Consider the following 56,552-nt stretch of genomic DNA (forward strand, 5'->3'; position numbering starts at 1 on the left):
AAGGCGGGCCCAGTCGGCCTTCGTCGGCGCGTGGTCGTCGGGCAGGGTGGCCAGTGCGGCGCTGATGTCCTCCAGCGAGAGGCCCACGCGCTGGGCGGCGCGGACGAACGCGATCCGCCGCAGCACCGAGCGCGGGTAGCGGCGCTGGTTGCCCGCCGACCGTTCCGAGCTGATCAGGCCCTTCTCCTCGTAGAACCGCAGTGCCGTGTGCGGGACCCCGCTCCGCTCGGCCACCTGCCCGATGCTCAGATGCTCGGCCAACCTCGTCATTGGTTCAGGTTAGCCCTTGACCTAGAGATTAGTCGAGGTTGCATCGTGGGACCATGACCACAACCGCCGGTTCGCCCGGTTACGCGGATCTGCCACGGCTGATCTCGCTGATGACCGGGGACGACAAGCACACCGCCGCCGCACAGTCCACAGTAGACGTCCTGTGGGTGCTCTACGACCGCGTGCTCGACCTGACGCCCGAGACCTTCCGCGAGCCCGGCCGCGACCGGTTCCTGCTCTCCAAGGGCCACGGCCCGATGGCGTACTACGCCGTGCTCACCGCCAAGGGCTTCCTCGACGAGGCGGAGCTGGCGGACTGGTCCTCGGTCCGCTCCCGGCTGGGCCACCACCCCGACCGGCGGCGGGTGCCCGGCGTCGAGATCTCCAGCGGCTCGCTCGGGCACGGCCTGCCGATCGCCGTCGGCACCGCGCTCGGCGCCCGCGCCCGCGGGTACGCCGGGCGCGTGGTGACGCTGGTCGGCGACGCCGAGTTCGACGAGGGCTCCAACCACGAGGCCGTCGCGCTGGCCGGGCGGCTGGGGCTGGACCGGCTCACCGCCGTTGTCGTCGACAACCAGTCGTCCTCGCACGGCTGGCCCGGCGGCATCGCCCGGCGCTTCGAGGTGGAGGGCTGGGAGACGCGCACCGTCTCCGGCCGCGACCACGAAGCGCTGTACGAGGCGTTCACCGCCGCTCACCCGGGCCGGCCGCTCGCCGTGGTCGCCGTCGTGGAACCGAAGGGCTGAAAGACATGCCGAACATGCGCGAGACTTTCCTGAGCACGGTCGAGGAGATCGTCGACACCGACCCGGACGTCGCCGTGGTGCTCGCCGACATCTCGGTCGCCCAGCTGGCCGGCGCGGCGCGGCGGCACCCGGACCGGGTGCTGAACGTCGGGATCCGCGAGCAGCTGCTGGTCAGCACCGGCGCGGGCCTCGCGCTCGCCGGGCTGCGGCCGATCGTGCACACGTTCTCCGCGTTCCTGGTGGAGCGGGCGTTCGAGCAGATCAAGCTCGACCTCTCACACCAGGACGCCGGCGCGGTGCTCGTGTCGTACGGCGCCTCCTACGACATGCCCGCGGAAGGCCGCACGCACCAGTCGCCGGGCGACGTCGCGCTGATGGATTCGTTGCCCGGCTGGACGATCCACGTGCCCGGGCACCCGGACGAGGCCCGTCGGCTGTTGCTCGACTCCGTCCCGGGCGACGGCCGGGTGTACCTCCGGCTTTCCGCGCAGGAGAACGCTTCGCCGTACCTCGGCGTCGGATTCCAGACGCTGCGCCAGGGTTCGCGCGGGGTGGTCGTCGCCGTGGGCCCGATGCTCGACCGCGTGCTGGTGGCGACCGAGGACATGGACGTCACGGTGCTCTACACCACCACCATCCGTCCTTTCGACGCCGCGGGCCTGCGCGCCGCGGTCGCGGACGTCGCGGATGTCGTTCTCGTCGAGCCGTACCTGGCGGGCACCTCGGCCCACTGCGTCGCCGAAGCGCTCGTCGACGTGCCGCATCGCCTGCTCTGCCTCGGCGCGCGCCGCGACATCGAGGTCCGCGGGTACGGCGAACTCGCCGACCACGACCTGGCCCACGGCCTGGACGCGGGCTCGATCGCCTTGTCCCTCAAGGACTTCCTGCGGCCGTGACGGTCGTTGTGAGCCCGGCGGCCGCGGGACGTGGGGGCCCGCGGCCGCACGGGTGACGCGGTCAGCGGAACGCCGCGATCCCCGTCACCGCCTGGCCAAGTGACAACGCGTGCATCTCCTCGGTGCCTTCGTAGGTCAGCACCGTTTCGAGGTTCACCATGTGCCGCATCACCGGGTATTCCAGCGAAATCCCGTTGGCGCCCAGCATCGAGCGCGCGGTGCGGGCCACGTCGAGGGCGGAGCGCACGTTCGCCAGCTTGCCGAAGCTCACCTGGCTGGGGCGCAGGGTGCCGGCGTCCTTCAGCCGGCCGATCTGCAGTGCGACGAGCCCCGCGCGGTTGACCTCCACGAGCAGGTCCGCGAGCTTGCGCTGGGTCAGCTGGAACGAAGCCAGCGGCTTGCCGAACTGCTCGCGCGACAGCGTGTACTCCAGCGCCGACTGATAACACGCGCGCGCCGCGCCGACCACACCGAACAGGATCCCGTAACGCGCCTCGTTGAGGCAGGACAGCGGCCCGCGCAGGCCGCGGACTTCGGGGAACGCCGCCGATTCCGGCAGCCGCACGCCGTCGAGCACCAGCTCCGCGGTCAGCGACGCGCGCAGGGAAAGCTTGTGCTTCACCTCGTTCGCGGTGAAGCCCGGGGTGGACGTCGGGACCACGAACCCGCGGACGCCCTCGTCGGTCTGCGCCCAGACGACCGCGACGTCGGCCACGGTCCCGTTGGTGATCCACATCTTCGTGCCGGTCAGCACCCAGTCGGAGCCGTCGCGCACGGCGCGGGTGCGCATGCTGCCGGGGTCGCTGCCCGCGTCCGGCTCGGTCAGGCCGAAGCAGCCCAGCGCGTCACCGGCCGCCATCCGCGGCAGCCATTCCTCGCGGTGCGCCTCGCTGCCCCAGCGGTGGATCGCGAACATCGCGAGCGAGCCCTGCACCGAGACGAAGCTGCGCAGCCCCGAGTCGACGGCCTCCAGCTCGCGGCACGCGACGCCGTACGCGATCGCGCTCGTGCCGGCGCAGCCGTAACCCTCGAGGTGCATGCCCAGCAGCCCCAGCTCGCCGAAGCCCTTCGCGAGTTCGCGCGCGGGCAGTGAGCCGGATTCGTACCACTCGGCGACGTGGTCGAGCAGGTGGTCACGCGCATAGGCGCGGACGGCGTCCCGGATGGCCCGGTCCTCTTCGGTGAGCTCGGCGTCGAGGTCGAGGAAATCGTGCGGATCCGGGTTGCTGCTCATCGGAACTCTCCTACGGGCTCGCGGCGATGCGGTCCCCGCAGGAAATCACAAACGGCCCTCGTACCAGTGCGTGGTGTTGGTCACGTGCTGGTCGCCGGACTCGCGGCGGTACCGGGCGTCGATGTCCACGCGGGAGGTCTGCGGCGGGATCCGCGGCGCCACGAACTGCGGGAACGGCACGCTGTTGATGTCGTCTCGCCACGCCTGCAGCAGGTCGCACAGGAGGTCGGACTCGGACATTTCGCCCTCTTCACGGGTCCTGGGGCGCCGGCGGCGCCTCACGCGAACGAGTGACTACCCATTCGGCGGCACGGCCAAACGGGGGTTCGTGCAAAAATCCGCGGGCCGCCGCCAAGGTCCCGTTCGCGAAGGAGCGAACCATGCGTCATTCGACGACGGCGGCGAAGGTGCTCGCCTTGTCCACCGCGGCCCTGCTCGGCTGCACCGGTCTCGCGTCGGCGAGCCCGGCCGCCTCACTGGGCGGCTGGCACCAGACCGGCAAGACCGGCGTCGCCAATTCGGTCAGCGGGGAAGGCATCACCACGCTGCGGCGGCCCGGGTCCGCGCCGGAAACCGTGTACCGCAACGGGACGACGATCCCGCAGCCGCTGAAGGACGAGGGCTGGGGCCACGTCGGCGACCCGGACTCGCAGCGCGGCTACGTGTTCGACGTCTACCAGAACACCGTCGCGAACCCGCCGGTGAACAAGATGTACCTGGTCACCGCCCCCTCGGGGGAGACCACGGAGTTCGTCCACCCGCTGCAGGCCGACGAGCCGCCCGTCAACGCGAACGCCTACGCCGCGGTCAGCCCGGACGGCCAGTGGCTGGTCTCCGGCGCCCTCGGCGACGCGACCGAGATGTACGTCTCGCCGACGCCGTTCCTCAACCCGCGTGCCCCGCGTACGGCGGGCGACCTGCCGCTGGCCGCGCGGATCCACCTCGACCACACCATCCGCTCGGCGCAGGGCTGTGACTTCGTGTCGCCGACCCGGCTGCTGTGCGCCACTTCGGACTCGAACAACGACCTCTACCCGACCAGTTACCAGCTGCTCCAGGTCGACCTGCCGCGGCCGCTGGCCGGGCGGGACACCCGCGCGCACGTCAAGGAGCTCGGGCAGCTGCCGCTCGTCAGCACCTGCGCCGGCGCGTTCACGCCCGAGGGCGTCGACTACGACGCGCCCACCGGGACCCTGCGCGTGGAGGTCGTGCCGCCGAGCCCGTGCAACACGGTGACGGACGTCTACTCGTTCAAGCGCGGCTGAAGTAAGGCTCGTGAGTGTTTATGACGGTTCTAACCGTCATAAACACTCACGAGCCTGTGCGTGGCTGAAAACCGCTCCCGCCCCCGGGATAGGCTGGGACCGTGCCTCGTGTGGTGATCCTCGACTACGGTTCCGGCAACCTCCGCTCCGCCGAACGCGCCGTCGCGCGCGCGGGCGCCGAGGTCGAGGTGACCGCCGACCCGCATGCCGCGGTCGAGGCCGACGGGCTGGTGGTCCCGGGGGTGGGCGCGTTCTCCGCCTGCATGGCGGGGCTGCTCGGCGTGGCCGGGCACCGGATCATCGGCAAGCGCCTCGCGGGCGGCCGCCCGGTGCTGGGCATCTGCGTGGGCATGCAGATCCTGTTCGCCCGCGGCGTCGAGCACGGCGAGGAGACCGAGGGCACGGGGGAGTGGCCCGGCACGGTCGAGCGGCTGGAGGCCGACGTGCTGCCGCACATGGGCTGGAACACCGTCCGCGCGCCGTCCGACTCGCTGCTGTTCTCCGGGATCGACCCGGACGAGCGGTTCTACTTCGTGCACTCCTACGCCGCGCGCAAGTGGGAGCTGGACTCCGGCCTGTCCGGCCGGCAGCCGAAGGTGACCTGGGCGAACCACGGCGAGGACTTCGTCGCGGCGGTGGAGAACGGCCCGCTGTGGGCCACGCAGTTCCACCCCGAGAAGTCCGGCGACGCGGGCGCGCACCTGCTGCGCAACTGGCTCGGCACGCTGTAGCCCCGCCTCCGTCGGGTGGCGACCACGGCCTTTAGGCTGTCCGCGTGACTTTCACGCTCCTTCCCGCAGTTGATGTGGCCGATGGCCAGGCGGTCCGACTCGTCCAGGGCGAGGCCGGCACCGAGACCTCCTATGGCAGCCCGCTGGAGGCGGCGCTGGCCTGGCAGCGCGACGGCGCCGAGTGGATCCACCTGGTGGACCTCGACGCCGCGTTCGGCAAGGGCAGCAACCGCGAGCTGCTGGCCGAGGTCGTCGGCCGGCTCGACGTGCAGGTGGAGCTGTCGGGCGGCATCCGCGACGACGCCTCGCTGGAGGCCGCGCTGGCCACCGGCGCCCGCCGGGTGAACCTCGGCACCGCCGCGCTGGAGGACCCGGACTGGACGGCGAAGGTCGTCGCGGCCTACGGCGACCGCGTCGCGATCGGCCTGGACGTGCGCATCACCGAGGCCGGCCACCGGCTCTCCGCGCGCGGCTGGACCTCCGACGGCGGCGACCTGTGGGAGGTGCTGGACCGCCTCGACCGCGACGGCGCCACCCGCTACGTGGTCACCGACGTCAGCAAGGACGGCACGCTGCGCGGCCCGAACCTCGAGCTGCTGCGCGAGGTGACCGCGCGCACCGACGCGCCGGTGATCGCGTCCGGCGGAGTGTCCAGTGTGGACGACCTGCGCGCGCTGGCCGCACTGGCCGGCGACGGCGTGGAGGGCTCGATCGTGGGCAAGGCGCTGTACGCCGGCGCGTTCACGCTGCCCGAGGCGCTCGCCGCCGTCCGCTGAGCCTTACCCCGCGGGTAATCGACGCGGTTACCCCGCCGCGGCCACGATGGGTTCCAGCACCGGGAACCCTTCCAGCCGAGGAGAAAAGCCATGACCGCGTACGCCATCGCCCACCTTCGCCAGCCCGGCAAAGCCGACCCGCGGGTGTGGTCGTACCTGGAGCGGATCCAGGCCACTCTTGACCCGTTCGAGGGCCGCTTCCTCGTCCACGGCGCCGAGCCGCACGTGGTCCGGGGCCGCTTAGCCGGGCCGGTCCCGGCCACGGCTCGCACGGCTCGTGAGTGGCGATGACGGTTCTAACCGTCATCGCCACTCACGAGCCCGGTCGCGGCCGCCGGCTCAGGACTCCGGCTCGTCCAGGGTGATCGCGATGCCGATGGTGCGCTGGGGCCCGCCGCGAAGGCGGCTGAAGAACATCATGACCTGGCCGACCACGCCGTAGCCGCGGGCGATGGCGCGGCGGACGCGCTCGCTGCCCTCGTCGTCGAGCAGGCGGGCGGTGCCGGTGGCCTTGGCGCCGTGCGTCTGCTTGCCGCGCAGATCGCAGGCCTGCACCTCGACGTGGCCGCCGTTACGGATGCGCTTGACCTTGCCGGTCTCGCGTTCGGACCAGATCACCAGCTCTTCGCCGTCGCGGGCGGCCCAGACCGGGGACGGCACGGCCCGGCCGTCGCGGCGGAAGGTGGTCAGCACGACGTACTTCTCCGCCGCCAGGCGCTCCAGCTCCGAGGACATGTGTCCACAGTAGCCGCGAAGCGGCCGGGTCCGCGCGGTTCAGTCGGTGCCGAGCCAGCCGTAGTCCGGCGCCGGGTCGAGGACCACGGCGTTGGCGACCGCCACCAGCTCGTCCCGCGGCTGCCGGCCCGACACGGTGAGCCAGTGGCCCGACGGCAGCTGCACGGCGACCATCCCCTCCAGCGGTCCGGCCGGGGCGCGGTAGGCGCCCGTGCCGCCGCGGACGGGGACCGGCGTCGTGCCGCTGAGCCCGGGGGAGCCCGCGCCGGCCGTCACGTGCAGGGCGGCGACGCGCGGGGCCGTGTCGGCGCTCGCGTCGAACGCGGTGCTGCCGTCACCGGGGGAGGCGCCCTGGACAGTCGTCGAGAACTCCCGCAGGCCGCCGGGCAACGGGCCGAAGCGGGCCTCGCCGCGGATGCGGGCCGGCGCGTCCGCGGTCACCGACTCGGCGATCTCCTGGGCGACCGCCCGCGCGTCGGGCACGGCCTCGACGGCCACGGTGAGCACGTGCTGGTCGTCGGCCATCCAGGTCAGCAGCGCGGCCGTGCCGGTGTCGCCGGTGACCATGCCGACGCGGCCGCCGACCACGACCTGGTCGCGCAGCGCGGCGATGCGCAGGGCGGTCTGCGACCAGTCCGGGTCCGCCGTGGAGTACGCCGACAGCGTGATCCGGCCCGGTCCCTCGACCCACCGCCGTACCTGCGGCGTGGTGCCCGGTCCGGACGAGCGGTACTGCTCGGTGAAGCCGTCCGGCAGCCAGCCCGGGGCGAAGGACACGACCGGGCGGCCCGCGGCGGCGGTCACCTGATCGCCGGGCAGGGCGTTCAGCACGATCGGGACGCCGGCGGTCACCACGATCACGGCGGCGGCCACCGCCGCCAGCACCAGCCTCGGCCGGCTGCGACGGCGGGACTGGCGCTCGCGGGCCAGCGCGTTGCGCACGTCGTGGCCGTCGGGCGCGCGCTCGGCGAGCCGGTCGAGGCCCTCGCGCAGCAGTGCCTCGGTCTCGTGCTCGGACAGCTGGTTCATTCTCCGGCTCCGGTGGTGAGGACGGTGGGCAGCGGGCTGACGCAGGTGCGCAGGGTGGCCAGCGCGCGGGAGATCTGGCTGCGCACGGTCGAGGCGCCGCAGCGCAGCACCTCGCCGATCTCGGCGTCGGAGTAGCCCTCGTAGTAACGGAGCACGATCGCCGCGCGCTGCTTGCGCGGCAGCGTCGCGAGCAGGGCGAGCATCTCGTCGCGCGCGTCGTAAGCGGCGCTGGGATCGGCCTCGGGCGGGCTGAGCGCGTCGAGCACCTCGTGGCTGGACGGGACCACACGCCGTACCGCGCGCCGTCGCCAGGACAGGTACTCGTTGGTGACCATCCGGCGCACGTAGGTGGGCGGCGAATCGATCTTCTCCCAGCGTTCCTGGGCGCGCAGCAGCACCTCCTGGACGATGTCCTGCGCCAGGTGCGGATCGTCGGTGAGGACGGTCGCGTAGCGCAGCAGCCCGTCGAGGCGGTCCTCGACGAACTCGTCGAAACTCGTGGTCACACCCTTAAGACGCGCGAGGGGCCCGTTCTGCTGCATCGAATCTCCTCCCGGCGTAACTGCCCGGCGGTGAACGCTAGGCTGATCGGCATGTCTGTCGCGGTCAGGGTGATCCCGTGTCTCGACGTCGACGCGGGGCGGGTGGTGAAGGGGGTCAACTTCGCCGACCTCCGCGACGCCGGCGACCCGGTCGAGCTGGCCCGGCTCTACGACGCCGAAGGCGCCGACGAGCTGACGTTCCTCGACGTCACCGCGTCCTCCGGCAACCGCGAGACGACCTTCGACGTGGTCCGCCGCACGGCCGAGCAGGTGTTCATCCCGCTCACCGTCGGCGGCGGCGTCCGGTCCAACGACGACGTGAACCGGCTGTTGCGCACCGGCGCGGACAAGGTGAGCATCAACACAGCCGCGATCGCGCGCCCGGAGATGCTGCGCGAGGCTTCGCGCCGGTTCGGGGCCCAGTGCATCGTGCTGTCGGTCGACGCGCGGCGCGTGCCCGAGGGCGGGGAGCCGACGCCGTCCGGCTTCGAGGTGACCACCCACGGCGGGCGCCAGGGCACCGGCATCGACGCGGTGGAGTGGGCCGCGCGGGGCGAGGAGCTGGGCGTCGGCGAGATCCTGCTCAACTCGATGGACGCGGACGGCACCAAGTCCGGCTTCGACCTGGGGCTGATCGAGATGGTGCGCGCGGCCGTGCGGGTGCCGGTGATCGCGAGCGGCGGGGCGGGCGCCGTCGAGCACTTCCTGCCCGCGGTTCAGGCCGGCGCCGACGCGGTGCTGGCGGCCAGCGTGTTCCACTTCGGACAGTTGAAGATCGGCGAGGTCAAGGCCGCGCTGCGCACCGGCGGGGTGGTCGTCCGATGAGCCTCGACGCGGCCGTTTCCGCACGGCTCAAGCGAAACGCGGACGGGCTGATCGCCGCCGTCGTCGTCGAGCACTCGACTTCGGACGTGCTGATGATGGCCTGGATGAACGACGAGGCGCTGGAGGCCACGCTCACCACGCGCCGCGGCACGTACTTCTCGCGCAGCCGCCAGGAGCTGTGGGTGAAGGGCGAGACCTCGGGGCACGTCCAGCACGTCCGCGAGGTGCGGATCGACTGCGACGGTGACACAGTGCTGCTGCGCGTGGACCAGACCGGACCGGCTTGCCACACGGGCAGCCACAGTTGTTTCGACACCGAAGAGCGCCTGCTCCTCGCCGATGAGAGTGAGAACACCCCGTGACCGTCGTCGCGAACATCCTGGTCGGCCTCGTGGCCCTGATCCACGTGTACATCGTGGTGCTGGAGATGTTCCTGTGGACCAGCCCGCGCGCCCGCGCGGCGTTCGGCACCACCGAAGCGTTCGCCAACGAGAGCAAGACGCTGGCCGCGAACCAGGGGCTGTACAACGGCTTCCTGGCCGCCGCGCTGGTCTGGGGCCTGATCGCCACCGACCCGACCGGGTTCCAGCTGAAGCTCTACGGCCTCGCCTGCGTGATCGTGGCCGGCTTCTACGGCGCGGCGACGGCGTCGAAGCGGATCCTGCTGGTGCAGGTCCTGCCGGCCGCACTGGCGCTGGTGTTCCTGCTGCTGGCCCGCTGACCCGGCGCTAGTCGATCTCGCCGGTCAGGTAGCGCTGCAGGTTCGGCGCGACGGCCGCGACCAGCGTCTCCACCTCGGCCGACGCCAGCGGCTCGAAGCGGGCGATGTAGCGGATCATGCCCAGGCCCACCACCTGGGAGGCGCACAGCGTGGTGCGCAGCTCGATCCGGTCGGAGCCGAGGCCGCCGATCAGCTCGGCGAAGAACTTGCCGAAGAACTCGCGCATCACGGTGGCCGCTTCCTCATGGCCGGCGACGCTGCGGATGAGGGCCTGGAAGACGTTGCCGCCGGCGCCGTCCCAGCGGGTGAGGAAGGTGCGGGCGATGCGCTCGCCGAACTCCTCGTCCGGGCCGTCGCGCAGGGTTTCGGCCAGCTCCATCGGGCTGAACGGCAGCTTGAGCACCGCCTGGGCGAACAGGCCCTCCTTGCCGCCGAACCAGTGGTTGACCATGGCCGCGTCCACGTCGGCGCGCGCGGCGATCGCGCGGACGGTCGCGCGCTCGTAGCCGTGCTCGGCGAACACCGCGAGCGAGGCTTCGAGCAGCGCCGTGCGGGTGTCCTGCCCGGCCGGCCGCCGGCCCCGGCGGCGGGAGGTACTGTCTTCGGTGCTCACAGGGTCCATCTTGACCCTTCGGCGCGGTAAATTCAACGGTCACTGAATTCGGGGCCCGCCCACGGCCCCCTCCGGCCCGAGCGGCACAATGTGCCCATGGTCAGCTCAGCAGCAGGCAAACCGGCCGGGCCGGGCCCGGTCAGCCCCTCTCGCGCGGAGTTCCGCGGCCTGGCCGAGAGCCGCCGCGTGATCCCCGTGGTGCGCAAGGTGCTCGCCGACGGTGAGACCCCGCTCGGCGTCTACCGCAAGCTCGCCGCCGACCGGCCGGGCACGTTCCTGTTCGAGTCGGCGGAGAACGGCGCCTCCTGGTCGCGCTGGTCGTTCGTGGGCGTGGACAGCCCGGCCGCGCTGACCGTGCGCGACGGCAAGGCGGTCTGGACCGGCACGCCGCCGGTCGGGCTGCCGGTCGAGGGCGACCCGCTGCAGGTCCTGCGCGACACCGTCGAGGCGCTGCACAGCGAGCCGCTGCCCGGGCTGCCGCCGCTGACCGGCGGCATGGTCGGCTACATCGGCTACGACGCCGTGCGCTGGCTCGAAAAGCTGCCCGAGCTGGCCGAGCGCGACCTCGACATCCCCGAGCTGACCATGCTCCTGGCCACCGACCTGGCGGCGTTCGACCACCACGAGGGCACCGTCACGCTGATCGCGAACGCGGTCAACTGGGACGACTCGCCCGAGCGTGTGGACGCGGCCTACGACAGCGCGCTGGAGCGGCTGTCGGCCATGACCGAGCAGCTGCGCGTGCCCGCGCCGCCGACCGTCGCGACGTTCGACCGGCCCGTGCCGGAGTTCACCCGCCGCCGCAGCAAGGAGGACTTCCACGCCGCGGTCGACAAGGCGGTGGAGGCGATCAAGGCCGGCGAAGCGTTCCAGGTGGTGCCCTCGCAACGGTTCGAGATCGAGACCGGCGCCGACGCGCTCGACGTCTACCGCGTGCTGCGCACGTCCAACCCGAGCCCGTACATGTACCTGCTGCGCCTGGAGGGCTTCGACATCGTCGGGTCCAGCCCGGAGTCGCTGGTCACGGTGCGGGACGGGCGCGCGACCACGCACCCCATCGCGGGCACCCGCTGGCGCGGCGCCGACCCGGAGGAGGACGCGCAGCTGGCCAAGGACCTGCTGGCCGACGACAAGGAGCGCGCCGAGCACCTGATGCTCGTCGACCTCGGCCGCAACGACCTGGGCAAGGTCTGCCGCCCGGGCACCGTGCGGGTGGTCGACTTCTTCCAGATCGAGCGCTACAGCCACGTGATGCACATCGTGTCCACCGTCACCGGCGAGCTGGCCGCGGGCAAGACGGCGTTCGACGCGGTCACCGCGTGTTTCCCGGCCGGAACGCTGTCGGGGGCGCCGAAGGTACGCGCCATGCAGCTGATCGAGGAGCTGGAGCCGGTGCGCCGCGCCCTGTACGGCGGCGTGGTCGGCTACCTGGACTTCGCCGGCGACGCCGACACGGCCATCGCCATCCGCACCGCCCTGATGCGCGACGGCGTCGCGTACGTGCAGGCGGGCGGCGGTGTGGTGGCCGACTCGGTGGCCGACTACGAGGACACCGAGTCGCTGAACAAGGCGCGCACGGTGCTCTCGGCCGTCGCCGCGGCCCAGACCATGGTGCCCGCGGACCGGCTCGACCCGGCCGAGGACTCCGCCGGTGTCTGAGCCGGCCACCCCCGCGGAACCCGTTGTCCAGGCAGGTGAACGGCCGTCGCGTCGTCCACTGTGGATGATCATCGTGGCGCTCCTGCTGGGCGCGCTGGCGCTGTGGGGCGCCTCGCGGCTGGCCTGGTTCGCGGAGTTCCGCGACGAGGGCGTCCGCGGCACCGTGCTGTACAGCGAAAACGGCGAACAGCGGGCCACGGCGCTGGTTCCGCTCGCGCTGCTGGCCCTGGCCGGCGTCGCGGGGGTGATCGCGACCGGCGGCTGGGCCCGCCGCGTGCTCGGCGTCGTGCTGGCGCTGGCGGGCGTCGCGGGGGTCTGGAGCGGGGTGGCCGGGGTGCGGTTCGGCGGGTACGCCGCCGGACTGCCCGTCACCGAGATGCTCCTGGGCCGTGGGATCGCGGTGCTCGGCGGAATTCTCGTGGCGCTCGGCGGGTTGGCAGCGATCAAGGGCGCGGGGACCGCACGGCGGCTCGGTGCCCGGTACGCGGCACCGGGCGCGAAGAAGGCACAGCGTGATCCGGACATCGAGTTGTGGGACGCGCTTTCCGAGGGTGAGGACCCCACCGCGGGCCGGTGATCGCCCGGCGGAGAACGGAATCGCCGGCCGCGGCGCACCCGGGACGGGCCGGTCTTCGAGCGGGGGTTAGCATCGTTTCGGCGGGAAGGGGAAGGTTTTTGTGAGCGACCTAGCGAAGGAATCGGTGGGCTCGACGGCCCCGGCACCGGGTGGGGGCACCCGGTGAGCGTGCTCGAGGACATCGTCGCCGGTGTGCGGGAAGACCTCGCCGTGCGCGAGGCGGCGCTGCCGTTCGACGAGCTGAAGGTCCGCGCGGCCAAGGCCCCGCAGCCCCGTGACGTGATGGCCGCGCTGCGCGAGTCCGGCATCGGCGTGATCGCCGAGGTGAAGCGGCGCAGCCCGTCGAAGGGCGAGCTGGCCGACATCCCCGACCCCGCGGCGCTGGCCAAGGACTACGAGGACGCCGGTGCGCGCGTGATCAGCGTGCTCACCGAGCAGCGCCGCTTCGGCGGGTCGCTGGCCGACCTCGACGCCGTGCGCGCCGCCGTGGACATCCCGGTGCTGCGCAAGGACTTCGTGGTCAGCCCGTACCAGGTGCACGAGGCCCGGCTGCACGGCGCGGACATGGTGCTGCTGATCGTCGCGGCGCTGGAGCAGAACGCGCTGGCCGCGCTGCTCGACCGCGTCGAATCGCTCGGCATGACCGCGCTGGTGGAGATCCACAACGCCGAAGAGGCCGACCGCGCGCTGGAGGTCGGCGCCAAGGTGATCGGCGTCAACGCGCGCAACCTGCACACTCTGGAAGTGGACCGGGACGTCTTCTCCCGCCTCGCCCCGGGGCTGCCGTTCGAGGTGTTCAAGGTCGCCGAGTCCGGCGTCCGCGGCCCGGGCGACCTGATGTCGTACGCCGGCCACGGTGCCGACGCCGTGCTGGTGGGCGAGGGCCTGGTGGCGTCGGGCGACCCCAAGGGCGCCGTCGTGAAGCTGGTCACCGCCGGTTCGCACCCGGCCTGCCCGAGGCCTTCGCGGTGACCGACGAACACCAGCCCGGCAAGCACGACCCGGACGAGCGCGGCTACTACGGCCCGTACGGCGGCCGGTTCATGCCGGAGGCGCTGATCGGCGTCGTGGACGAGGTCGCGGCCGAGTACGACAAGGCGCGCCACGACCCGGAGTTCGTCGCCGAGCTGAACCGGCTGCTCAAGGACTACGCGGGCCGCCCGTCGCTGCTCACCGAGGCCAAGCGCTTCGGCGAGCACGCGGGCGGGGCGCGGGTGTTCCTCAAGCGCGAGGACCTGAACCACACCGGCTCGCACAAGATCAACAACGTGCTGGGCCAGGCGCTGCTCACCAAGCGGATGGGCAAGAAGCGGGTGATCGCGGAGACCGGCGCCGGCCAGCACGGCGTCGCCACGGCCACCGCGTGCGCGCTGCTCGACCTGGACTGCATCGTCTACATGGGCGAGGTCGACACCGAGCGGCAGTCGCTGAACGTGGCGCGGATGAAGCTGCTCGGCGCCGAGGTCGTGCCGGTCAAGACCGGTTCGCGCACGCTCAAGGACGCGATCAACGAGGCGCTGCGCGACTGGGTGACCAACGCCGACACCACGCACTACCTGTTCGGCACCGCCGCCGGGCCGTACCCGTTCCCGATGATGGTGCGCAACTTCCACAAGGTGATCGGCGAAGAGGCGCGTGAGCAGGTGCTGGCGCAGGCCGGCCGGCTGCCCGACGTCGTCGCGGCGTGTGTCGGCGGCGGTTCGAACGCCATCGGCATCTTCTCCGGCTTCTACGACGACCCCGGGGTGCGGCTGGTCGGGTTCGAGCCCGGCGGCGAGGGCATCGAGGGCAACCGCCACGGCGCCACGCTGACCAAGGGCAGCCCGGGCAACCTGCACGGCGCGATGTCGTACCTGCTGCAGGACGAGGACGGCCAGACCATCGAGTCGCACTCGATCTCGGCCGGCCTGGACTACCCGGGTGTCGGGCCCGAGCACGCGTGGCTCAAGGACTCCGGCCGCGCCGAGTACCGGCCGGTCACCGACGCCGAGGCGATGGACGCGTTCCGGCTGCTCTCGCGCACCGAGGGCATCATCCCGGCGATCGAGTCGGCGCACGCGCTCGCGGGCGCGCTGGTGCTGGGCCGTGAGCTGGGGCCGGACGGCCTGATCCTGGTCAATCTTTCCGGCCGCGGCGACAAGGACATGGACACCGCGGCGGAGTGGTTCGGCCTCGCGGACACTGCCGGTTCTGACGCTGGCGGCTCCGACGCTGCCGAGGAGGGCAAGTGAGCGGCCTCGACGAGGTGTTCGCGGCGACGCGGGCGGAAGGCCGGGCCGCGCTGGTCGGCTACCTGCCCGCCGGATTCCCCTCGGTCGAGGGCTCGAAGGACCTGCTGGCCGCGACGGTCGACGGTGGCGCCGACCTGGTCGAGGTCGGCGTGCCGTACTCCGACCCGGTGATGGACGGCCCGACCATCCAGGCCGCCGCCGAGTCGGCGCTGGCCGGCGGCTTCCGGCTCAAGCAGCTGTTCGAGGTGGTCGAGTCGGTGTCGGCGCGCGGTGGCAAGGCCGTCGTGATGACGTACTGGAACCCGGTGCACCGCTACGGCGTGGACGCGTTCGCCCGCGACCTGGCCGCGGCCGGCGGCCTGGGCATGATCACCCCGGACCTGATCCCGGACGAGGCCGGCGAGTGGATGGCGGCCTCGCGGGCGCACGGGCTGGACCGGATCTTCCTGGTCGCGCCGTCGTCGTCGGAGGAGCGCATCGTGAAGACGGTCGAGGCCTCCTCGGGCTTCGTCTACGCCACGGCGGTCATGGGCGTCACGGGCGCCCGCGACGCGGTGGGCGTCCACGCGGAGGAGCTGGTCCGCCGCACGCGCACCCACACGTCCCTCCCGATCGGCGTCGGCCTCGGCGTCCGCTCCGGCGACCAGGCGGCCCAGGTGGGCTCCTTCGCCGACGCGGTCATCGTGGGCTCCGCACTGGTCACCGCCGCCGCCTCCGGCCCGGACGGGGTTCGTTCGCTGGCGGGGGAGCTGGCGGAGGGCGTTCGCCGGGCGGTCACTCCGGCCTGATCGGTCGCTCTTGCTTCGCCGCCGGAAACTGTCGGTGGTCGTTCGTACACTCTCGGTGTGATGATGACTCCTGCTGAACCCGAGATCAGGCTGGCGTACCGGGCTGGTGGCTGGATCGTCGACGACGTGCTCGCGCTGCCCGAAGAGCGGACCGGGGGCAACCGGGTCGAGCTTGTCGACGGGGTGTTGCTGGTGAGTCCTCTGGCGCGCCTGGAGCACCAACGGCTGGTCGGCCGGTTGTGGGGTGAGCTCAGCCCGGCCGCGGCACCTCGTCTCGAGGTCCTGCCTGGGGCGACCCTGGTGCTGGGCAATCGGAACAACCGGCTGCTCATCCCCGACCTGGTTGTGAGCACCGCGCCAGGGCTCGAAGGTGTGAGCCTGACCGAGCAGCAAATGGCCATGGTGGTGGAGATCGAGTCGCCGTCGACGAGGGTTCAGGATCGGATCCTGAAGAAAGCGCTGTACGCCGAGGCGCTCATCCCGTACTACCTGCTCGTCGACCCGGCCCAGGAGCCGGTGGCCGCCACCGTGTTCGGGCTGGACGGCGGGGAGTACGTGCCGATCGAGGAGAGCGAAGGCGGAGTGCTGGAGCTGGTGGAGCCGTTCGGGGCGCGGGTGGATCTTCGCGGCTGAGCCGGGCGTTCAGGCGCGAGCGGTGGGCGCGGTCGAAGCTGGCGTTTGTACGAATCGTGTACGCCGGACGCGCACAGTCGCGGGCATGGCTATCGACATCGGACACTTGCCCCGGCGAGCGTTTCTCCGTGGTGCGGCCGGGATGACGGCCGCCGCGGCGGCGGGTCTGCTGCTGCCCGGCCTGGCGCGCGCGGCCGGCGAACCGCGGATCTACAGCTGCGCCGAGTGGGGTGCGCGGCCGCCCGCGGACCCGCTCACCACGCTCGACCACCCGGCCAACCGGATCCTCATCCACCACATCGACTGCCCCAACAGCACGGACTACTCGCTCGAGCACGCGTTCCAGGTCGCGCGCGACGACCAGGCCGACCACATCGACAACAACGGCTGGTCCGACACCGGCCAGCACTTCACCGTCTCCCGCGGCGGCTACCGCATGGAAGGCCGCCACGGCAGCCTCGACGCACTGCGCAGCGGCGACAAGATCGTCCGCGCCGCGCACTGCCCCGGCCAGAACGACAACGCCATCGGCATCGAGAACGAGGGCACCTACATGACCGTCGAGCCGCCGGAGGCGCAGTGGTCGTCGCTGGTGGTGTTCTGCGCCTACATCTGCACGCAGTACGGCATCCCGGTCGAGGAGATCAAGGGCCACCGCGACTACTACAACACCGATTGCCCCGGCGACAAGCTGTACGCCCGGCTCCCCGAACTCCGGTCCGACGTCGCGGCGCAGCTGTCCACCCGCTGAAGGCTCGTGAGTGTTGATGACGGTTAGAACCGTCATCAACACTCACGAGCTTTAATGCAGCCAGCGCATCACCGAGCACAGCGACTCCGGGTCCAGCGACCCCAGCTCCGCGATCTCGCCGCGGCGCACGTCCATCAGCGTCGTGGCGAGTTCGGGGCCGAAGGCGGACTTCAGCACGTCGTCGGCCTCGAACGCGGCCACCGCTTCGGCCAGTGACCGGGGCAGCCGGGTTACTCCCGAAGACGCGGCTTCCTCCGGCGACAGCGCGCCCGGGTCGACGTCCACCGGCGCGGGCAGGCGGGCGCCGGAATCGAGGCCGGACAGGCCGGCGAAGAGCAGGCCCGCGACGACGAGGTACGGGTTCGCCGTCAGGTCGAAGCACTTCACCTCCAGGTTCGCCGCCGTGTCGCGCTGGCCGGGGGCGCCGCGGATCAGGCGCAGCGGCGCCTCGCGATTTTCCAGGCCCCACGCGGTGAACACGCCCGCCCAGTGGTGCGGCTCCAGCCGCAGGTAGCTGAGCACCGACGGCGCGCCCACGGCCAGCAGCGCGGGCAGCCGCGCCAGGATCCCCGCCCCGAACGACGAAGCCCCGGCGGTCAGCCCGAACGGGCCGTCGCCGCCGGAGCACAGGTTCCGCGAGCCGTCCCAGACACTCAGGTGAACGTGCCCGCCGTTGCCGACGCCGCCGGGCGCGAACTTCGGCGTGAACGACGCCCGCAGCCCGTGATCGGCGGTCACCGTGCGGATCGTCTCGCGCGTCAGCACCGCGAGGTCCGCCGCGCGCACCGGGTCCGCGGCCGCCACCGACAGCTCGAACTGGCCCGCCGCGTACTCCGGGTGGATCTGCTCCACCTCGACGTGCTGACTGTCCAAAGCGGACACCAGTGTGCGCAGGTAGCCGGCGTTGCCGGTCAGCCGTGAGTAGCCGTACGCCGGGCCGGGCAACGGATCGCCGTCGGGATCCGTGACGACCCACTCGGTCTCGAACGCCATCCGAGCGGAGTAACCGCGCTCGGCCAGCCGCTCGACGCCCGCGACGGCCAGCGCCCGCGCGTCCTGCGGGTGCGGCGCGCCCTCCTGGTCGTACTTCAGCACCGGCGCCCACGCCCAGCCGGACGGCGACGCGAGCACCGTCAGCGCGTCGAGGTCCGGGTGCAGCCGGAGGTCGCCGACCGGGCCGGGCGAGTACGCGCCGTCGGCGATCGTGTCCGTGCAGAGGAAGAAGTCGAACGAGTTGGACGCGCCCACGCCCCACGCGGCGGCGGACGCGAGCCGGCCCACCGGCACCGCCTTGACCCGCGAGATCCCGGAGTTGTCGACGAAGGTCAGCGCGATCAGCTCCACCCCCGCGCGCCCCAGCCGGGCGGCCGCTTCGGTGCCGCGCCGTGAAAGTTCCGCCCGATCGAGCTGGCTCATCGTTCTCCCGCGCTGTTCACTGTGTACCGCACACGAACCGTCCACGTTGGCTTCGAGGAGCGCATCGTGTCAGACCCCGCCGAAACCCGTCCAGCGCTGCGCCGCACCTTGTCCGTCTGGCAGGCCGTCGGCCTTTCGGTGGCGCTGATGGCCCCGAGCATGGCCGCCAGCATCAACCCGCAGCAGACCGCGGCGGCGGCCGGTCGTGCCGTGCCGCTCGCGTTCCTGCTCTCCGCCGCCGGGGTGCTGCTGGTGGCGTACGGCTTCGTCCGGCTCTGCCAGCACTACCAGCACGCCGGCTCGGTCTACGCCTTCGTCGGCGCGACGCTCGGCCCGCGGGCCGGCGTGGTTTCGGGCATCGGCCTGCTCGGCACGTACACCTTCTACGCCGTGGTCACCAGCTCCGCCGCCGGCACCCTCGGCACGGCTTTCCTCACGCAGACCGGGATCTGGCCGGACCCGCCGTGGTGGGGGCCGTTCGTGCTGACCGCCGTCGCGCTCGTCGGCAGCTGGCTGCTCGCTGTGGCGCCCGCGCGCCGCGGCACCAGCACGCTGCTCGCGGTGGAGGGCGCGACGATCGCCCTCATCCTGCTGGTCACCGTGATCATCCTGGTCCGGCTGATCGCCGGGAACGCGCCGGGCGGCGGCCGGTTCACGCTCGAGGTCTTCACCTTCGCCCCGGACGCCGGGCTGTCCGGCGTCTTCCTGGGCGCGGTGTTCGGGTTCCTGTCGTTCGCAGGGTTCGAGGCGGCCGCGACGCTGGGGGAGGAGACCCGCGACCCGCGCCGGAACATCCCGCGCGCCATCCTCGGCACGGCGATCTTCGGCGGCGCCTACTTCGTCATCGTCACCGCCGTCGAGATGATGGCGTTCCGCTCCGACGCGAAGGCCTTCCACGACTCGCCTTCGCTGCTGGGCGACCTCGGCGGCCGGTTCGTCGGCTCCTGGGTGGGCGATGTGATCAGCGTGGGCGCGGCGGTCAGCGCGTTCGGCTGCTGCCTCGCCTGCGTGGTCGGCGGCTCGCGGCTGCTGTTCGCGCTGGGCCGCGACGCCTTCGACGGCCGCGGCATCGGCCGTACGTCCGCGAAGGGCACCCCGGTCGCCGCGGTGACGGCCGTGGCACTGGCGGCCGCGCTGATCATCGTGGTGTGCGCGGTGTTCTTCGGCGCCACGGCGGCGGACACGTTCGCCTGGAGCGGGTCGATCGGGACCTTGATCCTGTTGGTCATCTACCTGCTCACCACACTCGGCGCGATCCTGCTGCTGTTCGTGCGACGCCGGATGCGCGTGCCGTGGTGGCACCTGGTCTTCCCGCTCGGCGCGCTCGCGGTGCTGGGCTACACGGTGTACGTGAATGTGGTGCCGTATCCCACGGAGGGCCCGGCTCGCTGGTTTCCGGTGGTCGCCGGGGCGGTGCTGGTGCTGGCGGTGATCTTGGTGCTCGCCGTGCCCGGGCTCGCCCGTAGGGTGGGGGAAAGGCTGGCGGTCGCCGAAGGAGGCCCATGACCGAGCTGCTGCCCTTCGTCGCGGATCTGCCGTTGGTCGACCATCACTGCCACGGCGTGGTCACCCGCGGAGTGGACCGTGACGGCTTCGAGCGGATGCTCACCGAGGCGGACACCGTGTCGCCGCTGGGCACTTCGCTGTTCGACTCGCTGGTGGGCCTCGCCGTGCGCGAGCGGTGCGCGCCGGTGCTGGACCTGCCCAGGCACGCGCCCGCCGGCGACTATCTGGCCCGCCGCGCCGAGCTGGGCGCCGAGGAGGTCAACCGGCGGTTCCTGCGGGCCACCGGCACCACGGACTTCTTGCTGGACGGCGGTTTCCTGCCCGAATCGCTGACCTCGACCGGGGAGTTCGCCGCGCTGGCGGGCGCCCGCGCGCACGACGTGGTCCGGCTGGAGCAGGTCGCCGAGGACGTGGTGCGCGCCGGGACCACGGCCGCCGGGTTCGCCGCGGACTTCGGGGCCGAGCTGGGCCAACGGGCGGCCGGCGCCGTCGGGTTCAAGTCGATCGCCGCGTATCGCGTGGGCCTGGAGCTGTCCGGCGAACGGCCTTCGGGCCCCGAGGTCGCCGACGCCGCCGGGCGCTGGCTCGCGCGGGTGGCCGGCGGCGCGCCCGCCCGGCTGGCCGACGAGGTGCTGCACCGGCATCTCGTCTTCGCCGGCATCGACTTCGGCCTGCCCGTGCAGTTCCACGTGGGCTACGGCGACTCCGACGTCGACCTGCACCGCTGCGACCCGCTGCTGCTGACCGGTCTGCTGCGCGCCACCCGGGACAGCGGCGTGCCGATCCTGCTGCTGCACAACTACCCGTTCCACCGCAACGCCGCGTACCTCGCGCAGGTCTTCGAGCACGTGTTCGTCGACGCCGGGCTGATCACGCACAATGCCGGCTTCCGCGCGCCCGCGGTGCTGGCCGAGATGCTGGAGCTGGTGCCGTTCGGCAAGCTGCTGTTCTCCACCGACGCGTTCGGCCTCGCCGAGCTCTACCACCTGGGCACGGCGCTGTTCCGGCAAGGCCTTTCGGACTTCCTGCGCGGCGCGCTGGCCGCCGGCGCACTGTCCGAAGTGGACGCCGTACGGCTGGCGCGGCTGGCCGGACACGAGAACGCCGCCCGGATCTACCGCCTGGAGCCACGATGACCGACCTGTTCGAGAGCTGGCGGGCGGCGCTGGCCGAAGAGCTGCCCGCGGCCGTGGAGCTGCGGCACCGGCTGCACGCCGACCCGCGCGCGTCCGGCGACGAGGACGACACCGCCCGCGTGGTCGCCGCGGCGCTCGGCCTTGGCGAGGGCGAGCGCGTCGCCAAGACCGGACGGCTGATCCGGCTGCCGGGCGATCATCCCGGGCCCGCGGTGGCGCTGCGCGCGGAGATGGACGCGCTGCCGGTGACCGAGCGCACCGGCGTGCCGTGGGCGTCCGGCTCCGGCCTGATGCACGCGTGCGGGCACGACGTGCACCTCGCCGCGCTGGTCGCCGTCGCCCGCGCCGCGCGGCGGGTGGAGCTGCCGCGGCCGCTGGTCGCCGTGCTGCAGCCGCGGGAGGAGACTTCGCCGTCCGGGGCGCTGGACATCGTCGAGTCCGGGGTGCTGGAGGAGCACGGCGTCGACACGGTGATCGGCGCCCACGTGCAGCCGCGGCTGGCCTACGGCGTGGTGTCGGCCGCGCCGGGGCCGGTGAACGCCTCGACCGACGAGTTCGAGGTCGTGCTGCACGGCCAGGGCGGCCACGCCGGGTACCCGCACCTGCTGCGCGACCCGGTGCTGGCGCTGAGCCAGCTCGTGGTGAGCCTGCAGCAGCTCGCCAGCCGCCGGATCGACCCGGTGCACGGCGCCGTCTGCTCGATCGGCCGGATCCAGGCGGGCACGGCCGCGAACGTGGTGCCCAACACCGCCACCGCGCTCGGCTCGCTGCGGCTCATGCGCTCGGTGGACCGCGAGCGCGCCCTGGACGCGCTGGCCGAGATCGTGCACGGCACCGCGCAGGCCCACGGCTGCACCGCCGAGTTGCGGATCAGCCCGTGCGAGCCGGTGCTGGTCAACGACCCGGCGCTGGCCGCCGCGGCGCAGGAGTGGCTGGTCCGCGGCGGCGCCGACGTCGACGTGGACTTCCGCTCCTTCGGCGCCGACGACTTCGCGCACTACTGCGGCGGCGAGAGCCGTGGGCTGATGCTCTTCGTCGGCCTCGGCGACACCGCGGGCGCGCCCAGCCTGCACGACGAGGTCTTCCTGCCCGAGGACGGCGCCGTCGCCCAGGTCGCGGGCGCGCTGATGGCCGGTTACCTGGCCGCGCTGGAGCCGGGCGGTTACGAATGACTCGTGAGTGTTCGCGACGGTTCTAACCGGCATAAACACTCACGAGTTTTCGACGGCTCCTCACCACCGCGGTGAGGCGACGCGCTACGGTGGCCGCGTGTATTCCGCCTCGGCAGCCTTCCTGGCCACGATCCCGAGCCCCGACCGCGGGGTCTGGCACCTGGGATTCATCCCGATCCGCGCCTACGCACTCTGCATCATCGCCGGCATCATCGTGGCGATCTGGTGGGGTGAGCGGCGCTGGGTGGCCCGGGGCGGCACCAAGGGCACGGTGATCGACGTCGCGGTGTTCGCCGTGCCGTTCGGCCTGGTCGGCGGCCGGCTCTACCACGTGATCACCGACCCCGAGCTGTACTTCACCGCGGGCCGCAACCCGTGGAACGCCTTCGCCATCTGGGACGGCGGCCTCGGCATCTGGGGCGCGATCGCCCTCGGCGCGGTCGGCGCGCTGATCGCCTGCCGCCGCAAGGGCATCCCGCTGCCGGCGCTGGCCGACGCGCTCGCCCCCGGCATCATCACGGCGCAGGCCATCGGCCGCATCGGCAACTACTTCAACCAGGAGCTCTACGGCGCGCACACCAACCTGCCGTGGGGCCTGGAGATCTACCAGCGCTTCAACCCGGCCAACCCGGACGACACCCTCAACGGCATCGCGACCGGGCACATCCCGCTGCCGGACAGCCCGGTGCAGCCGACGTTCCTGTACGAGCTGATCTGGAACCTGCTCATCGCCGGCCTCGTGGTGTGGGCCGACCGCCGGTTCAAGCTCGGCCACGGGCGCGCGTTCGCGCTGTACGTCGCCGGCTACACCGTCGGCCGCTGCTGGATCGAGCTGCTGCGCACGGACACGGCCAACCACATCCTCGGCCTCCGGGTGAACGTGTGGACCTCGATCCTGGTGTTCCTCGGCGCGGTGATCGTGATGATGCTGGCCAAGCGCCGCGGTCCGCGGGAGCTGCCGGAGACGTTGCGCAGCCGCGGAGACGAGCGTGACGCGGAGGCCGGGGAGCCGTCGGAGGAGAAGCCCGCGGACGGGGAACCGGCCGCCGAGACGACTGCCGACGAGACGCTTACCGCCGAGACCCGCGACGAGATCACGGTCGACGCCGGGTCTTCGGCCACGGCGGCCACAGCGGCTCCGGAGGCGGAGAAGCCCGAGAAGTCCTGACCCGCTTTACGCATGAGGCCCCCGTCCCTTCCCGGCGGATTCTCGGGGTCCTCGCAACACCTGATGGTCTAGATGGCTGTCAGTAGATCACGCAGACGCTCGGCTGGGGTTTTCCAGCCGAGCGTTTTGCGTGGGCGGCGGTTGAGTTTCTGGGCGACGTGCTCGAGGTCTTCGGATCCGTAGACGCTCAGGTCGGTGCCCTTGGGGAAGTACTGCCGCAGCAGGCCGTTGGTGTTCTCGTTCGATCCGCGTTGCCAGGGCGAGTGCGGGTCGCAGAAGTAGACCGGTACTCCGGTGGCCACGGTGAACTGCTTGTGTGCGGCCATTTCGCAGCCTTGGTCCCAGGTCAGCGAGCCGCGTAGGTGTTCGGGCAGGGACCCGATCAACGGCACGAGCACATCGCGGACTTCCTCGGCGGTGTGTCCGCCGGGCAGGTGCCCGAGCAGGACGTAGCGGGTGGAGCGCTCGACCAGGGTCACGATCGCGCTGTCGCTGCGGGTGCCGACGATCAGGTCACCTTCCCAGTGGCCGGGCACGGCTCGGTCCTCGATCTCGGCGGGACGGTCGGAGATCATCACCATCTCGTCGACGAACCGCTGAGTGCGCTGATCAGGACGCCGGTGGGGCTTGCGCCTGGTGCGCCCAGTGCGCAGCGCCGTAGCGACCTCGCGCCGCAGCCCGCCACAGGCCTGGACATAGATCGCCTGGTAGATCGTCTCCGTACTCACCCGTATGCTCTCGTCGTCCGGGAACTCGGTCACCAGAGCGTGGCAGATCTGCTCAGGCGACCACTCCTCCCGCAGCTTGCTGGTGACGTAGTCCCGCAGCGGTCCGTCGTGAGCCAGCTTGGATGCCTTGTGCCGCACACGGCTCTTCGCCCACGCCCGCTGGGCCCGGTATGGCCGGTAGACGCCTCCCACGGCGTAAGCGTCGATCTCACGCTTGATCGTGGACGCAGGCCGGCCCAGTTCGCGCCCGATCGCCCGCAGCGAAGCGCCCTGACGGTGCAGGTCGGCGATCGTCTCGCGCTCGACCAGGGTCAGGAACCGGGGATGCAGCCCGGCCTCCAAGGACCTCACCGTGGGCGGCTGCGTCGCCGTGACCATCGTGGTCACGCCCGTCCGGTAGTCCACCTTGCGCCCGCCGGGATAGACGCGGGTCGGGCCAATTGATCGCACCCCGTGATCCCAGTCCTGCGCCGTGCGCACGTTGACCCCGACACGCCGGGCGGCCTCCTTACGGCTGACCCCTTCTCCGCGCAGCCGGTCGTACTCCCCACGACCGGGGTGACCACCCTGGCTGGTGCTCCCACGCCCTCGAAGGCCAGCCCACCGGACCCACCCGAAGGCCGTGTTCAGGTTCACCCCGACCGCCCGCGACGCGACCGAGACGTTGCCGTCCTCCCGCTCCAGCGCCTCGAAGAACCTCTTCCGCAACTCCGGTGACAGCACGATCCCCGCAACTCCCTGAAATCCAGGGTGTTGCGAGGACCCCGAGAATCCGCCCCCAGGGTCGGGGGCCTCATGCGTCGCGGGGTCAGCCGAGCAGTGAGTTGCCGAAGTAGTCGTCGTCATCGCCGGAGCGGTCCTCGCGGCGGGGGCGACGTGCGGGCGGGGGCGGGTCCTGTCGCTGCGGTTTGCTGTCGCGGTCGGCCAGCGGGTCGGCGAAGTCGTCGTCCTCGGGTGCGGTGAAGCGGCGTGCTTCCTGCTCACGAGGTGCGGCGGTGTGCCGGCCCTGGTCGGGCTCGGGCTCGGGCGGGGCCGAAGGCGCCGGATACCCGCGGTCGGCGAGGGGGCTGGTGAATTCCTCGTCCGAGGGCGCGGGTTTCTGGTGCGACGGCGCGTTCTGGTGGGGCGCGGCGTGCCGCCCGTGCTCGGGTTCCGGTGCCGAATGGGGTGAAGGCCCGTCCTGCGGCGGAGCTTGGTACGACGGCTCGGCGCTGCTCGCGAGCGGGTTCTCGTTCGAGAATCCCGCGGGCTTCTCCGCCGCGGCCGGGTACGTCGAGCGCCCGGTGTCGGCGAGGTCGTTGCGCGAGCCGGCGCGGGCTTCGAGGACCTCGTCCGGCGTCAGGCCCTCTTGCAGCTCCTCGTAGATGTCCTTGCTTTCGCCGAGCTTCGCGGACGCCAGGGCCCGCACCTCGGGGTCGGCGAACGCGCGGCCGGACGCGACGTCCTCCCACTTGAACTCGCCGGCGTCGACTTTCCGCTTGACCAGCCGCAGCTCGGCCGGGGCGTCCGGCTTCGAGGCGGCGGCCTTGAGCGCTTCGATCCGCTCCGGGGTGTCGGGCCGCTCGACCGGCTTCAGCCGGATCTTTTCGAGATCCTTCAGCAGGTCCTGCGACTTCCGCGTGGTGCGGTCGAGCGCGGACTCGGCCTCGCGGATCTCCGGTGTCTTCCAGGCGTCCTGTGCGGACGTGGGCCGTGACATGACGGCGTTCCTCTCGATCTTCGCTGGCTCAGTCGTCGATGCTGCCGCTGATCCGGCCGCTGCCCGAATGCGCCGGGGTGCGGTTGCGGCGGTTGTCCCAGTGGTCCTTGTTGTCCGCGTGGTTCTCGCGAGTTTCCTTGACGCCTTCCTGGGCCTTGTCCTTGATCTCGCCGGCGTCGTCCTTGATCCCCTTGGCGGTGTCCTTGATGTCGCCGACGTCGCCCGCGATGCCCTTGCCGACGTCGATCGCGTCGCTGAGGCTGCCGATGTCCTTGATCTTCGCCAGCTGCGAGCCGAGGTCCTTGATCGAGTCCCACAGGTCGCCGACCTTCTGCACGATGTCCTTGATCATGTCGACGATCGAGATCAGCGCGTCGATCAGGGGCAGGACCTCGGACAGGCCGGTGATCGCGTCGGCGACCCAGCCGGCGATCGGCACGCACGCCTCGGCCGCCATCACGAGCAGCCGGTCGATCAGGCTCTTCAGCAGGTCCAGCGCCTTCGCCGCGAGCTTCTTCGAGGTGTCCGACAGCAGTTCGAAGCCCTTGGCGATCAGCTCCGCGATGCCCGCCTCCGCGGCGAGCGCGGCCCGCCAGCCGAGGTCGACGTACGCCTTGTGCGCCAGCGACGCGGGACCGGTCCAGCTGTCGCCGAGGATCTTCTCGTTCCCCGTCATCACCCCGGAGAACGCCTTCATCGCCTCCGCGATGTTGCGCCACGCCTCGGCGTCGGCGGACATCTTCGAGAAGTCGCCGGTGATCGGCTCGATGAACTCCTGCGTGAGCGACTTGCCGGTGATCTGCTGGAAGATCCACTCGACCGCCAGCACCTCGACGCCGGCGTCCTTCACCAGGTCCTGGATGTCATCGCCGGACGTGTCCTCCGGCGGCTGCAGCTGCTCGGTGATCGCGCTGCCGTTGTCGAAGCCGGACGAAGTGGAGCCGCCGGCGCCCGGCTTCTTCGGCTCTTCCTTGTCGTCCTTGGAATCGTCGTCCTTTTTCTTCTTCTTCTCTTCTTTTTCGGGCTTTTCCTTGGTGTGCTTCGGGTTCTCATGCCCGTGCCCGCCGCCGTGCTTCGCCATTTCCCTCCCCTTCCTCAGGCCTGGCCCTGGCCGGCCGGGCCCAGGTCGTCGAGCGACAGGCCCAGCTGCTTGAGGGTCTCCGCGGACTTGGTGTCGTGCTGCTCGTAGGCCGTCGCGGCGGACTGGATGCCCTGGCTCATCGAGGTGAGCCGGGTGTGCCCGAACTGGAGCGTGTCGCCGTAGAGGTCGCGCACCAGGTCGACGACCGGGCGCAGCAGCATGAACAGGCCGGTGAAGCCTGAGGTGTCGCACGCGGTGGTGCGCATGTAGTCGTTCATCTTGTCGATCTGCGCGTGCAGTCCGTCCAGTACGTCCGCGTACTCACGCATGACGTCCGGTGCCACGTCGAAGTCGGCCACCGAGTCCCTCCCCGTGATCGTTGGTCGACGAACACTATGACAGGAGGCAATCACCCAGCGTGGGGCTTTCCGGAAAATCAGCCGGTCCGGCGACGAAAACGGCCCCGGCGGGCGTGATCAGAGGTCGGGCAGGCCCAGGTCCAGGTTCGGCGCCTGCAGGCCACCGTCCACTTCGAGCACCTTGCCGGTGAGGTAGCCGCCGGCGCGCGACGCCAGGTAGACGACCGCCGCGGCGATGTCCTCGGGCTCGCCGATCCGGCGCAGGGGAGTGGCCTGCTCCATCTTGGCGCGGATCTCTTCGTTGCCCACCACCAGCTCCAGCGCGGACGTGGCCACCGAGCCGACCGAGATCGCGTTCACCCGCACCCGCGGCGCGAGGTCGACGGCGGCCAGCCGGGTGTACTGCGAGAGGGCCGCCTTCGCCGTGCCGTAAGCGAGGAAGCCGCGGCCCTGCACGCGGCCCATGATCGACGAGATGTTGACCACCGAGCCGCCGTTCTCCAGCAGCGCCGGGGTGGCCGCCGCGGTCAGCGCGTGGGCCGTGGAGACGTTGAAGCGAAAGGCTTCCTCGAGGAATTCCACTGTGGTCTCGGGCAGCGGCCGGGGGAACGTGCCGCCGACGTTGTTGACCACGATGTCGAGCCGGCCGAACGTGCTCGTCGCGGCTTCGGCCAGCGCGGCCGCGGCGGCGGGGTCGCTCAGGTCTGCGGGCACCACGTGCGCCCGGCGCCCGGCGGCGGCGACCCGCTCGGCGACCTCGTGCAGCTGGGACTCGGTGCGGGAGGCGATGACCACGTCGGCGCCCGCCTCGGCCAGCGCCACCGCGGTGGCCGCCCCGAGGCCCCGGCCGGCGCCGGTGACCACTGCGACCTGGTCCGTGAGCCGGAAGCGATCGAGGATCATGCGGCGGACGTTAACACGTTTCACTCACCGGCGGCAGCGGTCACGGCGGTGGACTCCGCGCAGCCGGGCGGACACGCTGGGTCGCTGTTATTTTCCTGACCCGCCGGAAACCGGGAGCGCCGGTTAGACTTGACGGCACCCACCCAGATCGGGTAGTTAGCAGGGCGAACTACCTGGGTCTCATCAGGGCTGGTGCTTGACGAGGAGCATCGTTCCACGCAGCCAGATCGTTACGGTTCGCGGTCGTTCTGGCCGCTCCGAGGCACTGCTGCCGTGTTTCCCAGGTGTTAAAGTCGCGCTAACAAGCGGGCCATCGTCGTCCCGTGCGCTCCCCACGGCCGGTCCGCCGGCCACCGCACGAAGACGACGAAGGAGGTCCCTTTTTCATGATCTTCTCCGCCATTCCCGGCAAGCAGGGTCTCTACGACCCGGAGACCGAGCAGGACTCCTGCGGTGTGGCCATGGTGGCCGACATCCAGGGGCGACGCTCCCACGGCATCGTCACCGACGGCCTGACCGCGCTGACCAACCTCGACCACCGCGGCGCCGCGGGAGCCGAGCCGACCAGCGGTGACGGTGCCGGCATCCTCCTGCAGCTCCCCGACGAGCTGCTGCGCGCCGAGTCCGGCTTCCCCCTGCCCGAGTTCGGCGCGTACGCCGCCGGCATCGCTTTCCTTCCCACTGACGCCGAGCAACGTCGCAAGGCTGTCGAGCTGACCGAGCGCATCGCCGGCGAAGAGGGCCTCGAAGTCCTCGGCTGGCGCGAGGTGCCCGTGGACGCCGACCGGGCGGACATCGGACCCACCGCGCGCTCGGTGATGCCGCACTTCTCGATGCTCTTTGTCGCTTCGCAGCACGAGGAGACCGGCCTGGAGCTGGACCGGCTCGCGTTCTGTCTGCGCAAGCGCCTGGAGCACGACAGCGAAACCGCGGGCTGCGGCACGTACTTCCCGTCGCTGTCCGCGCGCACGATCGTCTACAAAGGCATGCTGACGCCGGGGCAGCTGCCGAGGTTCTTCGCCGACCTCACCGACACCCGCCTCGCCAGCGCGATCGCGCTGGTGCACTCGCGCTTCTCCACCAACACCTTCCCGTCGTGGCCGCTCGCGCACCCGTTCCGGTTCGTGGCGCACAACGGTGAGATCAACACCATCCGCGGCAACCGCAACCGCATGCGCGCCCGCGAGGCGCTGCTCGAGGCCGACCTGATCACGGGCGACCTGACGCGGCTGTTCCCGATCTGCTCGCCGGACGCCTCGGACTCCGCCTCGTTCGACGAGGTGCTGGAGCTGCTGCACCTCGGCGGCCGGTCGCTGCCGCACGCGGTGCTGATGATGATCCCGGAGGCGTGGGAGAACCACCTCACCATGGACCCGGCGCGGCGCGCGTTCTACCAGTTCCACGCCAGCCTGATGGAGCCATGGGACGGCCCGGCCTGCGTCACCTTCACCGACGGCCGCCTGGTCGGCGCGGTGCTCGACCGCAACGGCCTGCGCCCGGCCCGATGGTGGCGCACGGCGGACGACCGCGTGGTGCTCGCCAGCGAGGCCGGGGTGCTCGACGTGGCCCCGGAAGACGTGATCGCCAAGGGCCGCCTCAAGCCCGGCCGGATGTTCCTGGTGGACACCAAGGCCGGCCGGATCGTCGACGACGAAGAGGTCAAGTCGGCGCTCGCGGCGAAGCTGCCGTACGAGGGCTGGCTGCACGCCGGGCTGCTCAAGCTGGCCGACCTGCCCGACCGCGACCACATCGTGCAGAGCCACGACTCCGTGCTCCGCCGCCAGCTCTCCTTCGGCTACACCGAGGAGGAGCTGAAGATCCTGCTCGCGCCGATGGCCGCCAAGGGCGCCGAGCCGATCGGCTCGATGGGCTCCGACACCCCGGTCGCCGTGCTGTCCCAGCGGTCCCGGCTGCTCTACGACTACTTCAAGCAGAACTTCGCGCAGGTGACCAACCCGCCGCTGGACGCCATCCGCGAGGAGCTGGTCACCTCGATGGCGCGGATCATGGGCCCGGAGCGCAACCTGCTCGCGCCCGGCCCCGCGTCCTGCCGTCACCTGAACCTGCCGTACCCGGTGATCGACAACGACGAGCTGGCCAAGCTCATCCACATCAACGACGACGGCGACCTGCCGGGCTTCGCCTGCAGTGTCCTTTCCGGACTGTACGAGGTGAGCGGCGGCGCCGACGCGCTGGCGTCCGCGATCGAGCGGGTACGGCGCGAGGCGTCCGAGGCGATCGCGGCCGGGGCACGCACACTGGTGCTGTCCGACCGCGACTCCGACCACCGGATGGCGCCGATCCCGTCGCTGCTGCTGGTTTCCGCGGTGCACCACCACCTGGTGCGCACCAAGGAGCGGCTGCGCGTGGCGCTGGTGGTGGAGACCGGCGACGCCCGCGAGGTGCACCACATCGCGCTGCTGCTGGGCTACGGCGCCGCCGCGGTCAACCCGTACCTCGCCTTCGAGACGATCGAGGACATGATCGGGCAGGGTGCCGTGACCGGCATCGAGGCCGCGAAGGCGATCCGGAACTACGTGCAGGCGCTCGTGAAGGGCGTCCTGAAGATCATGTCCAAGATGGGCATCTCGACCGTCGGCGCGTACACCGCGGCGCAGGTCTTCGAATCGCTCGGGCTGAGCCAGGACCTGCTGGACGAGTACTTCACCGGCACGTCCTCGAAGCTCGGCGGCGTGGGGCTGGAGGTGCTCGCCGAGGAGGTCGCGGTGCGCCACCGCCGCGCCTACCCGGACAACCCGACCGACCGGGTCCACCGTGGACTCGACACCGGCGGCGAGTACGCCTACCGCCGCGAGGGCGAGCTGCACCTGTTCACGCCGGAGACGGTGTTCCTGTTGCAGCACGCGGGAAAGACCGGCCGCGAGGACGTCTACCGCAAGTACACCGACGAGGTGCACCGGCTCTACCGCGAGGGCGGCACGCTGCGCGGGCTGTTCAAGTTCCGCGAGGGCGCCCGCGAGCCGGTGCCGCTGGACGAGGTCGAGCCCGCCGAGGCGATCTTCAAGCGCTTCAACACCGGCGCCATGTCGTACGGCTCGATTTCGGCCGAGGCACACGAAACGCTGGCCATCGCGATGAACCGGATCGGCGGCCGGTCCAACACCGGCGAGGGCGGCGAGGACCCGGAGCGGCTCTACGACCCCGAGCGGCGCAGCGCGATCAAGCAGGTCGCGAGCGGCCGGTTCGGCGTCACCAGCGAGTACCTGGTCAACGCCGACGACATCCAGATCAAGATGGCGCAGGGCGCGAAGCCGGGTGAGGGCGGGCAGTTGCCGCCGAACAAGGTGTACCCGTGGATCGCCCGCACGCGGCACTCGACGCCGGGCGTCGGGCTGATCTCGCCGCCGCCGCACCACGACATCTACTCGATCGAAGACCTGGCCCAGCTGATCCACGACCTGAAGAACGCCAACGAGCACGCCCGCGTCCACGTGAAGCTGGTGTCCTCGCTCGGGGTCGGCACGGTCGCGGCCGGCGTGTCCAAGGCGCACGCCGACGTGGTGCTCATCTCGGGCCACGACGGCGGCACCGGCGCGTCGCCGATGAACTCGCTCAAGCACGTGGGCACGCCGTGGGAGATCGGGCTCGCCGAGACCCAGCAGACGCTGCTGATGAACGGCCTGCGCGACCGCATCACCGTGCAGGTGGACGGCGCCATGAAGACCGGCCGTGACGTGGTGGTCGCGGCGCTGCTCGGCGCCGAGGAGTACGGCTTCGCGACGGCCCCCCTCGTCGTCGCGGGCTGCATCATGATGCGCGTCTGCCACCTCGACACCTGCCCGGTCGGTGTCGCGACGCAGAACCCGGAGCTGCGCGAGCGCTACACCGGTCAGGTCGAGCACGTGGTGAAGTTCTTCGAGTTCGTCGCCCAGGAGGTCCGGGAAACGCTGGCACAGCTGGGTTTCCGCACCCTCGACGAGGCCATCGGGCACGCCGAGATGCTGGACACCGACGAGGCGGTGGCGCACTGGAAGACCTCCGGCCTCGACCTGAAGCCGATCTTCGACATGCCGGCGGAGACCCCGTACGGCGGCGCGAAGCGGCGGGTCCGGGGCCAGGACCACGGTCTGGAGCACGCACTGGACCGCACGCTCATCCAGCTCGCCGAGGCGGCGCTGGAGGACGCGCACCCGGTGCGGCTCGAACTGCCGGTGCGCAACGTCAACCGCACCGTCGGCACGCTGCTCGGCTCGGAGATCACCCGCCGCTACGGCGGTGAGGGACTGCCCGAGGACACGATCCACGTGCTGCTCACCGGTTCGGCCGGGCAGTCGCTGGGCGCGTTCCTGCCCAGCGGCATCACGCTCGACATGGTGGGCGACGCGAACGACTACGTCGGCAAGGGTCTCTCCGGCGGCCGGATCATCGTGCGCCCCGACGCGGGCGCGTCGTTCGTGGCCGAGCGCCAGACCATCGCGGGCAACACCCTCGCCTACGGTGCCACGTCCGGCGAGATGTTCCTGCGCGGCCAGGTGGGCGAGCGGTTCTGCGTCCGCAACTCCGGCGCCACCGTGGTCGCCGAGGGCGTGGGCGACCACGCCTTCGAGTACATGACCGGTGGCCGGGCCGTGGTGCTCGGGCCGACCGGGCGCAACCTGGCGGCCGGCATGTCCGGCGGCACCGCGTATGTGCTCGAACTCGACCTCGCCAAGGTCAACCGGGACATGGTGGACCTGATGGCGCCGGACGCGGAAGACCTGGCCTGGCTCAAGCAGACGGTGCGCAAGCACCACGACCTCACCCGCTCGGCTGTGGCCGCGTCGCTGCTCGGCGACTGGCCGCGGCGCTCCGCGGCGTTCACCAAGGTGATGCCGCGCGACTACCAGCGGGTTCTCGACGCGGCGAAGGCGGCTCGTGCTGCGGGCCGCGATGTCGACGAAGCGATCATGGAGGCAGCTCGTGGCTGATAATCGTGCAACCGGTCACGAGTGCCGACTGGGTGCGGGTATCCCGCAAGAAACAGAGTCCGCTCGTGGCTGATCCGAACGGTTTTATGAAGTTCAAGCGCGAAGAGCCGAAGAAGAAGTCCAAAGAGGACCGTCTCGCGTCCTGGGGCGAGGTCTACGCGGACGTCGAGCCCGGCGAGCGCAACAACGTCGTGCGCACGCAGGCCTCGCGCTGTATGGACTGCGGCATCCCGTTCTGCCACTCCGGTGGCTCGGGCTGCCCGCTCGGCAACCTGATCCCGGAGTGGAACGACCTGGTCCGCCGCGGCGACTGGGCCGCGGCGAGCGACCGGCTGCACGCCACCAACAACTTCCCCGAGTTCACCGGGAAGCTGTGCCCCGCCCCGTGCGAGGCCGGTTGTGTGCTGTCGATCTCGCCGGACTCCGGCGGGCCGGTGGCGATCAAGCGCGTCGAGCTGACGATCGCCGACCAGTCCTGGGAGGCAGGGTACGTGCAGCCGCACGCCGCCGAGGTCTCCTCGGGACAGCGGGTGGCCGTGGTCGGCTCCGGCCCGGCAGGGCTGGCCGCCGCGCAGCAGCTGACGCGCGCCGGCCACGAGGTGACCGTGTTCGAGCGCGACGACCGGCTCGGCGGGCTGCTGCGGTACGGCATCCCCGAGTTCAAGATGGAGAAGAAGGTCCTTGACCGGCGGCTGGCGCAGCTGCGCCGGGAGGGCACCCAGTTCGTCACCAGTTGTGAGGTCGGCGTCGACCTCACCGTGGAGGACCTGCGGGCCCGGTACGACGCCGTGGTGCTGGCCGTGGGCGCGTTGCGCGGCCGCGACGACACGACGACCGAGGGCCGCGGCCTCGCCGGGGTCCACCTGGCGATGGAGCACCTGGTGCCGGCCAACAAGTTCGTCGAGGGCGACGGCCCGCCGTCGGTCGACGCGAACGGCAAGCACGTGGTGATCATCGGCGGCGGCGACACCGGCGCCGACTCCTACGGCACCGCGACCCGGCAGGGCGCGCTTTCGGTGACGCAGCTGGACCAGTACCCGACCCCGCCGTCCACTCGCGACGACGAGCGCTCGCCGTGGCCGACCTGGCCGTACATCCTGCGCACCTACCCGGCGCACGAGGAAGCGGGGGAGCGCAAGTTCGCGGTCGCCGTGAAGCGCTTTGTCGACGACGGCGCCGGTCACGTGAAGGCCGTGGAGCTGCAGCAGGTCCGCGTGGTGAAGGACCCGGAGACGGGCCGTCGCGAGGTCGTGCCGACCAGTGACGAGGTCGAGGTGCTGCCCGCCGACCTGGTGCTGCTGGCGATCGGCTTCGAGGGCGTGGAGGAGATGCCGCTGCTCGACGGCTTGGGCCTCTCGCTCACCCGCCGCGGCACCCTGTCCTGCGGCGCCGACTGGCAGACCGCGTCCCCGGGTGTCTTCGTCTGCGGCGACGCCCACCGCGGCGCGTCGCTCGTGGTGTGGGCCATCGCGGAGGGCCGCTCGGTCGCGAACGCCGTGGACGCCTTCCTCACCGGCGCCTCGGACCTGCCCGCGCCGGTTCACCCGACGGCGCTGCCGCTGGCGGTCGTCTGAGCTCGTCCCCTGATCGCAGGCCCCGGTGCAATGGCGCACCGGGGCCTGTCCCTTGTCCTGCCGTGCCGGCGGAATCCACTGTGGACCGCGGCCGCCCGACGCGCCGGGCCCTGGCCTTTACCCCGCCCCGAACTCGTGCGACGCTCTTACACCGGTACTTCGGGGGAGGAGCGTCGATGGTCCAGGACCGGCCGGATCGCCAGGGACCGATCACCAATCAGGTACTCGGTCCGGTGACCGGTTCCGTCGTGCAGGTCGGGCACGTCGATTCGATCACCTACACCGGCGGGGCCCCCGCTCGTTCGCGCTACCTGGAGTGGGTGCGCCAGGTGGCCCCGCGGCAGCTCGTCGGCCGCGCGGGGGAACTCGCCGAACTGGCGCGGTTCTGCACCGCGCCGGATCCCGCGCCGGGCTACGTCTGGTGGCGGGCCGCGCCGTGGGCGGGCAAATCCGCGCTGATGGCCACGTTCGTGCTGGCGCCGCCGGCCGGCGTGCGGATGGTGTCGTTCTTCGTCACCGCTCGCTCACTCGGTGACGACCGGCGGGAAGCGTTCGTCGACGTCGTCCAGGAGCAGCTCGCGGAGATCCTCGGCACGGCCAAGGATCGCGACGCCAGAAACCTCAACGCGGTCTTCGCCGAGGCCGCGGAGCAGTGCCTGGAGCGTGGCGAACGCCTGGTACTCCTGGTCGACGGTCTTGATGAGGACCAGGGTGCGAGCACGGGCGGGCACAGCATCGCCGCACTGCTGCCGCTGCCCGCCCACGGACTGCGCGTGATCGTGTCGAGCCGCTTCAACCCGGGCGTGCCCTCGGACGTGCGGGCGGACCATCCCGTGCGGGCAGCCGATATCGAGCGGGCCCTGGCCCCCGCGCCCGCGGCAGTCACGGCGCGAGACGACATGGAGCGCGAGCTCGACGCCCTGCTCCGGGGCAGCGCGGGAGAAAGGGATCTGCTGGGCTTCCTGGTGGCCGCCCGCGGTGGTCTCACCAGCTCCGATCTCGCCGAGCTGACGCAGCGCCGCGAGCGGGAAGCCGAACGGGTGCTCAACAGTGTCGCGAGCCGCTCGTTCACCCGGCGTCCCGCGCATTGGCGGGCCGGCGAAGCCCCCGAGATCTTCCTGCTGGCCCACGAGACTCTGCAGCGGGAAGCGGCCGATGCGCTGGGACCGGACGAGCTGGCCGGTTACCGCGAGGCCATCGACCGCTGGGCCGGTGGCTATCGGGACGCGGGGTGGCCGGCGGACACGCCGCAGTTCCTGCTGCGCGGGTACTTCCGGCTGGTCCGTGAGCGCGGCGACGTGGCGGCCCTGGCCGATCTGGCCGGCGACCAGGCGCGCCAGGAACGGCTGCTGGACGTGTCCGGCGGCGAGGTCGCGGCGATGGAGGACCTCGACGCGGCGCGGGCGGCGCTGCTCGATTCGGCCGAGCCCGACCTCATCCGCCTGATCACCGTCGACACCTACCGCGACAATTTCCGCCAGCGCAATCAGAACACGCCGATGATGCTCCCGGCGGTGTGGGCCGCGCTCGGCCGGACGGACCACGCGGTCGCGCTGGCCCAGTCGATGATCGAATCGGTGTCCCGGCGAGGGGCCCTGCTCGAATTGACCGGCACGCTCGCCCGCGGCGGTGAGATCGACCGGGCGCGCCGGTTGGCCGAGGAGGAACACGAGCCGGATCTGCGCGACGCGCTGCTCGCGGAGATCCCCGTCGCGTTGCTGCGTGACGGCCGCCTCGCCGAAGCTGCCGGGCAGCTGGACGAGCGCTTGAGCGTGAGCCGGCGCAAGCGGATCGACGCGTTCCTGGTGGCTGCCGGTCCGGAACCGGATGTCGATCGGGCGCTGCTGCTGGCCCAGGACATCCCCGAGGACGAGCTGCGGACGGCCACGCTGAGCGCGGTGGGCGCGTTGCTGGTCCCCGGACACCCGGACCTGGCACTGCGAGTGGCTGCCGCGATGGCCGACAGTCACCGGGTTTCGCTCGTTTTCGATGTGGCCCGGCAGTTGCGCCGGGACGGCGAGACCGTTCGAGCCCAGGAGCTGATGCAGGAGACGGGGGACAGTGACCGGCTCTTCCGGGCCTCGCTCACCGAAGAGCTGACCGTGGCCGCGGAGCCGCTGGAGGTCGTACAGAGGCTCAGTTCGGAGCTGGGTGAGGACGTTCGCGATCGGGTCCTGTTCCCCGCGGTGATGGACGCGCTGACGGCGTCCGGGCGGCTCGAGGCCATTCCGGCCCTGCTGGACTCGATGACCGGTACGTACCAGCAGAACGAAGCGACGATTCGGTTCATCACGGCGCTGGTGGCCGAGGGGCAGACCGAGCGAGCCTTCGAGTACGCCGAACAATTCGACCCCGGTCATCCCTCGCGCTTGTTCCGTTTCAACGTTCTCCGCCTGTGGACAGCACTCGCCGAAGCGTTGCTGACGCACGGCGATCAGGCCGGGGCGTACCGGGCGGCGCATCAAGCGGAGCGGTTGGCTCGCCGGCCGGCGGGCGACTATCGCGCCGTCGACGCGATAACGGCCCTGGCCGGCACGGTGGTCGCGGCCGGGGACATCCGGCGGGCCGAGCTGCTCGCGCCACTGGTGCCGCTCGACGAAGGAGCGCGAGGCCATATCCAGGAGCTGGCCGGACTGCTGGCGGCCGAGGGGGACCTCCGCGTCACGGAAAAGCTGGTCCGCGGTCTCGAGCGCTTGTCGATCAAGGCCCGGCCGCTGGTCGTTCTGGCGCGTCGTTTGCGGCGTGCGGGAGACCGTGCCGCACTGGAGGGTCTGGCCGGCCACGTCCGGAGCCTCGCGGAGCGCCCGGAGAGCGACAGGGAATTCGAGCGGCGATCCGATCGCGCTGCGTTGATGACCATGCTGTGCGCGGTCGGCGAGCCTGCCGAGATCATCGAGCTGGCCGCGCGCTATCGGACCGGCGACGACGAACTGAATTTCGAAGACGCGATCGCCGACGGCCTGCCGGAGCTGGCCGCACGGGGTGAAGCGGCGGTAGCGCTGGAGCTGGTCGGGATGCTGCCCCGCTTCGCTGCGAGAGGCCAGCTGGTCCTGGTTTCCGGGCTGGTCGAAGCGGGTCATCTCCAGCAGGCCGAGGCCGTCGTCGGCAATGCCGCCGATGGGCACCGTGATCGGCTGCTGGAGGTTTTCCTGCCCGAACTGGCCCGGCACGATCCGGCCCGGGCAGCGGATCAGGCCCGGGGGATCGAATTCGCCCCCGAGCGGGCCCGGGTGCTGGTGAAGATCGCCGCCAAGCTCGCTCCGGACGAACGCAAGCGGATCCTCGCCGAAGCCGTCCGCATCGACCACTGGGCGGCGATCGTGCCCGCGCTGGACGCCGGCGAATTGGCCGGCCTGCTGAACGTCGCGGACCGGCTGGGCGCCCTCCGTCACCAGGACGAATGAACGTCGGCGACCCGGCCAAGCCCTCCCTGAGCGGCTCAGCCGGCGGACCTTATCCTGGGACTCGTGAACTGGACAGTGGACGTTCCCGTCGACACGCTTCCCGAACTCCCGCCGCTGCCGCCCGAGCTGCGCGCGCGCCTCGACGCGGCGCTGGCCAAGCCGGCCGCGCAGCAGCCCGAGTGGCCGGACCCGGAGCTGGCCACGCGGGCCAGGGCGGTCCTGGAGAGCGTCCCGCCGATCACCGTGCCGGCCGAGATCGACCGGCTGAAGAACCGGCTCGCCATGGTCGCCAACGGCGAGGCCTTCCTGCTCCAGGGCGGCGACTGCGCGGAGACGTACGAGTCCAACACCGAGCCGCACATCCGCGCGAACCTGCGCACGCTGCTGCAGATGGCCGTGGTGCTCACCTACGGCGCGAGCCTGCCGGTGGTCAAGGTCGGCCGCATCGCCGGCCAGTACGCGAAGCCGCGCTCGGCGGCCACCGACGCGCTGGGCCTGCCGGTCTACCGCGGCGACATCATCAACTCGCTGGAGCCGAAGCCCGAGCTGCGGGTGCCGGACCCGGGCCGGATGATCCGCGCGTACGCGAACGCGGGCGCGGCGATGAACCTGGTCCGCGCCCTCACCGGCGCCGGCATGGCCGACCTGCACCAGGTGCACGACTGGAACAAGGACTTCGTGTCGTCCTCGCCCGCCGGCGAGCGGTACGAGGCGCTGGCCGGCGAGATCGACCGCGGCCTGCGGTTCATGAACGCCTGCGGCGTCTCCGACACCTCGCTGCACTCCACCGAGATCTTCGCCAGCCACGAGGCGCTGCTGCTCGACTACGAGCGCGCGCTGCTGCGGCTGGACAACGCCGACGCGGCGAACCCGAAGCTGTACAACCTGTCGTCGCACTTCCTCTGGGTCGGAGAGCGGACCCGTCAGCTGGACGGCGCGCACATCGCGTTCGCCGAGCTGCTGGCGAACCCGATCGGGCTCAAGATCGGCCCGACCACCACGCCGGATCAGGCGCTGGAGTACGTCGAGCGGCTCGACCCGCGTAACGAGCCCGGCCGGCTCACGCTCATCTCCCGGATGGGCAACGGCAAGGTGCGCGACGTGCTGCCCGCGATCGTCGAAAAGGTCGAGGCGTCCGGGCACAAGGTCATCTGGCAGTGCGACCCGATGCACGGCAATACGCACGAATCGTCGACCGGGTACAAGACCCGCCATTTCGACCGCATCGTCGACGAGGTCCAGGGCTTCTTCGAGGTGCACCACAAACTGGGCAGCTACCCGGGCGGCATTCACGTGGAGCTCACCGGTGAAGACGTCACCGAATGCCTCGGTGGTGCGCAGGAGATCTCCGACATCGACCTCTCCGGCCGCTACGAAACCGCCTGCGACCCGCGCCTGAACACCCAGCAGTCCCTCGAACTGGCCTTCCTGGTCGCGGAAATGCTGCGCGGCTGAGGTCCGTATTCCGGCGGAAGTCCCCTTTTTCACGGGTGTGGAAATGGAGATTTCCGCCGGAGTGCAAAGCATTTCGGTGATTGTTTCCGGCCGGTGCTGGGCCATTGGAGTGCGCCGGTAACGCCGGTATTCGGTCGCGCGACTCCAGTGGCGCAGGTATTCACCGGCGCGACAGAATCGAGATGCTGTGTCTCACGAATACATCGCTGCGACCACGGGCGGCGACCGGGTTTTCACGACCGATTCACACCATGCTCAGCACCACCGGGGTGTTGAGGGGTGGTACGAGGACCACAAGCCGTTCCTGGACGGTTTGATTTCGGCCGGCAGCCAGTTGCTGGGTGTTTATATTTCGCATCGCGGGCAGCGTGGGGCCCAGGTGGTGAAGGTCCGGTAGCAGCGGCTCGCCTAGGCCGTGTCCAGCAGGCCGGCAGCCGATTTCAGGACGGCGTCACGCAGGGAGCCGATGTCCGGGACGGCCGCACCGTTGGCCTGGAGTCCGATGTGGACACTGTCGCGGTAGTTGGCGACGGCGATGCCGACCGCGTGGCGCGGGGCGAGGGGCACGAACGGGTACACCTCGGCCAGCGGCGCGCCGTCCAGGGCCAGCCGGGCGGGCGGCAGCGGCACGGTGGTCACCACCAGGTCGAACAACAGCGGCGCGGCCAGCCCGGCGGTCTTCGCACCGAGGCGGTGCAGGACCGGCGGGACGCGCCCGGCCAGCAACGGGAACGCCCCGGCGCCCCGGGCCGGGCCGGTCGCCTTGTTCCGCGTCATCGCGTGGCGGACCACGGCGAGGCGCCGCACCGGGTCGTCCAGGCCGATCGGCAGGTCGCACAGGTAACCGGACAGCTTGTTGCCACCCAGCTGTGTACCGGCGCGGCCGCGCACGCTGACCGGGATCAGCGCCCGCAGCGTGCGGCCGTCGGCGCGCTGCCCGCGGTTGACCAGCCACTCCCGCAGCGCGCCGGCCAGCACGGCGAGCACCACGTCGTTGCCGGTCCCGCCGTGGGCGCGGCGGATCCGGCGCACGTCGGCGGCGGGCAGCCGGACGAAGCCGAGCCGCCGTTCGGCCGACGCGGGCGCGGACACCAGCGATACCGGCGACACCAGTGACCGCGGCGGCCGCGCGGCGCGTACCACCGAAGACGCGATCCCGGCTGTCTCGCCGGCCTGGGCGATCGTGTCCTTCACGGCGCCGAGCGCCGAGCGCGGCTGCGGCACCACGGCCAGGCCACGGCCCGCGGCGGTGGCCCGTGCGGTGAGCGGCAGCCCGTCCAGCAGGCCGACAGCCACGGCGTACGCACCCGCGCCGTCGGTGAGCGCGTGGTGCAGCTTGAGCAGCACGGCGAACCGGCCCTCGGGCAGGCCGGACACCACCGTCAGGTCCCACAGCGGCCGCCCGGTGTCGAGCGGCCGTGCGATCCACCGCGCCGCGTACTCCGGCAGCGGGTCCACGTCGTAGAGCGTGCTGACCCGGTGGTGGTGGATGTGCTGGGCGGCAACGAAATCCGGGTCCTCCGACCAGGTCGCCGCGCCCGGCGGGAACAGCTCGGTGCGTGTTTTCTGCCGTAGTTTCGGGATTTCCCCGGCCCGCTCGGCCAGCAGCGCCGCGAGTCGTTCCGGTGAGACCGGCTCGGCGGGCGTGAACGTGAGCACGGCGCCCATGTGCATCGGCGCGGTTTCGCTCTCCAGGCAAAGAAAAGCGAGGTCGAGCGGACTGAGCGAGGTGCGCGGCATTCGGCGGCCTTTCCTGGCATGGCCGGGGTCTCGGGCGAGGAATGACCACCACATCAGCCGGACGTGACGAGAGGGTGGTCAGGGTGTTTCGCGGGCGATAACTACCCGGAGGTTCACTCGCCTGTGGTAGCGCGGGGTTTGCGCTGCGGGAGTGGTGCGGGCGCAACACTGGGCTGTGGGAGTGGCGCGGCCGCCCCGCCGGGCTGCGGGAGTGGTGCGCGCGGCCCGGCGGGCTGCGGTAGCGGTGCGGGCACCGCGACGGTCGGTGGCACGTCGGCCGGCGCCGCAGTCGTGGGTGCCACTGCGGCGGGCACCACGCCGTACCTGGCGCCGGTGACGGAGACCGAGCTGGTGGCGGCGACCTGCCGGACGGCGACGCCGTTGCCCGGCCGCTTCGGCAGCCCGGGCCACAGCTCACCGGCCTCGTGCGCGGCGGCGTGGATCGCGGCGCCGTCGAGGGCGGTGTGCGTTTCCTTGATGCCCCGGTCGAGCCACTGCACCACCAGCGTCAGCGTCCCGTCCCGCGGCAGCGGCCAGACGAAGACCTGGTGGTCGAAGTGGAACTGGGTGCCGCCGCCGCCCTGCGCGCGCAGCACGGGCCGGTCCGGCTCCGAGGCCGACGGCACCGAGATGGTCTCCGAGCTGGCCCGGCTGCCGTCCGGGTAGAGCACACCGATCAGCAGGGCGTTGTAGTCCGGGATGCGGCGGTGGTCGATCAGGCTGCCGGCGCGGCCGTCGTGCAGGCTGTCGCGCGAGTACACCGCGAGCCGCAGCGTCATCGCCTCCGGCCACACCTCGATGCCACTCAGCGCGACGATCGTGCGCGCGGAGCGGCCGAGCGGCATCGCCCACGGCAGCAGCGCCGGGACGATGTGGTCGCTCGGCGGGCCGGTCCAGGGACGGCCCTCGTAACTGAACAGCTCCTGCTCCCGCACCGGGAACAGGGGGCGCTCGCGAGGACCGTCCGTGAAGAAGCTCATGCCTACTCGCGCGCCGAAAGGTCGCCGTTCCCCAGCGCCCGGTCCACGGAGGCCGTTGGCTTCCCGGCCTCCACGCCGCCTGCCGGCCGGTGGGCCGGGCCGGAGGACAGCACGTCGGTGACCATGCCCGCCCCTCCCTTCGCGCCGCTCGGAACGCCCCCGCGGTCGTTCCTGCGCCGGACGCGCCGTCAAGGACTCCTTACCCGCGTCCAGCGCGGGTAAGGAGTCCTTGACGGCACTTGGCCAGCTGTTGTGTTACCACAGCCGCTCGGGTTTTCGCCAGTGCGGCCGCGGGTGGGCGGTCAGCCGCCGAACCCGCGGATCTTCACCTTCGTCCCCTTCGCGACCAGCGAGCCCGGTTGCGGGTCCTGCTGGAAGACGAAGTCGAACCCGCCGTGGCCGTGGCCGCCGCCGTTGCCGTCGCCGCCCCGGTCGACGTCCAGGCCGGCGTCCTTGAGGATCTGCGCCGCCTGGTCGAACGGCTTGAACCGGACGTCGGGTACCTGCACGGAGTTGGAGACGAAGACCTTCACGACCTTCTTGCCCGGCGAGTTCGCCGACGGGTCGGTGCGGGTGACGGAGCCGGCCGGCACGGTCTGGGAGAACTCCTCGCCGCCGTCCTGCGGCTGGAACCCGGCCTGCTGCAGGATCCCGAACGCCTCGTCCTTCGACCGCCCGGTCACGTCCGGCACCGGCGGCAGCGGCTCGGGGCCCTTGGACAGCACCAGCGTGACCTGGCCGCCGATGTCCACCGGCGTGCCGGCGGCGGGGGAGACGCTCAGCACGGTGCCCGCGGGCGCGGTGTCGCTGTACGCCGGCGTGCCCTGCGTGACGGCGAGCTGCTGGTCCTGGATCGCCTTGGTGGCGTCGGCGAGCGGGGTGCCCACCTGGATGTTCGGCACCAATGGCCGGCCCTTGGACACGACCACGGACACGGTGGCGTTCGGCTGCAGCGCGGTGCCCGCGGCCGGGTCGGCCTTGATCACCGTGTTGGCCGCGACGGTGTTGCTGAACTCCTGGCTGTACTGCGGGGTCAGCTTGGCCGCCCGCAGCGCGTCACCCGCCTCGGCCTGGCTGAGCCCGGCGAGCTTCGGCACGGTCGAGGTGTTCGGCCCGGAGTCGTTGAGGATGAACGCGTACGCGCCGATCAGCCCGCCGAGCACCAGCACGCCGAGCGCGACCAGGGCGATCAGCTTCCGGCGGTCGCGCGGCTTCTTCTCGGCGGCGGGCGCCGGACGCCGGGGCGGCGGCGGGGGCACGGCCTGGTGCTGCCCGGTCGGAGGCGACATCGGCGGCTGCCCCGGCGGCGGGACCGGCACGGCCCTGGTCAGCGCGCGGGTGCCGCGCGGGCCGGCCACCGGCATGATCTGCTGGGTTTGCTGGTTCTGGTCGGTGACGGGGATGCGCGGCAGGGTGCGCTCGGCGTCGGACACGCCGTCGCCGTCCGGCGGGGGCGGGATCGGCACGCCCACCAGGCCGAGGCCCAGCTCGGCGCGGACCGCCTGCAGCTCGGTGAGGAACACGCCGGCGTCGGCGGGGCGCAGCTCGGGGTCGCGCCGGGTGGCGCGCAGGATCAGCTCGTCCAGCGCGGGCGGCAGGCCGGGGCGCAGGTCGCTCGGCCGCGGCACGTCGTCGTTCACGTGCCGGTAGGCCACCGAGAGCGCGGTGTCGCCGGTGTAGGGCGCCTGGGCGGTGAGCATCTCGTACAGCAGGATCCCGGCCGAGTAGACGTCGCCGCGCGACGTGGTGGCGCCGGTGGTGACCTGCTCGGGGGAGAGGTAGGCGACGGTGCCGAGGATGACGCTGGAGCTGGTGGTCCCGGCGCTGGCGACGGCGCGGACCAGGCCGAAGTCCCCGACCTTCACCACCCCGCCGGTGATCACCGTGCTGCTGCGGCCGATCAGCACGTTCTCCGGCTTCACGTCGCGGTGCACCAGCCCGGCGGCGTGCGCGGCGGCCAGCGCCGAGAGCACCGGCTCGGCGATGCTCAGCGCCAGCGCGACGTCCAGCTGCCCCTGCTCGGCCATCAGGTCGCGCAGCGTGCCGCCGTCGACCAGCTCCATCACCAGGAACGCCAGGCCGGACTCCTCGCCCGCCGGGGCGTCGAAGCCCTGGTCGTGCACGGCGACGACGTTCGGGTGGTGCAGCTGCGCGGCGGAGCGGGCCTCGCGCACGAACCGCTCCACGAACGAGCGGTCGTCGGCGAAGCGGGGATCCATGATCTTGATCGCCACCTGCCGGTCCAGCCGGGTGTCCAGCCCCCGGTAGACCGACGACATCCCCCCGCGGGCCAGCAGCCTGTCCACGCGATAGCGGTGTTCGAGCAGCGTGCCGACCAGGCTCGGATGCGTCCGTGTCACGGCTGAATCGTACGGAACCTTCGGGGTGGCTTGGCGGTGACCTGGCAGGTCACCCGTGCGTACCAATGGGACGGCCGGTCGAATGTGGCACAGTGTCACCTGTGAGTGGGATACCTGTCGCCGACGACGTGCTCGACACCGAGGTCGCGGTTCTTCCGCTGACGGAGGTGGCGAAAGCGCTCGGGACTTCCGTCAACAAGGTGCGCCAGATGCTGCGCGAAGGCCAGCTGATCGCGCTGAAACGCGGCGGCGAGCTGTTCGTGCCCGGCGCCTTCTTCGTCAAGGACGGCGTGGTCAAGGGCCTGGCGGGCACGATCACCGTGCTCGCGGACTCCGGCTTCAGCCGCACCGAGATGCTGCGCTGGCTCTTCACGGAGGACGACACGCTGCCGGGCGCGACCCCGGTGAACGCGCTCCGCACGAGCCACGGCACCGAGGTCAAGCGCCGCGCGCAGGCGATGGCCTTCTAGCCTTCGGCCCGTCCCGCGGCCCGGTCGCCGGTGAACACACCAGGTAACCGATCGCGGCGGCGAGTTGCAGCCCGCGGCGGCGCACAGGCACGCCGTCGGAGATTGCCCGGCGAAGGGTCCCGCGAAGGCCGTGCCCGCGGCCATCCCGGCGATCTTCACGCTCGCGGCGGTGGTGAACACCTGCGCCCGCACGTCCGCGGGCGCTTCCCGGTGCCGGACCGCGAACACGGCCGCGAGCTGCGGCCCTTCGCCGAACCCGATCAGCACGGCCGCCGCGACCAGCAGGATCGCGTTCGGCGCCGCCGCGGCCGCGAGGAAACCCGCGCCGAGCACGATCGTGCTGAGCAGCACCGTCGTGTCCGGTGGGCGGAGCGGCGGGCGGCGGGCCAGCAGGGCGTTGGCGAGCAGGGAAGCCACGGCCATGACGGTCAGCAGCAGCGTGCCGTACCCCGCGCCGCCGAGCCGGTGGATGCCCAGGACCGGGTAGCAGACCATGGCCATGCCGATGCCGGCGTACGACAGCGTGGTGGTCACGGTCGCGCGGCGCAGCGGGCGGTTGCGGACCAGGACCAGTGCGGCGACGGCGAGTTTTTGCGGGTTTCGCGGGCGCTCCGCCCGGCGCGGCAGGTGCCAGGCGACCGGGACGGCCGCCGCGACGAGCACGCTCGCGAAGGTGAGCGCGAACGGCGCGCCCGCGAGGTTCGCCAGCAGCCCGGCGAGCCCGGGGCCGGCCAGGCTCGCGGCGGTGAACGTCATCGCGTCGAGCGTGCTCGCCCGCGGCAGCCGCTCTGGCGGGACCAGCGCGGGCAGCTGCGCGGTCCAGCCGCCCGCGACCGCCGGGTTGAGCAGGCCGGCGAGCGCCGCCGTCGCCAGCACCAGTGCGAACGGCACGCGGCCGAAGGCCACCGTGATCAGCGCGAGCCCCACGGCGTACCCGGCGAGCGCCGTCGCCAGGACCCGGCCGGGGGAGCGGGCCCGGTCCAGTACCGCGCCCAGCACCGGCCCGCCGAACGCCGCCGCGATGGTCAGTGCGGCCAGCAGGGCCGAGCCCGTGACCGCCGTCGACGAACTCAGCCCCAGCAGGAGCAACGCGGGACCGGAGGACTCGTCGCCACTGCGGGCGGCCGTCGCACCGATCAGGTAACGGCTCAACACAAGCAAGACGTTACAGTGGGGTATGACCATTCCGCCGCCGGATTTCCCGGGTGGCCGCTCGGCGGTGCGCCGCGCGGTGGACCTGCTCGACGTGCTGCTGCCCGGACCGCCCGACCCGGCCCGGGTCGTCGAAGTGCTGGTGGCGCACGGGGAGCCGGACGAGCCGCTGGCCGCGGCCGACCTCGCCGAGCTGCACGACGCCGCGCTCGAACTGCGCGAGGTGTTCGCCGCGCCGGATTCCGCTGCCGCCGCGAAGGTGCTCAACCGGCTGTTCACGAAGTACGCGAGCCCGCCCCGGCTGACGGCCCACGACGATGGCTTCGGCTGGCACCTGCACATCGACGCGGCCGACGACGGGCCGTGGGGCGCGTGGTTCGTGACGTCCTCGGCGCTCGCGCTGGCCGGGCTGCTGGCCGAACGGCAAGGGCCGCCGGGCGGGTTGTGCGCGTCGCCTTCGTGCGGGCGCCCGTTCGCGCACCTGGGCGGCGGCAGCCCGCGGCGCTACTGCTCGACGCGCTGCGCGACCCGCGAACGCGTGGCGTCGCACCGGGCCAAGACGAAGGCCCCCTCACCGCGGTGAGAGGGCCCTCGTGACTGTCGGGGTTCAGCCGTTCTGCTGGTCCCGCCAGGCGATCCACGGCTTGACCTTGGACAGGTCGTAGTCCGGCCCGGTGAGGCCCACGGTGAACAGGGAGACGCCCTGCGCGACGAGCTTCGGGCCCAGCTCGTCCGGGCCGCCCTCCACCGCGCAGGAGCGCTCGATCTCGGCCGGGTCGCGGCCCACGTCCGCGCAGTGCTGGTCGAGGATCTTCACCTTGCGCTCGACGATCTCCGCGTCACCGAAGCCGTGCCAGATGTCGGCGTGCTTCGCGACGAGCTTGAGGGTCTTCTTCTCGCCGCCGCCGCCGATCAGCACCGGGATCTTGCGCGTCGGCGCGGGGTTCAGCTTGTCCAGCCGCGATTCGATCCGCGGCAGGGAGTCGGCCAGGTTGTTCAGCCGCCCGCCCGCGGTGCCGAACTCGTAGCCGTACTCGTCGTAGTCCTTCTCGAACCAGCCGGAGCCGATGCCGAGGATGAGCCGTCCGCCGGAGATGTTGTCGACGGTGCGCGCCATGTCCGCGAGCAGCTCGGGGTTGCGGTAGCTGTTGCACGTCACCAGCGCGCCGATCTCCACGCGGGACGTCGCCTCCGCCCACGCGCCGAGCATCGTCCAGCACTCGAAGTGCTTGCCCTCGGGCTCGCCGTAGAGCGGGTAGAAGTGGTCCCAGTTGAAGATGATGTCGACGCCGAGTTCTTCGGCCTCCGCGGCCGCGCGGCGGATGCTGTCGTAGTCGGCGTGCTGCGGCTGGAGCTGGACGCCGACCCGGAGCCGCCTGTTCGAAGCAGTGGTCATGATCGGAGCGTAAGCCCGGAAGCACGGAATGCGCCAAGCCGGACCTGGACCAGCTCCGGCAACGCGACCGCCAGCCGCCGTCCCTTGCCGACCACCGCGCGGCGGTTCAGCACGTCGTAGTCCAGCGCCTCGATCTCGTCCAGGATGCCTTCGTACAGCGTGATCGCGGTCCGCACGCACGGGCGGGATTCGGGGCGCAGCAACGGGATCCCGGCCTCCGCGCGGCGGTAGACCGCGCGGTTGCGCGACACCGCGACGGCCAGCGCGCGGCGCACCCGCGGGTCCGGCACTCGGCGACGGCGCGAGTCGACGAGCAGCGCCCGGTCCACGCCGAACGCTGCCAGCTCGTCGGTGGGCAGGTACAGCCGGCCGCGGTCCAGGTCTTCGCCGATGTCACGCAGGAAGTTGGTCAGCTGGAAGGCTTCGCCGAGCGCGGCGGCGCTCGGGGTCGCGTCCGCGAGTGGCACGACCGTGCCGAACACCGGCAGCATCTGCAGCCCGATCACGGACGCCGAGCCGTGCACGTACTCGGCGAGGTCGGCGTAGGTCGCGTACTCCGTGATCGTCAGGTCCATCCGCATCGAGTGCAGGAACGCGTCCACCAGCCCGCGTTCGATGCCGTAGCGGCGGACGGTGTCGGCCAGCGCGGCGAGCACCGGGTCGGCGGGCGCGCCGCCGTCGTAGACCTCGTCGACCAGGTCCACGACCTTGTCCAGCGCCACCGCCGGGTCGGTGCCCGGCGACGGGTTGTCGACCAGCTCGTCGGCCATCCGCGCGAAGCCGTACAACGCGTGCGCCGCCGGCCGCGCCCGCGCCGGCAGCAGCCGGGTGGCGAGGAAGAACGTGCGGCCGTGATGGGCGTTGATGCGGCGGCACTCGGCATACGCGGACCGCAGGGCGGGGCCGGTGATGCCGGCGGCGTCCAGTTCGTTCACCGGCCGGTGATCCTTTCCGCGGCGAGTCGTCCGGAGATCAGCACCGGCGGGATGCCGACGCCGGGGGTGGTGCCGCTGCCCGCGAGCACCACGTTGCCCGCGGCCCGCACCAGGTTGGCGGGCCGGAACGGGCCGGTCTGGGAAAACGTGTGCGCCAGCGAGAACGGGGTCCCGGCGGAGAGCCCGCGCGCCGACCAGTCCGCGGGCGTGATCAGCTCGTCGACGGCGAACTCCTTGCCGAAGCCCGTCAGCCCGCGCGCCTCCAGCGTGCGCACCAGCTCCTCGCGGTAGACGTCGCCGACGCGCGGCCAGTCGATGCGGCCGCGGTGCAGGTTCGGGGCCGGCGCGAGCACGGAGACGATCTCGCCGCCGTCGCCGGCCAGCCCCGGCTCGGTCGCGGTCGGGCGGGTGACCAGCAGCGACGGGTCGCTCATCAGCCGGCCCTCGCGGACGATCTCGGCGAACGTGCGCTCCCACGCGTCGCCGAAGAAGATCGTGTGGTGGCCCAGTTCCGGCCACGAGCGGCCGGCGCGCCCGTGCAGCACCACGGCCGAGGGCGAGTACCGCAACGGCAGCACCCGGCGGGGCCGCGCGCCGAGCAGCCGGTACGCCGTGGTCAGCTCGGTCGCGAGGACCACCGCGTCGCACTCGATCCGCTCACCCGAGCGCGTCCGGACCGCGCGCACCCGCGACGAGACGCGCTCCAGCCACGCGGCTTCGGTGCCGAACCGCAGGTCGGCCCCCGCGCGCCCGGCGGCGCCGGCCATCGACCGCGCGATCGCGCCCATGCCGCCGCGCGGGTAATACACGCCGCCGACGGTGTCCATGTACGCGATGACGCCGTACGCGCCCATCGCGCGCGCCGGGTCGAGGCCCGCGTACAGCGCCTGGAACGAGAACAGCCGGCGTACGCGTTCGTCGCGCAGGAAGGTTTCGACTTTCGGGCCGAGCCGGCCGAAGCCGCCGAGCGCCGCGAGCTTCACCAGCTCCGGCCGGGCGAGGCCGAGCGGCGAGTCGAAGTTCGCGCCGATGAAGTGGTCCTTCTGCGTGGCGTACAGCTCGGTGAGCCAGCGCCGCAGCCGCCGGTAGCCCCGCGCCTCCGCGGGCCCGGCGAACGCGCGGATCTCGGCCTCCATGGCGTCGCCGTCGGTGCGCAGTGCCAGCGTGCTGCCGTCGGCGAACCGCGCGTGGTACGCCGGGTCGAGCTGGGTCAGCGGCAGGTTGGCGGCCAGCGACTCGCCGACGGCGTGGAAGGCCTCGTCGACCAGCTCGGGCATGGTGAGCACACTCGCGCCGGTGTCGACGGCGTTGCCGCCGAAGTCCTGCTGCCCGGCCCGCCCGCCGGGCGTCTTGGCCTGCTCCAGCAGGGTGACGCGACGGCCGGCGCCGAGCAGGTGCAACGCGGCCGAGAGCCCGGCCAGCCCGGCCCCGACCACCACCACGTGGTCGGTGGGCCCGGTGACGGTCCGGCCCATCAGTACGTCCGCTGGGTCGCCAGGCCGGTCAGCTCGGTCAGCGCCGCCGGGGCCGGCTCGGCCAGGTGGGCGCGCTCGAGCGCGGCCATCGCCGTGGCCGTGAGCTCGGTGATGCGCCGCTCGACCGCGTCGACCGCGCCGACGGCCGTCAGCGCGTCGCGCACGGTGTCTACACTCGCGTCGGACAGGTCGGCGGCGCCGATCGCGTCGCCGATCACCTCGGCCGCGGCGTCCTCGCCGCGCTCCCGCGCCAGCTGCAGGCCCAGCGCGACGAGCAGGGTCCGCTTGCCCTCGCGCAGGTCGTCGCCCGCGGGCTTGCCGGTCACGGACGGGTCGCCGAACACGCCCAGCAGGTCGTCGCGCAGCTGGAACGCCACGCCGACGTCGCCGCCGAACTCCAGCAGCGTGCCGATCAGCTCGTCGTCCGCGCCGGCGAGCGCGGCGCCAAGGTGCAGCGGGCGTTGCACGGTGTACGCGGCGGTCTTGAGCCGGTCGATGCGCAGCGCGGCCTCGGGCGAAGCGTCGCCGACGGCCTGCGTGCGGACGTCGAGGTACTGCCCGGCGAGCACCTCCGTGCGCATCGCGCGCCACGCCGGGCGTGCCGCGGCGAGGGTTTTGGCGGGCAGCGGCGCGTCGGCGAACATGTCGTCGGCCCACGCCAGCGCGAGGTCGCCGACCAGCACCGCGGTGGCCAGCCCGAACGCCGCGGGGGAGCCGAGCCAGCCCTGGCCGGCGTGCAGCTTCGCCGAAGCGACGTGCACCGTCGGGTTACCGCGGCGGGAGTCTGAGGAGTCGATCAGGTCGTCGTGGATCAGCGCGCAGGCCTGGATCAGCTCGAGGCTCGACACCACCTGCAGCGCGCCCTCGGCACCCGGCCCGGAGGCCGCGCCGCCGGCACCGCGCCAGCCCCACCACGCGAACGTCGGCCGGATCCGCTTGCCACCGCCCAGCACGAACCCGGACAGGGCCTCGATACCGGCCGCCACGCTGGGCTCGGTGCGCACGATCTGCTCGCCGGCCCGGCCCAGGAACGCGGCCAGCGCGCCCTCGACGCGGGCGGGCAGGTCGGCGTCGAATCCGGGCTCGTCCATGCCTTCATCATCCGGGGCACCCGGCGGTCCGCTCGCGCCGGGTGCCCCGGATGTGGCGCACGAGACGTCACGCGCGCGTCCACTCCGTCTGCACGTCGGGCCCGGTTCCGGTCCGCACCCGGAGCCGGAACAGGCCCTCGGGCGCGGGCCGCAGCGTGAACCAGCCGACCTCGTCGGCGGCCGTGCTCGCGACCACCCCGTCCGGCCGGCAGAGCTCGACCGCGGCGGCCGACGGCGGGACGAGCTGGCCCAGCAGCGCGTCCGGCGTCAGCTCCACGGAGACGGTGAGGCCGCCGGCCGTGAACGTCAGCGAACGGTGCCCGCCGGTGCCCGCGCGGGTGCCGGCGGGCGCGGCGGCGGAATCGGCCGCCAGCTCGGCCAGCTCGGCGTCGACCGTGTGCCAGGTGAAGGCCGCCTTTGCCGCTGTGACAAAGCTTTCCGGCACTTCACGCCGCCCGCGCAGGGCGTCGCCGAGGTCGGCCAGCAGCCCCTCGTCGGAGTCCCAGTGGTCCGGCATCTCAGCCTCCCGCCGTGGTCGGGGCCAGCGCGGCGACGGGCGGGCTGCGGCGCAGCAGGCCGAGGCAGCGCATCCGGTTGGGGCCGATGCCGCCGACCGCCAGGCCGAGCTGCTCGCTGATCCGCGCGTACGCCGCGGGCGGGTCGGCGAACAGCATCTCCAGCAGCCGGCGGCAGCGTTCGGGCAGGGTGGCGAAACCCCGTCGCAGCGCGAGCCGGCGCTCTTCGGCCAGCAGCCACTCGTCCGCCGCCGCGACGGCCTCGTCGGGGAAGGGGTCGTCCTCGACCGGGATCACGCGCAGTTTCGCCCGCAGCAGGCGCAGGCACTCGTGGCGGGTGGTCGTCGCGAGCCAGCCGGGCAGCGCGGCCGGCTCGCGGAGCCGGCCCAGCTGCTCGACCAGCCGCAGCCAGACCGCCGCCCCGACGTCGTCCGCGTCGGCACCGGAGAGCCGGTGCCGGCCGCAGACGGCCCAGACCAGCGGCGCGTACCGCTCGACGATCTCGTCCCACGCGCCGCGGTCCCCATCACGCGCACTGGCGACCAGCGCCACCACCGACGGGTCGTCTCGCATGGGGCTCATTCTCCCGGGTTCGGGCCCGACCAGTGGTACCGCTCGACGCCTGAATCCGGGTCGTCCAGCACCAGTTCGAACGCCTCCGCAGGGCTCACCCGGCCCGGCACCGTCCGCGCCGCCACCAGCCCGGTCACGCGGGCAGCGGCGAAGGACGTGCCGGTCCACTTCGCCCAGCCGCCCGGGTAGGCCCCGCGAACCTCGAACCCGACCGCCTGGCAGGACACCCACGGCGCGTCCGGGCTGAACGGCAGCCGGATGCCGTCCCGGTCCATCGCGCCGACCGCGACCACGCCCGGCAGGCCGGCGGGCCACATCGGGGTGGCCCCGGTCAGCAGCGGGTCCGCGGTCTCCCCGTGGTTGCCCGCCGCCGCGATCACCAGCACCCGGCGGGGCAGCCGGTCCACCGCGCGGCGCAGCACCAGCGACGGGGCGCCGTCGAGGGTGTGCGACGCCAGGGACAGGTTCAGGATGTCGGCCCGGTCGCCGAGCCGCACGATCTCCTGGGCCACCTCCCACTCGGTCGCCTCACTGGTCGCGCTGTCGAGCGCGCCGTCGGCCTCGATCCGCGCCGCGGGGGCGTGCGCGAGGATCACGGAGCAGACGAACGTGCCGTGCCCGGCCCGGTTGGTCAGCAGCGTGGTGGTCCCCTTCGTGTGCCATTCGCGGGTCCGCACGTCGCGGCCGGTGAACACCGGGTGCCGGAACAGCGGCGTGTCGATCATGGCCACGGCGACCCCCGCCCCGGTCGGTGCGTCCGCGGCGGGCTGGTCCACGGGGCCCGCGTCCATCGGGTCGCCCGCGGTCATCGGCTTCGACCCGGCGGTGCCGACCGCGATGGGCCCGATCACGCCCGCGCCCATCGGCTTCGACCCATCGCCACCCCCGCCCATGGGCTTCGACCCGGCGGTGCCGACCGCGACCGGTCCGATCGTGCCCACGCCCATCGGCTTGGACCCGGCGGACCCGATCGAGCCGAGGGTCGACCAGTGCAGGTCCACCTCCGGCTGCCAGCCGCCCGCGGACGCGGCGAAGGCCGCTCTGAGCTTGGCCGGCAGGTCGGCGACGGCGCCGGCCAGGCACTCCACGCCGGTCAGCCGGGCGAGGCCGAGCCGGCTGTCTTCGAGGACCTCCGCCCAGTCCGTCTTCAGCTCGCGCAGCGCGTCGAGCACCACGGCCAGGTCGTCACTGTCGACGATGAGCTCGTCGGGGAGGGGCTTCAGCTCGGCGGCGAGCGGGAGGGTCTGCCCGTTCGGCTGTTCCGGTGTTTCGGTCATCTCAGTAGATTCCTCTCGAGGTGGTCTTACCTACCGGAGTCGCCAATGCGCGCTGTGATGCATCACCCCGGCGCAAAAGAACTGGCGGACGCCGCCGTGCGGCTCGCCGACCTCGACCCCGCCCGTGCGCTGGGGCCGGCGCGCGAAGCGGTGGCCGCGGCGGCGCGGGAGCGGGACACGGCGGCCGGGTCCGTCGCCGAGCGGGCCTGGGGCCACGCCCTCCTGCACTGCGGCGAGATGGACGACGCGCTGCGCCACTTCCGCCGTTCGGTGCGGTGCGCCGAGCGCGCGGGCTCGGCGCCGCTCGCGGCCGAGGCGCGGATGAAGATGGCGTTCGCGCTGCTGCAGCGGGGCCGGCCCGCCACGGCGTTGCGGGAGATCGACCTCGCGGTGCCCGACCTCGACGGCGCGCTGGCCGGCCGCGCGCTCGCCCAGCGCGCGATCGTGCTGCACATGGACGGCCGGCTCGACGAGGCACTCGCCCAGTTCGACGCCGTGCTGCCGACCCTGCGGGCCACCGGCGACCTGCTCGGCGTCCAGCGGCTGCTGATCAACCGCGCGTTCCTGCTGGCCGACCGGCACGCGTTCGCGGCGGCCGAAGCGGACCTGCTGGAGGCCGGGCGCCTCGCGCGGCAGCTCGGCCGCGAGCTCACCGAGGGCATCGTGGCCGAGAACCTGGGCCTGGTGGAGACGCTGCGCGGGGACATCCCGGCGGCGCTGGCGCAGCTGGGCCGCGCCGAGCGGATCATCGCCGAGCACGGCGCGCAGCTGGGCTGGGTGCAACGCCACCGGGCCGAGCTGCTGCTCTCGGCCGGGCTCGTCGCCGAGGCCCGCGACGCCGCCGAACGGGCCGTCGCCACCTGCCGGCGGGAGCGTCGCCTGCTGGGAGTGCCCGAGGTGCGGCTGGTGCTCTCCCAAGCCGCGTCGCTGAGCGACGACAGCGTCACGGCCGTGGCGCAGGCGCGTGCGGCCGGTCGCGAGTTCGCCCGCCAGGGCCGGGCCGCGTGGGCCGAACTGGCCTACCTGACCGGGCTGCGCGCGCGGTGGACGTCCGGCCCGCCGCCGCGGGTCGCGTCCGCCCGGATCGCCGAGATGGTGCGGGTGCTGGCGGGCGCGGGCTGGCCCGCGGCCGAGCTGGAGGCCCGCCTGTTCGCCGGACGGCTCGCGCTCGCCCGCCGTGACCCCGAACGCGGCCGCGGGCTGCTCCGGGAGGCGTCCACGGCCCGGCGGCGCGGCCCGGCGACGTTGCGGGCCCGCGGCTGGTACGCGGAAGCGTTGCTGCGCAAGGACTTTGGGGACAACGCGGGCGTCGTCCACGCTGTCCGGTCCGGGCTCCGGGTGCTCGACGACCACGGTGCCGCACTCGGCGCCACGGACCTCCGCGCGCGCACGGCCGCGCAGCGCACCGACCTCGCCGAGCTGGGTCTGCGCACGGCGGTCGCGGGCGGGCGCGCGGACGCGGTGTTCGAGTGGGCCGAGCGCGGCCGGGCCGGCCGACTCGCCCGCCCGCCGGTCCGCCCGCCGGACGACGAGGTGCTCGCCCGGCTGCTCGCCGAGCTGCGCTCCACCGCGCGGGAGGCCGAGAACGCCTCCGGCCCCGCGACGACGCTGCCTCGCCAGGCCGCGCTGGAGCGGCGGATCCGCGACCACATCCGGCAGAGCCGGTCGGCCGGTGCCCCGGCGACCGAGCCCGTGCGGGTGGCCGAGCTGGGCCGCGCCCTCGGCGAGCGCGCGCTGGTCGAATGGCTCCGCCTCGACGGCGAGCTGCAGGCGCTCACGCTGGTCGACGGCCGGCTGCGGCGCCACGAGCTGGGCCCCGCCGCGCGCGTGGCGGACCTGCTCGACCGGCTGCCGTTCGCGTTGCACCGCATGGCCGACGTTGCCGCCGCCCCGGCTTCGGCGGCCGCCGCCGAGCACCTGCTGGCGAACGCCGCGGGCCGGCTCGACGAAGCGCTGTTCGGCCCGCTGCCCGAGCTGGCGGGACGGCCGCTGGTGGTGGTGCCGACCGGGATCCTGCACAGCCTGCCGTGGTCGGTGCTGCCCTCGTGCGCCGGCCGGGCGGTCGCCGTCTCGCCGTCGGCCACGCTCTGGCACGCGGCGAACGCCCGCGAGCCCGCGACCGGGCCGGTCACGGTGGCCGCCGGGCCCGGGCTCGCCGGCGCGGTCGCCGAGGCCGAGGCGATCGCGGCGATCCACCACGTGGAGCCGATCACGGACGGAGGCGTGGACGTCGTGCTCGCCGAACTGGCCAAGGCGCGGCTGGCGCACCTCGCCGCCCACGGCACGCTGGCCGTCGACCACCCGCTGTTCTCCAGCCTCCGGCTGCACGACGGGCCGCTGTTCGCCCACGACCTCGACCGGCTCGGCCGGGTGCCGCACACGGTGGTGCTCGCCGCGTGCGACAGCGGCCGCTCGGTCGTCTGCACCGGCGACGAGCTGCTCGGGCTGGGCGCGGCGTTCGTCGCGAACGGCGCCGCGCAGCTCGTCGCCTCCGTGGTGCCGATCCCGGACGCCGAGACCGCGCCGCTGATGGTGGAGCTGCACCGGCTGCTGGCCGACGGCCACCCGGCGGCCGTCGCGCTGGCCCGCGCCCAGCAGGCGGTGCGGGGACAGGGCCCGGCCGCGGCCGCCGCTGCGGCGGGCTTCGTCTGCGTCGGCGCTGGTTCCTGAAACTCACGAACCGGCTGTATCACCGCGTCCGCCCACGACTCCGTCTGCTCAAGAGGGAGAGGTGGAGCGACCATGACAACCCTGCTGCCGATTCTCGTGCTCGGCCTCGGCGCGCTGGCCATCGGGCTGGCCCTGCGGCGCCGGAAGCGCAAGAGCACCAAGGAAAACCTGACCGGCCCGCCCGGCGGCATCCCGGCGTTCCGCATTGTGACGCTCGGCCTGCAGGGCTCGGGCAAGACCCTGCTGCTGACCGGGATCTACCGCCGCCTGCAGACGCCGGGCGACCGCGGCTTCTACCTGCGCGTGCCGCACGAGCAGCTGATCGAGCTGAACCGCTGGTACCGCAAGGCCGCCGACGTCACCGAGG

Annotated in this window: 52 protein-coding genes and 1 pseudogene (2 of these 53 running past the window's edge); 28 read left to right on the forward strand and 25 right to left on the reverse strand. The window is 72.4% G+C overall.

Features of this window, described 5'->3' with window-relative positions; translation table 11 throughout:
- Positions 1–270, reverse strand: the 5' portion of a protein-coding gene (gene soxR / locus OG943_RS00540) for a redox-sensitive transcriptional activator SoxR (RefSeq protein WP_328607668.1). It extends 192 nt beyond the left edge of the window; 270 of the gene's 462 nt are visible here — the first part of the coding sequence; its start codon is at positions 268–270; its stop codon lies off the left edge, out of view.
- A 53-nt stretch (positions 271–323) separates the two neighbouring features.
- On the opposite strand from soxR, the gene OG943_RS00545 reads away from it, so the two are divergent.
- Positions 324–1,016, forward strand: coding sequence for a thiamine pyrophosphate-dependent enzyme (locus tag OG943_RS00545; RefSeq protein WP_328607669.1), 693 nt, complete (start codon positions 324–326; stop codon positions 1,014–1,016).
- A 5-nt stretch (positions 1,017–1,021) separates the two neighbouring features.
- Positions 1,022–1,912, forward strand: coding sequence for a transketolase family protein (locus tag OG943_RS00550; protein ID WP_328607670.1), 891 nt, complete (start codon positions 1,022–1,024; stop codon positions 1,910–1,912).
- Between the two features lie 61 nt (positions 1,913–1,973).
- On the opposite strand, the gene OG943_RS00555 is transcribed toward OG943_RS00550, so the two are convergent.
- Both OG943_RS00555 and OG943_RS00560 read right to left on the reverse strand, forming a co-directional pair.
- On the reverse strand, positions 1,974–3,146 hold the full coding sequence (locus OG943_RS00555; protein WP_328607671.1) for an acyl-CoA dehydrogenase family protein: 1,173 nt from the start codon (positions 3,144–3,146) through the stop codon (positions 1,974–1,976).
- Between the two features lie 45 nt (positions 3,147–3,191).
- On the reverse strand, positions 3,192–3,386 hold the full coding sequence (locus OG943_RS00560; RefSeq protein ID WP_328607672.1) for a hypothetical protein: 195 nt from the start codon (positions 3,384–3,386) through the stop codon (positions 3,192–3,194).
- Positions 3,387–3,526: 140 nt separating this feature from the next.
- Here OG943_RS00560 and OG943_RS00565 point away from each other — a divergent pair, with 140 nt between their 5' ends.
- The 4 genes from OG943_RS00565 to OG943_RS48265 all read left to right on the forward strand — a co-directional run bounded on the left by OG943_RS00565 (position 3,527) and on the right by OG943_RS48265 (position 6,209).
- A complete protein-coding gene (locus tag OG943_RS00565) occupies positions 3,527–4,411 on the forward strand; it encodes a hypothetical protein (protein ID WP_328607673.1) in 885 nt (294 codons plus the stop codon).
- 110 nt (positions 4,412–4,521) lie between these two features.
- Positions 4,522–5,142, forward strand: coding sequence for an imidazole glycerol phosphate synthase subunit HisH (gene hisH, locus OG943_RS00570; RefSeq protein ID WP_328611950.1), 621 nt, complete (start codon positions 4,522–4,524; stop codon positions 5,140–5,142).
- A gap of 44 nt (positions 5,143–5,186) precedes the next feature.
- Positions 5,187–5,918, forward strand: a complete 732-nt coding sequence (priA, locus tag OG943_RS00575; protein WP_328607674.1) for a bifunctional 1-(5-phosphoribosyl)-5-((5-phosphoribosylamino)methylideneamino)imidazole-4-carboxamide isomerase/phosphoribosylanthranilate isomerase PriA — start codon at positions 5,187–5,189, stop codon at positions 5,916–5,918.
- 90 nt (positions 5,919–6,008) lie between these two features.
- Positions 6,009–6,209, forward strand: a complete 201-nt coding sequence (locus OG943_RS48265; protein ID WP_442874675.1) for a hypothetical protein — start codon at positions 6,009–6,011, stop codon at positions 6,207–6,209.
- A gap of 48 nt (positions 6,210–6,257) precedes the next feature.
- Here the strand turns inward: OG943_RS48265 and OG943_RS00585 are convergent, their stop codons facing one another.
- Genes OG943_RS00585 through OG943_RS00595 form a run of 3 tightly spaced genes read right to left on the reverse strand, consistent with a single transcriptional unit; the run spans position 6,258 to position 8,224 of the window.
- On the reverse strand, positions 6,258–6,653 hold the full coding sequence (locus OG943_RS00585) for a PPOX class F420-dependent oxidoreductase (protein WP_328607675.1): 396 nt from the start codon (positions 6,651–6,653) through the stop codon (positions 6,258–6,260).
- Positions 6,654–6,692: 39 nt separating this feature from the next.
- Entirely contained in the window at positions 6,693–7,682 is a 990-nt protein-coding gene (locus OG943_RS00590) for a hypothetical protein (RefSeq protein WP_328607676.1), read from the reverse strand.
- Positions 7,679–8,224 carry an RNA polymerase sigma factor gene (locus tag OG943_RS00595; protein ID WP_328607677.1) on the reverse strand — a complete coding sequence of 182 codons (546 nt, stop codon included), beginning with the start codon at positions 8,222–8,224 and terminating at the stop codon, positions 7,679–7,681. Before OG943_RS00595 ends, OG943_RS00590 begins: the two co-directional genes overlap by 4 nt.
- 51 nt (positions 8,225–8,275) lie before the next feature.
- Here OG943_RS00595 and hisF point away from each other — a divergent pair, with 51 nt between their 5' ends.
- From hisF to OG943_RS00610, 3 genes are read left to right on the forward strand one after another with little or no spacing between them, the layout of a single operon-like run.
- Positions 8,276–9,049: an imidazole glycerol phosphate synthase subunit HisF gene (gene hisF, locus OG943_RS00600; protein WP_328607678.1), complete on the forward strand. Its 774-nt coding sequence runs from the start codon at positions 8,276–8,278 to the stop codon at positions 9,047–9,049.
- The gene (gene hisI / locus OG943_RS00605) at positions 9,046–9,411 is read left to right on the forward strand and encodes a phosphoribosyl-AMP cyclohydrolase (protein WP_328607679.1); all 366 of its coding nucleotides are present in this window, start codon (positions 9,046–9,048) and stop codon (positions 9,409–9,411) included. Before hisF ends, hisI begins: the two co-directional genes overlap by 4 nt.
- Entirely contained in the window at positions 9,408–9,770 is a 363-nt protein-coding gene (locus OG943_RS00610) for a DUF1304 domain-containing protein (protein ID WP_328607680.1), read from the forward strand. Before hisI ends, OG943_RS00610 begins: the two co-directional genes overlap by 4 nt.
- Before the next feature lie 7 nt (positions 9,771–9,777).
- On the opposite strand, the gene OG943_RS00615 is transcribed toward OG943_RS00610, so the two are convergent.
- A complete protein-coding gene (locus OG943_RS00615) occupies positions 9,778–10,383 on the reverse strand; it encodes a TetR/AcrR family transcriptional regulator (protein ID WP_328607681.1) in 606 nt (201 codons plus the stop codon).
- Positions 10,384–10,479: 96 nt separating this feature from the next.
- On the opposite strand from OG943_RS00615, the gene OG943_RS00620 reads away from it, so the two are divergent.
- The 7 genes from OG943_RS00620 to OG943_RS00650 all read left to right on the forward strand — a co-directional run bounded on the left by OG943_RS00620 (position 10,480) and on the right by OG943_RS00650 (position 17,022).
- Complete coding sequence (locus tag OG943_RS00620) at positions 10,480–12,042, forward strand: anthranilate synthase component I (protein WP_328607682.1); 1,563 nt, start codon at positions 10,480–10,482, stop codon at positions 12,040–12,042.
- Positions 12,043–12,106: 64 nt separating this feature from the next.
- Complete coding sequence (locus tag OG943_RS00625) at positions 12,107–12,619, forward strand: Trp biosynthesis-associated membrane protein (RefSeq protein WP_328611951.1); 513 nt, start codon at positions 12,107–12,109, stop codon at positions 12,617–12,619.
- Positions 12,620–12,781: 162 nt separating this feature from the next.
- Positions 12,782–13,591 carry an indole-3-glycerol phosphate synthase TrpC gene (gene trpC, locus OG943_RS00630; RefSeq protein WP_328607683.1) on the forward strand — a complete coding sequence of 270 codons (810 nt, stop codon included), beginning with the start codon at positions 12,782–12,784 and terminating at the stop codon, positions 13,589–13,591.
- Positions 13,570–14,850 (forward strand): tryptophan synthase subunit beta, encoded by a 1,281-nt coding sequence (gene trpB / locus OG943_RS00635; protein ID WP_328611952.1) that lies wholly within the window; start codon positions 13,570–13,572, stop codon positions 14,848–14,850. The genes trpC and trpB overlap by 22 nt, the downstream gene beginning before the upstream one ends.
- Positions 14,847–15,638: a tryptophan synthase subunit alpha gene (trpA, locus tag OG943_RS00640; RefSeq protein WP_328607684.1), complete on the forward strand. Its 792-nt coding sequence runs from the start codon at positions 14,847–14,849 to the stop codon at positions 15,636–15,638. Before trpB ends, trpA begins: the two co-directional genes overlap by 4 nt.
- A gap of 60 nt (positions 15,639–15,698) precedes the next feature.
- Complete coding sequence (locus OG943_RS00645; RefSeq protein WP_328607685.1) at positions 15,699–16,271, forward strand: Uma2 family endonuclease; 573 nt, start codon at positions 15,699–15,701, stop codon at positions 16,269–16,271.
- A 91-nt stretch (positions 16,272–16,362) separates the two neighbouring features.
- Positions 16,363–17,022 carry a peptidoglycan recognition protein family protein gene (locus OG943_RS00650; RefSeq protein WP_328611953.1) on the forward strand — a complete coding sequence of 220 codons (660 nt, stop codon included), beginning with the start codon at positions 16,363–16,365 and terminating at the stop codon, positions 17,020–17,022.
- Between the two features lie 51 nt (positions 17,023–17,073).
- On the opposite strand, the gene OG943_RS00655 is transcribed toward OG943_RS00650, so the two are convergent.
- Positions 17,074–18,438 carry a glutamine synthetase family protein gene (locus tag OG943_RS00655; protein ID WP_328607686.1) on the reverse strand — a complete coding sequence of 455 codons (1,365 nt, stop codon included), beginning with the start codon at positions 18,436–18,438 and terminating at the stop codon, positions 17,074–17,076.
- A gap of 66 nt (positions 18,439–18,504) precedes the next feature.
- Between OG943_RS00655 and OG943_RS00660 the strand changes: the two genes are divergently transcribed.
- The 4 genes from OG943_RS00660 to lgt all read left to right on the forward strand — a co-directional run bounded on the left by OG943_RS00660 (position 18,505) and on the right by lgt (position 23,420).
- Positions 18,505–19,944, forward strand: coding sequence for an APC family permease (locus tag OG943_RS00660; protein ID WP_328607687.1), 1,440 nt, complete (start codon positions 18,505–18,507; stop codon positions 19,942–19,944).
- On the forward strand, positions 19,941–21,080 hold the full coding sequence (locus OG943_RS00665; protein WP_328607688.1) for an amidohydrolase family protein: 1,140 nt from the start codon (positions 19,941–19,943) through the stop codon (positions 21,078–21,080). Before OG943_RS00660 ends, OG943_RS00665 begins: the two co-directional genes overlap by 4 nt.
- The gene (locus OG943_RS00670) at positions 21,077–22,252 is read left to right on the forward strand and encodes a M20 metallopeptidase family protein (RefSeq protein ID WP_328607689.1); all 1,176 of its coding nucleotides are present in this window, start codon (positions 21,077–21,079) and stop codon (positions 22,250–22,252) included. The genes OG943_RS00665 and OG943_RS00670 overlap by 4 nt, the downstream gene beginning before the upstream one ends.
- A gap of 97 nt (positions 22,253–22,349) precedes the next feature.
- Entirely contained in the window at positions 22,350–23,420 is a 1,071-nt protein-coding gene (gene lgt / locus OG943_RS00675; RefSeq protein ID WP_328607690.1) for a prolipoprotein diacylglyceryl transferase, read from the forward strand.
- A 68-nt stretch (positions 23,421–23,488) separates the two neighbouring features.
- On the opposite strand, the gene OG943_RS00680 is transcribed toward lgt, so the two are convergent.
- The 5 genes from OG943_RS00680 to OG943_RS00700 all read right to left on the reverse strand — a co-directional run bounded on the left by OG943_RS00680 (position 23,489) and on the right by OG943_RS00700 (position 28,190).
- Positions 23,489–24,682: an IS30 family transposase gene (locus OG943_RS00680; protein WP_442874769.1), complete on the reverse strand. Its 1,194-nt coding sequence runs from the start codon at positions 24,680–24,682 to the stop codon at positions 23,489–23,491.
- Positions 24,683–24,956: 274 nt separating this feature from the next.
- A complete protein-coding gene (locus OG943_RS00685) occupies positions 24,957–25,847 on the reverse strand; it encodes a hypothetical protein (protein ID WP_328607691.1) in 891 nt (296 codons plus the stop codon).
- Positions 25,848–25,875: 28 nt separating this feature from the next.
- Positions 25,876–26,928: a hypothetical protein gene (locus OG943_RS00690; RefSeq protein WP_328607692.1), complete on the reverse strand. Its 1,053-nt coding sequence runs from the start codon at positions 26,926–26,928 to the stop codon at positions 25,876–25,878.
- 14 nt (positions 26,929–26,942) lie between these two features.
- Positions 26,943–27,287, reverse strand: a complete 345-nt coding sequence (locus OG943_RS00695) for a type VII secretion target (RefSeq protein ID WP_328607693.1) — start codon at positions 27,285–27,287, stop codon at positions 26,943–26,945.
- A gap of 117 nt (positions 27,288–27,404) precedes the next feature.
- Complete coding sequence (locus OG943_RS00700) at positions 27,405–28,190, reverse strand: SDR family oxidoreductase (RefSeq protein WP_328607694.1); 786 nt, start codon at positions 28,188–28,190, stop codon at positions 27,405–27,407.
- A gap of 386 nt (positions 28,191–28,576) precedes the next feature.
- On the opposite strand from OG943_RS00700, the gene gltB reads away from it, so the two are divergent.
- The 4 genes from gltB (at position 28,577) to OG943_RS00720 (ending at position 39,551) form a co-directional block, all read left to right on the forward strand.
- Positions 28,577–33,118, forward strand: coding sequence for a glutamate synthase large subunit (gltB, locus tag OG943_RS00705; protein ID WP_328607695.1), 4,542 nt, complete (start codon positions 28,577–28,579; stop codon positions 33,116–33,118).
- A 65-nt stretch (positions 33,119–33,183) separates the two neighbouring features.
- Positions 33,184–34,692 carry a glutamate synthase subunit beta gene (locus tag OG943_RS00710; RefSeq protein ID WP_328607696.1) on the forward strand — a complete coding sequence of 503 codons (1,509 nt, stop codon included), beginning with the start codon at positions 33,184–33,186 and terminating at the stop codon, positions 34,690–34,692.
- A gap of 233 nt (positions 34,693–34,925) precedes the next feature.
- Positions 34,926–38,096 (forward strand): hypothetical protein, encoded by a 3,171-nt coding sequence (locus tag OG943_RS00715; protein ID WP_328607697.1) that lies wholly within the window; start codon positions 34,926–34,928, stop codon positions 38,094–38,096.
- 63 nt (positions 38,097–38,159) lie between these two features.
- Entirely contained in the window at positions 38,160–39,551 is a 1,392-nt protein-coding gene (locus OG943_RS00720; protein WP_328607698.1) for a class II 3-deoxy-7-phosphoheptulonate synthase, read from the forward strand.
- A gap of 408 nt (positions 39,552–39,959) precedes the next feature.
- Here OG943_RS00720 and OG943_RS00725 read toward each other — a convergent pair whose 3' ends face one another.
- The 4 genes from OG943_RS00725 to pknB form a co-directional block, all read right to left on the reverse strand.
- Positions 39,960–41,291 (reverse strand): wax ester/triacylglycerol synthase family O-acyltransferase, encoded by a 1,332-nt coding sequence (locus OG943_RS00725; protein ID WP_328607699.1) that lies wholly within the window; start codon positions 41,289–41,291, stop codon positions 39,960–39,962.
- Between the two features lie 113 nt (positions 41,292–41,404).
- The gene (locus tag OG943_RS00730; protein ID WP_442874676.1) at positions 41,405–42,271 is read right to left on the reverse strand and encodes a hypothetical protein; all 867 of its coding nucleotides are present in this window, start codon (positions 42,269–42,271) and stop codon (positions 41,405–41,407) included.
- Between the two features lie 2 nt (positions 42,272–42,273).
- Positions 42,274–42,396: a hypothetical protein gene (locus OG943_RS00735; protein WP_328607700.1), complete on the reverse strand. Its 123-nt coding sequence runs from the start codon at positions 42,394–42,396 to the stop codon at positions 42,274–42,276.
- Between the two features lie 177 nt (positions 42,397–42,573).
- A complete protein-coding gene (pknB, locus tag OG943_RS00740; protein WP_328607701.1) occupies positions 42,574–44,631 on the reverse strand; it encodes a Stk1 family PASTA domain-containing Ser/Thr kinase in 2,058 nt (685 codons plus the stop codon).
- A 101-nt stretch (positions 44,632–44,732) separates the two neighbouring features.
- Between pknB and OG943_RS00745 the strand changes: the two genes are divergently transcribed.
- Positions 44,733–45,101: an Rv2175c family DNA-binding protein gene (locus OG943_RS00745; protein WP_328611955.1), complete on the forward strand. Its 369-nt coding sequence runs from the start codon at positions 44,733–44,735 to the stop codon at positions 45,099–45,101.
- A 192-nt stretch (positions 45,102–45,293) separates the two neighbouring features.
- Here OG943_RS00745 and OG943_RS00750 read toward each other — a convergent pair.
- A pseudogene (locus tag OG943_RS00750) lies at positions 45,294–46,286 on the reverse strand (MFS transporter); the annotation flags it as partial.
- Here OG943_RS00750 and OG943_RS00755 point away from each other — a divergent pair.
- The gene (locus tag OG943_RS00755; protein ID WP_328607702.1) at positions 46,279–46,836 is read left to right on the forward strand and encodes a CGNR zinc finger domain-containing protein; all 558 of its coding nucleotides are present in this window, start codon (positions 46,279–46,281) and stop codon (positions 46,834–46,836) included. The pseudogene OG943_RS00750 and the gene OG943_RS00755 overlap by 8 nt on opposite strands.
- A gap of 24 nt (positions 46,837–46,860) precedes the next feature.
- Here OG943_RS00755 and OG943_RS00760 read toward each other — a convergent pair whose 3' ends face one another.
- The 7 genes from OG943_RS00760 to OG943_RS00790 form a co-directional block, all read right to left on the reverse strand.
- Positions 46,861–47,649, reverse strand: a complete 789-nt coding sequence (locus tag OG943_RS00760; protein WP_328607703.1) for an LLM class F420-dependent oxidoreductase — start codon at positions 47,647–47,649, stop codon at positions 46,861–46,863.
- Positions 47,646–48,584, reverse strand: a complete 939-nt coding sequence (locus OG943_RS00765; RefSeq protein WP_328607704.1) for a phytoene/squalene synthase family protein — start codon at positions 48,582–48,584, stop codon at positions 47,646–47,648. Before OG943_RS00765 ends, OG943_RS00760 begins: the two co-directional genes overlap by 4 nt.
- The gene (gene crtI / locus OG943_RS00770; RefSeq protein ID WP_328607705.1) at positions 48,581–50,059 is read right to left on the reverse strand and encodes a phytoene desaturase family protein; all 1,479 of its coding nucleotides are present in this window, start codon (positions 50,057–50,059) and stop codon (positions 48,581–48,583) included. The genes OG943_RS00765 and crtI overlap by 4 nt, the downstream gene beginning before the upstream one ends.
- The gene (locus tag OG943_RS00775; RefSeq protein ID WP_328607706.1) at positions 50,059–51,150 is read right to left on the reverse strand and encodes a polyprenyl synthetase family protein; all 1,092 of its coding nucleotides are present in this window, start codon (positions 51,148–51,150) and stop codon (positions 50,059–50,061) included. Before OG943_RS00775 ends, crtI begins: the two co-directional genes overlap by 1 nt.
- Positions 51,151–51,217: 67 nt before the next feature.
- Positions 51,218–51,667, reverse strand: coding sequence for a hypothetical protein (locus OG943_RS00780; RefSeq protein WP_328607707.1), 450 nt, complete (start codon positions 51,665–51,667; stop codon positions 51,218–51,220).
- A 1-nt stretch (position 51,668) separates the two neighbouring features.
- A complete protein-coding gene (locus tag OG943_RS00785; protein WP_328607708.1) occupies positions 51,669–52,238 on the reverse strand; it encodes an RNA polymerase sigma factor in 570 nt (189 codons plus the stop codon).
- Between the two features lie 5 nt (positions 52,239–52,243).
- Entirely contained in the window at positions 52,244–53,515 is a 1,272-nt protein-coding gene (locus OG943_RS00790; protein WP_328607709.1) for a S8 family peptidase, read from the reverse strand.
- 45 nt (positions 53,516–53,560) lie between these two features.
- Here OG943_RS00790 and OG943_RS00795 point away from each other — a divergent pair, with 45 nt between their 5' ends.
- On the forward strand, positions 53,561–56,185 hold the full coding sequence (locus OG943_RS00795; RefSeq protein WP_328607710.1) for a CHAT domain-containing protein: 2,625 nt from the start codon (positions 53,561–53,563) through the stop codon (positions 56,183–56,185).
- Between the two features lie 72 nt (positions 56,186–56,257).
- Positions 56,258–56,552 carry the 5' portion of a hypothetical protein gene (locus OG943_RS00800; protein WP_328607711.1) on the forward strand. It continues 986 nt past the right edge of the window, so 295 of the gene's 1,281 nt are visible here — the first part of the coding sequence; it begins with the start codon at positions 56,258–56,260; its stop codon lies beyond the right edge, outside the window.

The sequence above is a fragment of the Amycolatopsis sp. NBC_00345 genome, assembly GCF_036116635.1.
In the GTDB taxonomy this organism is placed as follows: Bacteria; Actinomycetota; Actinomycetes; order Mycobacteriales; family Pseudonocardiaceae; genus Amycolatopsis.

Excerpts from the sequence above, each read along its gene's own strand:
- OG943_RS00545 (WP_328607669.1), top strand. The coding sequence starts at position 324 with ATGACCACAACCGCCGGTTCGCCCGGTTACGCGGATCTGCCACGGCTG.
- OG943_RS00550 (WP_328607670.1), top strand. The coding sequence starts at position 1,022 with ATGCCGAACATGCGCGAGACTTTCCTGAGCACGGTCGAGGAGATCGTC.
- OG943_RS00555 (WP_328607671.1), bottom strand. The coding sequence starts at position 3,146 with ATGAGCAGCAACCCGGATCCGCACGATTTCCTCGACCTCGACGCCGAG.
- OG943_RS00560 (WP_328607672.1), bottom strand. The coding sequence starts at position 3,386 with ATGTCCGAGTCCGACCTCCTGTGCGACCTGCTGCAGGCGTGGCGAGAC.
- OG943_RS00565 (WP_328607673.1), top strand. The coding sequence starts at position 3,527 with ATGCGTCATTCGACGACGGCGGCGAAGGTGCTCGCCTTGTCCACCGCG.
- OG943_RS48265 (WP_442874675.1), top strand. The coding sequence starts at position 6,009 with ATGACCGCGTACGCCATCGCCCACCTTCGCCAGCCCGGCAAAGCCGAC.
- OG943_RS00585 (WP_328607675.1), bottom strand. The coding sequence starts at position 6,653 with ATGTCCTCGGAGCTGGAGCGCCTGGCGGCGGAGAAGTACGTCGTGCTG.
- OG943_RS00590 (WP_328607676.1), bottom strand. The coding sequence starts at position 7,682 with ATGAACCAGCTGTCCGAGCACGAGACCGAGGCACTGCTGCGCGAGGGC.
- OG943_RS00595 (WP_328607677.1), bottom strand. The coding sequence starts at position 8,224 with ATGCAGCAGAACGGGCCCCTCGCGCGTCTTAAGGGTGTGACCACGAGT.
- hisF (WP_328607678.1), top strand. The coding sequence starts at position 8,276 with ATGTCTGTCGCGGTCAGGGTGATCCCGTGTCTCGACGTCGACGCGGGG.
- hisI (WP_328607679.1), top strand. The coding sequence starts at position 9,046 with ATGAGCCTCGACGCGGCCGTTTCCGCACGGCTCAAGCGAAACGCGGAC.
- OG943_RS00620 (WP_328607682.1), top strand. The coding sequence starts at position 10,480 with ATGGTCAGCTCAGCAGCAGGCAAACCGGCCGGGCCGGGCCCGGTCAGC.
- OG943_RS00625 (WP_328611951.1), top strand. The coding sequence starts at position 12,107 with ATGATCATCGTGGCGCTCCTGCTGGGCGCGCTGGCGCTGTGGGGCGCC.
- OG943_RS00645 (WP_328607685.1), top strand. The coding sequence starts at position 15,699 with ATGATGACTCCTGCTGAACCCGAGATCAGGCTGGCGTACCGGGCTGGT.
- OG943_RS00655 (WP_328607686.1), bottom strand. The coding sequence starts at position 18,438 with ATGAGCCAGCTCGATCGGGCGGAACTTTCACGGCGCGGCACCGAAGCG.
- OG943_RS00665 (WP_328607688.1), top strand. The coding sequence starts at position 19,941 with ATGACCGAGCTGCTGCCCTTCGTCGCGGATCTGCCGTTGGTCGACCAT.
- OG943_RS00670 (WP_328607689.1), top strand. The coding sequence starts at position 21,077 with ATGACCGACCTGTTCGAGAGCTGGCGGGCGGCGCTGGCCGAAGAGCTG.
- OG943_RS00685 (WP_328607691.1), bottom strand. The coding sequence starts at position 25,847 with ATGTCACGGCCCACGTCCGCACAGGACGCCTGGAAGACACCGGAGATC.
- OG943_RS00690 (WP_328607692.1), bottom strand. The coding sequence starts at position 26,928 with ATGGCGAAGCACGGCGGCGGGCACGGGCATGAGAACCCGAAGCACACC.
- OG943_RS00700 (WP_328607694.1), bottom strand. The coding sequence starts at position 28,190 with ATGATCCTCGATCGCTTCCGGCTCACGGACCAGGTCGCAGTGGTCACC.
- gltB (WP_328607695.1), top strand. The coding sequence starts at position 28,577 with ATGATCTTCTCCGCCATTCCCGGCAAGCAGGGTCTCTACGACCCGGAG.
- OG943_RS00725 (WP_328607699.1), bottom strand. The coding sequence starts at position 41,291 with ATGCCGCGCACCTCGCTCAGTCCGCTCGACCTCGCTTTTCTTTGCCTG.
- OG943_RS00730 (WP_442874676.1), bottom strand. The coding sequence starts at position 42,271 with ATGAGCTTCTTCACGGACGGTCCTCGCGAGCGCCCCCTGTTCCCGGTG.
- OG943_RS00735 (WP_328607700.1), bottom strand. The coding sequence starts at position 42,396 with ATGGTCACCGACGTGCTGTCCTCCGGCCCGGCCCACCGGCCGGCAGGC.
- OG943_RS00755 (WP_328607702.1), top strand. The coding sequence starts at position 46,279 with ATGACCATTCCGCCGCCGGATTTCCCGGGTGGCCGCTCGGCGGTGCGC.
- OG943_RS00760 (WP_328607703.1), bottom strand. The coding sequence starts at position 47,649 with ATGACCACTGCTTCGAACAGGCGGCTCCGGGTCGGCGTCCAGCTCCAG.
- crtI (WP_328607705.1), bottom strand. The coding sequence starts at position 50,059 with ATGGGCCGGACCGTCACCGGGCCCACCGACCACGTGGTGGTGGTCGGG.
- OG943_RS00775 (WP_328607706.1), bottom strand. The coding sequence starts at position 51,150 with ATGGACGAGCCCGGATTCGACGCCGACCTGCCCGCCCGCGTCGAGGGC.
- OG943_RS00780 (WP_328607707.1), bottom strand. The coding sequence starts at position 51,667 with ATGCCGGACCACTGGGACTCCGACGAGGGGCTGCTGGCCGACCTCGGC.
- OG943_RS00785 (WP_328607708.1), bottom strand. The coding sequence starts at position 52,238 with ATGCGAGACGACCCGTCGGTGGTGGCGCTGGTCGCCAGTGCGCGTGAT.
- OG943_RS00790 (WP_328607709.1), bottom strand. The coding sequence starts at position 53,515 with ATGACCGAAACACCGGAACAGCCGAACGGGCAGACCCTCCCGCTCGCC.
- OG943_RS00795 (WP_328607710.1), top strand. The coding sequence starts at position 53,561 with ATGCGCGCTGTGATGCATCACCCCGGCGCAAAAGAACTGGCGGACGCC.